This is a genomic window from Petrotoga sp. 9PW.55.5.1 (assembly GCF_003265365.1).
Lineage (GTDB): Bacteria > Thermotogota > Thermotogae > Petrotogales > Petrotogaceae > Petrotoga.
The window spans coordinates 1-57,671 of sequence record NZ_AUPM01000066.1 but is presented as its reverse complement, the minus strand read 5'-3'; the positions used below and the strand labels follow the sequence as shown (position 1 = coordinate 57,671).

Below are 57,671 nucleotides of genomic sequence, written 5' to 3'. Positions count from 1 at the left end.
GTAGAAAAAGAATTGCTGTAAAAGTGAGAGAAATAGGTCCATGGATAGAAGAATTGGGTAAAAAGATGAAAATAACAGTTGAGGATAACAAAATTTACATTGAAGGAGAAGACTCAGAAAAGGTATTTGAATTATTGTCTAAAATGGGGATAAAAGTCCAAGAAATGAAGATAGAAGAGGAGAGCTTAGAAGATCTTTATCTCAAATTGGTAAAATCCGAACCAAAAAGGCGGAAAGATCTTGTGAGTATAGCAATGAAGGGGGTAAAAAGATGAACGCTGTTATGTGGAAAGATATGACCATTCTAAAAAGGTCAAAAGGATCTTTTATTTTTTCAATAATAATTGGTCTTTTTATTGCGGTTTCATCTTTAATCTCAATAGACAAATTTCAGCAAAGTTTTTCAAATATCATCTTGTTGATTCCTTTAGTTGTGGGGTTCAATTTAAACAACAAAATATTTTTTATGGAAATATCAGATAGATCCATAGAAAGTATTCTTGCTACATATTTTTCAGTCAAAAAAATACTCCTTACAAAATCCATTTTATTAACGCTTATTTCTATTTTATTTGGTTGGGGAATTCTTTTTCTTTCAACAATCATTTACTGGTTCATGTATAATCAAATTGTAATACCTAACATAACTAATTTAATAATTTTTGCAATCACCATACCTTTTATTTTTAGTATAGAAGGTTTAGTTGGAACTTGTTATTGGGTTTTCCCGAATATAACAGTGGCTACACTTATCAATGGAGGAATATTCGTATTTTCTGTACTCTTTTTGAGTCTTAGTTTATTATTTTTATCTTATTCGCTTAGATGGATGGTAATAACTATATTAATTATTTCTGTGATTTTGATAAGTATCTTCTTTGGAATAATGAACAAAATAGATAAAGAAAAGGTAGCTCTTACAAGACTATGAGGATAAAAATAGATTTTGTATTTTGGAAAAATTTTACCTTTTTAAAAAAAGAACTAAAGAATTTAATAGTATTTTCAATTATAATCATAGTGTTGATAAGTTTCCTTGGATTCTACTTTCCTTACTTAGAGTTATTTTTACCTTTAGTATCTTTAATTTACATCACTCTAATTTTTGGTATGTGTGAAAACGCAAGAGATATGATGAGTGGATTGCTTGAAGCTATAGCTGCTACCCATTATTCACTAAAAAAACTCTTTTTTAAGGACATTATGTTTTCAGCAATTGTGGGATTTATTCTGCTTGTATTCAGTACTATAATATCATGGATAATTCTAAATATTTTTAGTTATGAAATCCAATTTACGAATTTAAGTTTGTCTTTGATTCTTTCTATACTTGCACCTGTTGGCTCTCTTGGATTGCAAAGACAAGGAGGCATTTCAACTCTTTTTCAAAATATATTCTTAAATAAATTGTTAGGTTTTGTGATGATACCCTTTTACCTTTTTTCTTTTCTTATGATTTTCTTTCAATGGGCGTATATTATTCTTTGGATTTTATCGATCTTAAGTATGACTATTTTTTTGATTTTAACGTTCTTCGGGGAAGTGAATAAAGAAGCCGTTATCAACTTGTGGGGTAATTGAATAAGCATGATAAAAAAATCACTTGTTCATCATATAGAAAAGTGTATGATAGATAAAGAAATAAAAAATAGTTAAAGCGTTCGACCATAATTTCAGTTAGTATGTGATAAAATATCTATGAGATAGAAAATTGTTAATACAGAAAGGAATGAATATATTGAAAATCAAAGAAATAATATTCTTGGTTGAAGAGGATCCTGAAGGTGGTTACAATGCAAAAGCTTTGGGAGAATCGATTTTTACAGAAGCTGATTCTTTGGAAGAACTTAAAGAAAACATCAAAAACGCTATTAAATGCTACTTTGATAGAGAAGAAGATATCCCAAATATTATAAGACTTCATATTGTCAAAGAAGAAACTATTCCATATGTCTAAAGTTCCAAGAAACATTTCAGGGATAGAATTAGCAAAGCTGTTGGTAAAGTACGGTTACGAGATTCAAAGAGAAAAGGGTAGCCATTTAAGATTAAACTCTAATTACATGGGTTATTCTCATAAAATAACCATTCCTGATCACAAATTTCTTAAGATAGGAACCTTAAATAATATCTTAAATAACATAGCTGATTATTTAAAGGTTACAAAAGAGCAATTAATAAAAGAACTTTTTACTTAACTATAAATAATAATCTTCCATTTTCAACTTCATGATTTACTCCTTATGATTCTTTTCCAATTTCCATGAAGGGTGATTACGTATAGCTCTTTCAAGAGGTTAATTTAAGATGATTCCTTTCATTATACGGGAATAGAACCGATCTGATACCTCTTTTATAAGACTATAGTCAACTTTTTTGAAACAAATATCTGGTTTTATTAGCAATTTTTACAAGAGTCAGCATTACTGGAACTTCTACTAATACACCCACGACAGTAGCGAGTGTTGCTCCCGATTGTAATCCGAAAATTGAAATAGCAACAGCAACCGCCAACTCAAAAAAATTACTTGCTCCGATCATGCTGCAGGTGCTGCGATGCTGTGTTTTATCTTCCACACTTTTGCCCATAAGTAAGCAACAAAAAATATTAAAAATGTTTGTATAATCAAAGGTATTGCAATAAGTACGATATGAATCGGATTATTTAAAATAGTTTCACCTTGAAAGGAAAATATGATAATCAATGTGAGTAGTAGTCCTATTATTGTAGTATTGTCAAATTTTTTTAAGAACACATTTTCAAAATATTCTTTACCCTTATTTTTAATTATATATTTCCTTGATAAATATCCCAAAAGTAGTGGAATAACAACAAATAATACTACAGATAAAAACAAAGTATCATAAGGTACGGTTATATTACTTATTCCTAATAATAAGGCAACTATCGGAGTATAAGCAAATAATAATATTAAATCGTTAATTGCTACTTGAACTAAAGTATAAGCTGGATCTCCTTTTGTAAGATGGCTCCAAACAAAAACCATTGCTGTGCACGGTGCCGCACCTAAAAGTACTGCCCCTGCTAAATATTCTTCCGCTAAATTTGGAGAAATCAAACCATTAAAAGCTATTTTGAAGAAAAAAGTTGCGATCAAATACATTGTAAAAGGTTTAATTAACCAATTAGTAATAGTAGTTACTGTCATTCCTTTAGGCTTTTTTGTAGCGTTTACAATACTTGAAAAATCAATTTTGAGCATCATAGGATAAATCATTAACCATATTAATATCGCTACGGGAATAGAAACATTTGCATATTCAAATTTACTAAGAGTTTCAGGTATAATAGGAATCCAATTTCCAATCATAATTCCTACAATAATACAGAGTATAACCCAAACTGTTAGATAACGTTCAAAGATCCCCATTTCATTAGCTATTTTCAATTCTTCATTTGTGTTAATTTTATTCTTCGCCATTTTGTACCTCCTGAGCCAGAATTTTTAGTACATTCTTTTTATCATTCTTAATCAAGCGACAATTCATATTATGTTTTTTGTACTTTTTGTATCTCTCAATATCTGAAATATATAAAGTATTTTCTTGAAATTTTTCTTTTAAATACTCATAAAGTAAACCGTTCTCTTTTTTAAATTCAGGGTTTATCTTATAATACACCCATTGAGCATCTTTTGAAGAAGAAATAACCCCATTGGTTTTAAGCTTACTTAAATGCCTAGAAACATTAGATTGAGTCATTTCAAGAAGTACTTCCAATTCACAAACACAAAGTTTCTGCTCCATCAATAAATTTAAAATTCTTAGTCTATTTTCATCTCCAAGAGACTTAAAAAGTTCCTCCATTAATTGAATATTCACCCCCTTTATATTACTATATACGATTATACTCATATAATAATATCATAATTTATATTTTTTAATGTAAAATATTTAAAAATATATTATTAAAAACCAAAAAACGGTATTGTCTATTCCTACTAATACTCTTGATTTTGTATGATATAATTTGAATAATTAAGAAATATATTAGTTTAAAGGTTGTGAAATTAGTGTGTGGAAGATTTGTTACCTATTCACCATTCGAAGAAATAATACAGACTTTTGGTATTGAACTTGTTTTGATAGATGAATACATGCCAAGTTACAACATTGCACCTTCAAACGAAGTTTTGGTTGTATTTGAAAAAGAAGAAAAGGTTGTTTTAGATAAGTTCCGTTGGGGCCTTGTCCCTTCTTGGTCAAAGGATACAAACATAGGTTATAAGATGATAAATGCTAGGGCTGAAACTTTAACTGACAAGAAAAGTTTCAAACATTTAGTTAATTCAAAGAGATGTGGAATAGTGGCTAATGGTTTTTATGAATGGAGAATAGAAGGGCATAGCAAAATTCCATATTTTATAAAATTAAAAGATGGAAGATTATTTTGTTTTGCTGGATTATACGATACCTGGCAAATTGATAACAATAATGAGCTGTATACGTGTACTATAATTACAACAGATGCGAATGAAAAAATTTCTCAAATTCATGATAGGATGCCTGTAATGCTAGAAAAAGAAGAAGTAGAAAAATGGATAGATACTAAGAATTCTTTTGATAATCTGAAACGATTGCTTAGAGCAAAAGATGATGATGAGATAGAGTTATACCAGGTTAGCAATAAAGTAAATTCGCCAAAAAATAATTCGAAGAGTAATCTAATTCCAGAAGTAAAAAATACTTTATTTTAATAATAAAATATTTAGTATAGTAATATCTTAATATTTATTTGGGAGTGATGCATTTGAAGTTTCCAACTGTTCCAATGATTATGACGCCGGGGCCAACTTATGTAAGTGAAGAGGTGAGAGATGCTCTATCTCAAAAGATAACAAATCCAGATTTGGATCTTAACTTCTATGAATATTATAAAGAAACATGTGAAAAGCTGCAGCAACTGTTGAATACGGAAAACGAGGTTTTAATACTTTCTGGAGAAGGAATATTAGGACTAGAAGCAGCATGTGCTTCGTTGGTTGAATCAGGTGATAAAGTGCTTTGTATAGAAAACGGAATTTTTGGGAAGGGTTTTGGTGATTTTTTAAAGATGTATGGTGGAGAGGTAGAATATTTTACTTCTGACTATAGAAAAGCAATTGATGTGAAAACTTTGGAAGATTTCTTAGAGAAAAATCACGATTTTAAATTAGCAACTTTTGTACATTGTGAAACTCCTTCAGGAATTACTAATCCTATTGAACAAATAAACTCCTTATTAAAAAAATACGGTATTCTTTCGATAGTAGATGCTGTTTCTTCTATAGGGGGAGAAGAAATCGAGACAGATAAATGGGATATAGATATTCTTTTGGGAGGTTCACAAAAATGTTTGTCTGCACCTCCTGGTATTACTTTTTTAAGTATTAGTCAAAAGGCTTGGAAAATAATTTTAGATAGAAAAACTCCAATTACCGGATTCTATGTGAACCTTGCCAATTGGAAGAGTTGGTACGAAGATAAATGGTTCCCATATACGCCTCCTATAAGTGATATATTTGGTTTTAGTGTTGCAGTTGAAAGATTACTCAAAGATAATGATCGTGTAGAACGTCATAAAAAGATAGCTAATGCAGTAAGAAAAAGTTTATTATCAGGTGGGCTTGAATTGTATCCAAAAGATGGTTTTTCAAATACAGTAACTACCGTAGTTTTACCTAAAGGGACTTCTTTTAAAGATATTTATAATAAGATGCTTAGCGAACATAACATAATGATCGGTGGAGCGTTTGATTTTTTAAAAAATCAAGTGTTTAGAATAGGTCATATGGGAGAAAATTGTTATGAAGATAAACTCTACCTAACTTTAAAAGCGCTAGATAAAGTTCTTAGAGATCTCGGCTTTGAATTAAAGGTAAAGTTGCATAAGTATTTTATTGAAAATTTAGATTCTTAATTTTCGGTAATTATATTCGAAAAAAGAAATGTGAATTATGCATTGTATATTTTTATTTATATTGTATCTTGCTATGTTTATAATGATATTTTCTTTGCATACATATTTTATATAATATAGTTTATAAATTTTATATTTTTATATAATAATTATATAATAAGACAAATTAATATGCATTATAAAAAATCGATATTTTTGGTTGGTTCTTTGAAAAATTTCTAATTATACTTTCTGTACTCAATGAATCGTACTAAGATAGAAAATTTAGAAATTTTAATATGGTTAAATTATTAAAAAATCGAAGAAAATTTTTCTAAGAAAAAATATATATAAATACTATCGAAAAAGATGAAAGATGAGAAAATATTGTCGGAAAACTTAGGTTTTCCGACATATATCAAGAATAAAGATAAATAGTTTAAAAAATATCCCTTTAAATATAGTATAAATCGGCTTTTTAGACAACCTCTTTTTTATAGCCCCTGAGATGAGAGTTATTATTTTAGATATAAATTATTTCATTCCATTCCAGTAAAATTCATTATAGGGCCTGCTATAAAGAAGCGTTTTTTTATAAATCATGAATAAAAAAATAATCGGTTATAAGAAAAATAGGAATTATATAATGTATATGTATTATATAATGTATATGTATTATATGATGTTTAATAAAATAGTCAAGTATATAAAAAGCTATATTAAGTAAATAATATATAATTGTGTATGATCGATAATACAACTACATAATGATTATATAAAGCATAATCATTATGAAAAATGGAGAGAAATAAAATGGTTAAACAAAGGCACAAAGTAACTAGAAACACCCAGTTTAAAATTACAAAACTTTTGGATTTGTCAAAAGCGGAACTTCTAAATAAGGGTTTAACTAATTTTAATTATGAAAAGGTAATTTCTGATGCTAATCTAAGTAAATCTACTGTTTACAAAAAATTTGGGAAAAAAGATGATTTTATTATAGTAGTGATTCAAAGTATTTTAGATGAGTTTTATGTCCCTTTTAAAAAGTATGTTGATGATTTTAAATCTTTTAGAGAGGTCTTAGATTTCATTTCACATTTAAACTTTGACGTAAAAGAACTTTTGAAAGAGTACCCTATAGAAGATATTTTCCAAAATAGACGAATTTCAGGAATAATAAACTATTATTATTACCAGAGATTCGGGAAAGTGATCGTCGAAAAAATAAAAGAGTTTCAATCTTTGGGAGAGATCAGAAAAGATGTTCAAGCTGAATATATACTTGAATTTTTAACTTCGATAACAAAAGGTATGGGATTGATGTTAAAAGATCATGATTTTAAGGAAGTTTTGAATAATTACACAAAACTTATTCAATCGGCATTATCTTATAATTCTAATTTACAAAAGGAGTGATATATATCAAGCATAATATTTCTAATAAAAAGAACTTTTCAAAAGTTTTTTTATTCTTTTTTATATTACTATTTTGTACAAATGTTTTATCAGCCCCAATATCTTCTAGAACTCCCTTAATAAGAGATGAAGAAGCGTTAGAAAAAATCCAAACTATACCTCCTACGACTGATATAATCAGAGAACCAATTGAATCTTATAAACCCTCCTATACTGAAGATATTCCTCAAGAACCCACACTAGATTCAACAATTTCTATAGAAATTCTTTCTAAATTAAATGAGTTTAATGGATTTGTCGGATTTGAGTTGAGAAATCTTAATAGTAATACCGTTCTATTTGAATATAATTCAGAAAAATTATTCATACCTGCATCTTTAACCAAATTGATTACCGCTATGGTTTCATTAGAAAGCTTAGGAGACAATTATAAATTTGAAACAAAGATATACAAAACTGGTGAAATAAATACAAATTTTCGAGGAAATCTTTATATAAAAGGGTTCGGAGATCCTGTTTTAAAAAATGATCAATACAAAGAAATTTTGAAACGAGCGACTGTAGATAGGGGGATTGAAAAAATTTATGGAGATATCATTTTTGATTATTCTTATTTAAAAGAAGAAGGTTTTGGGAGAGGTTGGATGTGGGATGATCCACAACCACAGATTGCCTCATTAAATATTTGGCAACAAAGTCATGAATCGTTTAAATATAAAACAAACAATGAAATAAAAGATTACATAAGTTTTTTGACTACTTTAATACTCTCGGAAATAGGAGTCGATTTCTATGGAGATATTATCTATGATGTAGTTCCACCAAACGCTAATCTCCTTTACACCCACTATTCTCCTCCACTCATGGAAATAATCCAACAAATGTTAAAAAAAAGTGATAATCAAATAGCAGAGCAGCTTTTTAGAAACTTAGGTGCGATTTACGGAAAAGGAACTATCGAAGATTCTGAAAAATATTTTAAACAGGTAATAGAGGAAACACTTGGTTACAAACCAGAAAGCTATGTTTTAAAAGATGGTTGTGGTTTATCAATGTATAACATGTTCTCTCCAAAGTTGATAAATGATATTCTTTATTATTTATACTCTAAATATGGAACAGAGTTTTTAGATCTTTTAGCATCTCCTGACGAAGAAAGCACATTAAAAAACAGATTTAATTTCGGCATATGGGGTAAAACAGGATCTTTATATTATGATTCCGCAATTAGTGGAATATTCAAAAGCACTGATGGGAATTATTACTTATTCACTTTGATGGAAAATAACTTCCCATTTAATGTCTATAAGGCAAAAGATTTTGAAAATGATTTAATACAATTCTTATATGAAAATCTTTAATTTAGAACCAGTGTAATTAATCATCAAAATATAAAGGGGGAGCTTTAAATGAGTGAATGTTTCAATGGGTATTATCGTTATCCTACAGTTTTTAAAGATAGTATTGCTTTTGTTGCTGAAGATGACATTTGGATAGTTTCAACTCAAGGAGGAATCGCAAGAAGACTAACAACCAACGCCGGAGAAATTTCAGATCTTTCTTTTTCTAAAGACGGGAAGTGGATAGCATTTACAGGGAGAGATGAGGGAGTTCCTGATGTTTATTTAATACCTTCGACTGGAGGTGTTCCAAAGAGATTAACCTTTTTTGGAACTAATAGCAAAGTCTTAGGATGGAAAGATGAGAATATAATTTTTTCCTCAAATTACAAACAACCTTTTTCTAGAATAACTGCAATATGGGAAGTAGATATAAAAGATAAGAGAAAAATTAAGCAACTTGATTATGGAATATCGACAGAGATAGACTTTGGGAAAGAAAAAGGAGTGGTGCTGGGAAGAAAAACTAGCGAACCAGCTCGTTGGAAGAATTACAGAGGTGGAACGGCTGGAGAATTGTTGATTGATAAAGAGGGCAACTATGAATTTAAAAAATTGATTGATATCAAATCAAATTTAGCAAATCCAATGTGGATACAAGACAGAATATACTTTATATCAGACCATGAAGATGTTGCTAATATATATTCTTGTACGATAGATGGGAAAGATCTCAAAAAGCATACTAATCATACAGAATTTTATGTTCGCAACGCTAAAACTGACGGGAATTATATTTCTTATCATGCCGGAGCAGATATTTATTTATTAGATGTATCAAAAGATGAAACAAAAAAAATTGAGATTCAGTATTATAGCACCCTGCCACAAAGAAATAGAAAATTCGTAGATGCTGAACATTATTTTGAAACCTTTTCTTCAAATAAAAACGGTGAAAAGCTTTTAACTACTCACAGAGGAAAAAGTTTTTATTTTGAAAACTGGTTTGGAGCTGTAAAACAAATTGGCAAAAAACACGGTATTAGATACAGACTTTCAACCTATTTGAATATAAAAGAAGAAAAAATCGTAACCGTTAGCGATGAAGAAAACAAAGAACATTTAGAAATCTATGACCTAAAAAATAATCTTCTTTCCAAAATAGATGAAAATGATTTAGGCCGAGTTGTTGAAATAATTCCTTCACCTAAAGAAGAATCCATTTTATTAACCAACCAAAGAAATGAGCTTATATTGATAGATTTAAAAAACAAATCAAAGATAGAAATCGACAAAAATTCTATGGGACCAATAATTGGATTTTCTTTCTCTCCAGATGGTAACTGGATAGCTTATTCAAAAAATATAAATAAAAAACAAACCGCTATTTTTATTTACGATATAAATAAAGATAAAAGTCAACAAGTAACTGATCCAATTCTTATGGATATCAACCCTATTTTTGATCCTAACGGTGATTATCTTTACTTTTTATCTTATAGAATATTCAACCCTGTATCAGATAATCTACAGTTCAATATAAGTTTTACAAAAGGAATGAAACCTTATTTAATAACCTTAAGAAAAGACGTCTTTTCTCCTTTTGATGAACGTTTTAGAGAGAAAGGGGAAGAAGAAAAATCTGATGAACAATCTGGCGAACATGAAAAAGAAGAAGACTTAAAAATAGAAATCGATTTTGATAATATATCTCAAAGAATTATTCCTTTCCCCGTTTCTGAAGAAAGATATATAGACATACAAGCTACAAAAGATAAAGTTTTTTACACGATAGCTCCCATCAAAGGAGAGTTAGACGATGAAGAAGATATGTTATCTTCAAAACCCGCTCATTATACTCTGAAATATTATGATCTAAAAGATAAAGAAGAAAAGACTTTCATGGATGGTGTAACTGACTTTATTATTACCCAAGATACTCAAAAAATTATAATTAGAATTGATGAACAGTTAAGGGTACTATCAACTGCAAATCCTCCATCCGAAGATGAAAAAGACGAAACAAAAAAATATTCCAGAAAATCGGGTTGGATAGATTTAAGTAGAATAAAATTAGAGGTTGATCCTTTAGCTGAATGGAAGCAAATGATATGCGAAGCATGGAGATTACAAAAATTCTATTTTTGGAATAAAGAAAAACTAAAAGAAATTAATTGGGATGAGATCTTAAAAAGATATTACCCATTAGTAGAAAGAATTGCTTCTAGAAATGAGTTTTCAGATCTCATTTGGGAAATGCAGGGAGAATTAAAATCTTCTCATGCATATGAATTTGGCGGAGATTACAAACCTAAACCTGTTTACAAAATTGGTTATTTAGGAGCAGATCTCATATTCGACGAAGTAAAAAATTTATATAAAATATCTCACATAGTTAAGGGAGATATATGGGACGAATCAAATAAACCTCCATTGTTAGAACCTGGTGCAAATATTAAAGAAGGAGATTATATCCTTTCTATAAACGGTCAAAGCCTTAATGAAAAAACACCAAATGAGTTGTTAATTAATTATTATAATCAAAACGTCGAAATTATCGTAACTGATGGAGATAACCTTGAAAAAAAGAAAACATCTATAATCAAAACATTAAAAGATGAAACACCCGTAAGGTACAGAGAATGGGTTGAAACTAATAAAAAATATGTTCATGATAAAACAAGTAACAAGGTTGGTTACGTTCATATTCCAGATATGGGATTTGAAGGATTTGCTGAATTTCATAGGAATTTTCTAAGTGAAGTTCAACATGATGCCTTAATAATTGATGTTAGAGTAAATAGTGGAGGATTTGTCTCATCATTAATTTTAGAAAAATTGAATAGAAAGTTTATAGGATTCGATTTTTCACCATATATGGTCGAAGAAACTTACCAAAATGATTCTGTTAAAGGACCCATGGTAGCTATTACCAATGAATTTGCTGGTTCAGATGGAGATATATTCAGCCACTCTTTTAAATTGCTGAAACTCGGAAAATTAATAGGAAAAAGAACCTGGGGAGGCGTTGTAGGAATATGGCCTAGAAATCCCTTAGTAGACAATACCATCACAACTCAACCAGAGATGGCTTTTTGGTTTAAAGATGTTGGTTGGAATGTTGAAAATTATGGAACGGATCCAGATATTGAAATTGATATAACTCCAAAAGATTACAAAGAAGGGAAAGATCCACAACTAGATAAAGCTATAGAAATTGTTCTAAAGGAATTAGAAGAAAATCCACCAATAGACCCAAAAGAGATAAAAATGTAACAACCTTAAGAAATAAGATAGTCGGGCATTATTGCCCGACTTTTTAATAAAGATAATCACGTATTGTTATTCAATAGGAAATGTTACGTAATTTGGAATACCGTTATTATACTCAGGATAACTTTCTCCTGTAATTAAAGGTTTTGCGTAATCAATAAAATTATTGCTCATATTATAACCTTCATCATCTATGAATTCTTCAGGTAAATATTTTGTGTTGTTAGCTACTTCAAATAGTGGAACTTTTCCATATTCTACTTTGTAAGGATCATTACTTACTCTGTTAATTGTAACCATATATCCGCTTAATCCATTTTTTGCATATTCAAAAGCTTTCTCTCCAACTTTTATAGCTTCTTCTTTATCTGTTTTACTAACAATATGACCGCCACTTCTTTGGAGATAATCTGGAATACACACGTGAACTTTCAAACCAAGTCTAGTTAACACAATATTTGCAACAACTCTACCAACATCTCCTAACTGTCTATTTCCAAAACTATCGGTGTATCCCATATCTGAAACAAAAGCCCCGCTTTTATATTTAATGCCTTCAGAAACGGCGATTGTACAGTATCCATTTTTCTTAACTTCATTTTCCACCTTCTGAACAAAATTATCTTCCTCAAAAACTCTTTCCGGAAGGAGTATGATATGTGGACCATAATCACCATTCAATTTGGCTAAGGAAGTTGCTGCTGCCAACCAACCAGCATGTCTCCCCATTGTTTCCATTATGAATACTTTAGTTGAATCTCTGCTCATACTTCTTGTGTCGATGCTCGCTTCTAACATAGAAACCGCTAAGTATTTTGCAGCTGATCCATAACCCGGTGAATGATCGGTTCCATATAAATCATTATCGATTGTCTTAGGAATTCCTATAACGTTTAAATCGTAACCAATACTTTTGGCATAGTTATCTACTTTATAAGCAGTATCCATAGAATCGTTTCCGCCGTTATAGAAAAAATAACCAATTCCATATTTTTCAAAGGTTTCAAACAATAATTTAAATCCTTGTTCATCACCTTCTTTTAATCTGTGTCTACATGTTCCGAATGCACTACCCGGAGTATTTTTTAAGTTATTAATTCGTTCAGGAGACTCTTTGGTAAGATCAAAAAGTTTTCCATCCAAAACACCAGTTATTCCGTTTATACCAACATAAACATTTCCAATATTCTTATCTTCTAATGCAGTATGTATAAGTCCATATGCAGAAGCATTTATTACACTTGTTACTCCACCTGATTGTGCATATATTACATTTTTTTTTAGACACACTTACACCCCCGAGAATTATTGTTAGGCTATACTATATATTTTAACCTTTCTCAGAAAATTGTAATACTTTACTTCCTATTACATAATTTTTTTCTACTGATAAAACCATTCCAAATCCCTGAGCATTTTTTGCACCTAAACCAGAATTAAGAGCTAGAAATATCAATTCAGGTTCACCCTTTAACACAAAATATCCAGTCCAACCTTTTATTATAATATCTTTATAAAAAAGTAATTTTTCATTTTTCTCAGTAACTCCGTACGGTTCTATATGAAACATTTTACCTTCAGTATCAATATTTAGAGCAGAGGCTTTTCTTTTCAAATTTTCTTCGATCAATTTTTTAAAATCAGTAGAATAAGGGGAAAAATAATGAGTATATCTGCTTCCATTAGGTAATATTATTGTTGAATAAGCTGTAATAGGAGATAATGTTTTAACTAATATTTCCTCTTCTATTTCATTTTCAATAACTTCATACTTCACTAAAGTAAAATAATTTTTTTCTATTCTTACTGTGTTTTGATCTTTAATTGCTTTTAGAACAGCATTAGCAAGCTCTTCAATTGGTGAAGCAAAATAAATGCTAAACAAACCTTTAAATATCATTTTCTTATTCTCTACTTTAAAAGAATTATATGGATATATTCTTGAAAAAGTAAACAATTTTAATCTTTTATCTTCGGATCTTGTTCCTAAATCATGATAGCTTGGCATTGTATCAGACATTAAATTATAAAAAAGTCCTTGAAGAGGTCTGTTATAATGAACAGGTAGTTCAATCCTTTCTCTCTCAACTGAACCAAATACCATCTTAATAACCAACAAAATCCCCCCAGTGAACAATATAATATCTTTTATGTTTTATGTTAGAGAAAACCCATTGTGGCTAATTACCACAATGGGATTCTTTTTTTAAGACTAAAATATAGCTTTTTCAGTTTCCTTATCAAAAGCGTGACACATTTTCATATCTAAAGCTACTTTAAAATTTTTACCGGCTTCTGCGGTAGTTTGCGGACTAACTTTAGCGGTGATAGACTGGTTTCCTACTGTAAGATGAAGCAAAGTTTCACTCCCTAATGGTTCGACAACGTCTACTACACTTTCTAGAGTATTTGTTTCCTTAGCATCTTCAAAAAGATTCTTATCATAAATATCCTCAATACCATTATCTCGTATCACTTTTACATTTAAGAAATTCATAGGTGGCGTTCCAATGAAACCAGCAACAAAGATATTAGCAGGATTATTATAAACTTCAAAAGGTCCTCCTACTTGTTGAATATATCCTTCGTTCATAATAACTATCTTATCTGCCATAGTCATAGCTTCTACCTGGTCATGTGTAACGTATGCTACTGTTGCTTCCAATCTTTTTTGCAACTTTTTAAGCTCAGCCCTCATTTGAACCCTTAATTTAGCATCTAAGTTAGAAAGAGGTTCGTCAAACAAGAAGACTTTTGGATCTCTAACTATTGCTCTTCCCAATGCAACTCTCTGTCTTTGTCCACCTGATAATTGTTTTGGTTTCCTGTCTAACAAATGTTCTATACCAAGAATCTTGGATGCATCTCTAACCTTTTTTTCTATTTCGTCTTTTGGAGTTTTTCTCAATTTCAACCCAAAAGCCATATTATCATAAACTGTCATATGAGGATACAAAGCATAGTTCTGAAAAACCATAGCAATATCTCTGTCTTTTGGTTCAACATCATTAACAACTTTCGTGTCAATCTTTATTGTACCTTCCGTAATATCTTCTAATCCGGCAATCATCCTCAGGGTTGTAGTCTTTCCACATCCAGATGGACCTAATAAAACTAAGAATTCTTTATCTTCTATGTTGAATTCTACATCTTTTACCGCATGAAACCCATTGGGATAAACCTTATTCACCTTTTCTAATAAAACTTGAGCCATTAAAACACACCTCCATTTAATTTTGAATTTTAAAAGAATTACAATCTTCTATCAATCTTCAAAGTAATCAAAAAATTTTTTAATACGCTTATACTCCTCAACATCTTCTATTTCAAAAAGTGAAAGATCCCTAATTTCATCTATAAAATCTATCAATTTTATAAACTTCTCATAGTTCATCATTACAGCTTTAGGGACTCCATTTTTTGTAATAATAATATTTTTATTTTCCTCTTCTATTTCATCAACAACTTGAGAAAATCTTGCTTTTGCATCAGCCAAACTATAAAATGAATAATCCTTCAAATCCATTTTGATACCCCTTGACTATAATTATAGTCATATTATGCTAAATTGTCAAATAAAGAAAATTAGAGATTTTAGGTTATAATCACTCATAATCATTCATAATTGATTATAATTAACAATAATTACGTTTAATTGGAATATTTTAATTTTTTATATTTTTTTAATTTATCTAATTTGTCGTTAGAAAGACCAAAATTCGACCAGAAAGGAAGGATAGTATTGTTAAGCAAAAGAGGATCGGTGTATAAATCTAAGTATCCATGATTAACTAATTTATTATAATCTGGTGTCCCTGGAATTGGTGTGAATTCGTTTAAATTTACGCTAATACCAAGTGAATAACAAAAGTCAATAGCTTGTTTTATATCTTCGATTTTTTGATTTGGCAAGTTTGTTAATATATAAGCAGATACATCTTCCATATTGAATCCTACTTTTTTTAAATTGTTAACAGCAAGTATTAGATCTTTATTTGTTACTTTAAAACCTGTTTCTTTTTGAACGTTAAAATCATAGCTTTCATACCCAAGTTTAATGGTTTTAAAATTTGCTTTTTTTAAAAGAAACGCAACTTCTTCATTTACTCTTCTTGTATGTATACCATTTGGAAGGTGATATCTTACCCGAAAGTAGGATAATGCTTCTAAAAACTCTGAAATGTCTTTTCTTAATAGAAAGGCATCATCGAAAAAAACTATATCTTTTAAATATGGTCTTTTTATTAGAAGATTTTCTATATTATTAATTATTTTATCTATATCCCTGTACTGAAATTTCCACATTTTAGGAGTAACGCAATAAGTACAATGAAAAGGACAACCAATGGAAGATATTAAAACAATATAAGAAAGATAAGACTCATAAAAATCATATGATAACTCTAATTCATCAAACCAATTAAATTCACTCAATTTACTTGTATCTAACCCTAAAGTATTAAAAGATTTTAAAACAGGGTTTAAACCAGCACCAGGGCAAATTGTTACCCCGAGATTTGAAAAGGTTTTTTGAGCGTGTTCTTCATATAAAGTAGAATAAATTCCTCCTAATATAATTGGAGTTGAAGGGAAGTATCTTCGAAGAATCCTAACCGTTTCCAAACCACCATAGTACCAATAAGTTAGAGTAATTCCCACAAATATACTATCAATATTTTTTTTATTTTTTATTTTTTCTAATTTTTTTTCAAATAATTCAGGCGGGGTACCGTACCTTTTAAATTTTCTAGGTATATTTTTTAAAATATCTGGTTTTTCCACTTCTTCATTGTAGAACTTTCCTGTACCAAATTTTCTATCTTTTGGAAGAATAAAATCCTTTAAATCCTTATCATATCTATTCAATAAATCTATAAATGTCACTTCATGTCCAAAATGCTTTAGTATCTCACTAATATACAACAATCCTAAAGGTTTAAGCCAAAAATCATAAGCTGCAAAATCATATATCCAAGGGTTAACTACTAAAAAGTTCAAAGCTAAACCTCCAATTAGTAATTATTTACCTCTTTCATGTAATAATGAATGCCTTTTAGAGTAAGATAAGGATCGTAGTTTGAAAATAAAGAAATTTCTTTTGAAAAGAACCCCATATCTCCACCAGTCGTTACAATGATAAAATCTTTTTTTCTTTCCTTCTTTATCTCTTCTACTAACCTTTCGATACCGTAAAATATCGTTTTTATTACTCCAATCTGTATATTATCAATCGTATTTTTACCGAGATGATAATCAGGTATATAAAATTCTACTTTTGGTAGTTGAGCTGTTTTAGAAAATAATGCTCCAATTGCTGTTTTAAAACCTGGAACTATGGCTCCGCCAACAAAGTTTCCGTTTTCTAAAACATCAATAGTTATAGCAGTTCCAAAATCAATTGATATAACGTCGTCACCATACTCAACTTTACTTCCTATAACATTACATAACCTATCAGCCCCGATTTCTTTAGGATAATCTACCAAATAAGCGATGTTATCAATTTTATGTATTGTTGAAACAAAAACTGGTTTCATATTGAAATACTTTTTTATCATTTGTTCCAAAATAAAATTAACGTTGGGAACAACAGATGATACGCCACATGAATTAATTTCTTCTATACTTATATTAAAACGATTTAACAAGGTTAATATTTGTACAAATAATGAATCTTCAGTTTCAAAACTACTTGGCCCTAATCTCCAAGTTATATAATCACCATCTTTATATAATCCAATCATGGTGTTTGAATTTCCAACATCAAAAAGCAGCTCTATATCTACCATCCCCTTTTATAAAATCTTACAAGCAGCTTTTCTTAATCTGTTCATCACAGCTATTCCAATACCCCGATCCTCTATACCTTCTACTATCATAGCATCAACCTTTTCATCGTATTTTCTTAACATTTCAAAGAGTTTAACAGCAAATTCATAATAATTTTCCTCACTTCCAATTATATCAAAATTTACTCCATATTTTTTAAAATAGTTAGCATGCTCTTTTAAACACAAAATTATGGGATTGTGATAATTTTTTGATTCTTCTAAAACTTTGTTAATCATTAAATCAAAGTGACTTTGTTCTACTAATATAAGCGGGGTATTTGGAGCGTAATGTCTATATTTCATTCCAGGCGATTTGACATAATCCGCTTCAGTACGCCCATAAGCAAATTCAGGTATAAAAATATCTCCAAAGATCTCTTTTAACTTTTCAGGAGGTATAGGACCAGGTCTTAAAATTATTGGAACTTTTCCCTGCGTTAAATCAATAACAGTTGATTCTATTCCAAATTGAACCAAACCACCAATGATAATATAATCAACTTTTCCGTACATATCTTTCAAAACATGTTCTGACAATGTAGGACTTGGTTTACCAGAGATATTAGCACTAGGAGCTGCAATTGGAACACCGGCAAATTTAATTAATTTTAAGGCAACTGGATGAGCAGGCATCCTAACAGCAACTGTATCCTTTCCAGCAGTAACAATATTAGGAACGATCTCCTTTTTTTTCAAAACAAAAGTAACGGGTCCTGGTAACAATCTTTCTACTTTTTCTAAAAGAGTATAAGAAATATAGGTGTATTCTAAAAAAGATCTAACATCAGCTACATGTAATATCAAAGGATTATCATATGGTCTACCTTTTGCATCAAAGATTTTTTTTACTGCGTTTTCAGATAATCCGTTTGCCCCTAAACCATATACTGTTTCTGTTGGAAATACTACAGTTTTATCTTCTTTAATGGCATTGGCTGCCTCTTTAATTTTACTTTCTTCAATATTCAATGGATCAATTTCAACAACAATAGTTTCCATAATAGATTCTCCCTTTCTAACAAAACAATTTGAATCTCTTATACCTTATATATTATACAAGAAACTAAAGAAAAAAAGAAATAATTAGAGATAATTATCTCTAATCATCCTTAATTTCTATTAAATCGAAATATTAACATTTTTCGAAAATATGTTATAATCTCAACAAAAAAAGGAGAATTATATATGTCTGATACAAACTTAGAAATAGAAGAATATTTAAAACAGATTTTAAAAATCGAAGAGTCTTTAGATGAATCATTAAAAAAAGGGGATTTTGATATTTTCTCAAAATCCCTAGAAAAAAGATATGAAATATTAAAAAAACTAGAACAATTTAAAGATAATCCTTCTGTAAAAAATATGGCAGACAAAATTCTAAAGAAAGACAAAGAAAGATCCCAAATAATAACCAATAAAATCGAAAGCCTAAAAGAAAACCAGTTAACGGTTCAGTCAAGTAAAAAGGCAATGAAAAACGGATATTTAAAAGTTGAAGAATCTATAGCTCGCCACAGGATAAATAAAAGTGGTTGAAATATCTTTTTATATATCTTTTCGATAATATTTTGAACTGAAAAATACTTTTCCCGCATCTTTATATACCTTGTTTCTTGCCTCATCTATGGTTTTTGCTCTGCTAACTAACGAAAGAACTCTTCCACCATTAGTTACTAAATAATTGTTTTCTTTTTCTTTCTCTACACCCGCATAGAAAATTTTGGATGTACAACTTTCTCCAATTAAAATTTTCTCCCCTGTAGTATAAGAGTAAGGATAACCCTCGCTGCTAAGAACTAAACATACAGAATATCCATTATAAAATTCTATTTTGGTTTGATTTAATTCTCCTTCATATATATCCTTTAATATTTGAAAGAAATCACTTTTCAGTAAATAAAGAATAGATTGAGTTTCCGGATCACCCAACCTAACGTTGTATTCCAAAACATATGGTTCATTTTCTTCTATCATTAAACCAATATATAGTATACCTTTATAAAACAAATTTTCTTTTTTTAATCCAGTAATCGTTGGTTTAATTATCTTCTTTTCAATTGATTTTAATAAATTCTCATCAACTTCAGGATGAGGAGTAATCGCACCCATTCCTCCGGTGTTTGGACCAGAGTCTCCTTCTAATAACTTTTTATGATCTTTTGAAACAGTTAGAAACTGATAATTTTTTCCATCTAAAAGAAAAAATAGAGATGCTTCAAATCCTTCTAAATACTTTTCTATAACAATTCTTTTCCCTGCTTCTTTGAATTGTTTACTCTTCATAAGTTCTTTTATAGCTTCTTCTGACTCTTCCACACTTTCACTTATATAAACACCTTTACCAGCTGCTAATCCATCAGCTTTTATTACCAAAGGGTGTTCAGTTTTATTAATGTATTCAATTGCTAAATTAAGTTCTTCAAAAGATTGATAATCAGCTGTTTGCACATTATATTTTTTCATAAAATTCTTAGCAAACACTTTACTACTTTCTAATTGAGTCGAATACTTATTTGGACCAATTATTTTAAGATTTGTTTCATTAAACTTATCCACAATACCTTGTGCAAGATATTCCTCTGAACCTACAAACGTTAAATTTATGTCTTCTTTTTTAGCAAATTTAAGTATTTCATCGATACTTCGTATATCTAAAGTTTCACATTTTTCCTCTTTGGTTATACCATCATTTCCAGGAATTACAAAAATTTTGTCAATTTTATTATTTTGGGCTAACTTCCAGGCAATTGCGTGTTCTCTAGCTCCTTTACCAACAACTAAAAACTTCATGCAAGTCTTACCTCCCCGGGTAATCAATCTTATAAATTAAACTTTACTCAATAATCTGTCCTTTCCCACTTTTTTTTGATTGATACATTTTTTCATCTGCAATTTCTACAATATGCTTGTAGTTTTCCGGACTTTCATCTGTAAAAGATACTCCTGCACTAAATGTTATTCCCAAATTATTTTTTTCTAGATCATCGTAAATCCAGTTGATTACTTTAACGACATTTTCTTTTGTTATATTCTCCAAGATAATAACAAATTCATCTCCTCCATATCTATAAACCTTGTCATTCCCTCTCAGACTTTGCAATAAGATTTGAGAAAACCTCTTTAAAATTTCATCTCCATATTTATGTCCATATCTATCGTTAATATTTTTAAAGTCGTCCAAATCTATAAATACGAGGAAAATCTTGTCTTTGTTGTGTTCATAACTCATTAAATCAGAAAATAATTTAGAATGATTGTATAAACCTGTTAAAATGTCCCTTTCAGATTGATCTTTAATTTCCAAAAATTTCTGAGAATGTTCCAAAGCAAGTGAAACCAACCTTGCAAATACTGTTAAGATATCCAACTCTTCTTTAGATGGTCTTAATCCACTTTCTGGAGAATCCAAAGAAATATAACCTACCATATTTTCTCTTTCATCTCTTAAGATAAGTAAAAGTAAATCATTGGGATCCCATAAGTTTTGATTTTCACTCAAATAATCAACGTTCACTACATCTCTAGGCTGGAAAGTGTAAGCTTCATTTATTTTATCAGCATTTGGGATGAAGAATGTATCTCCATACTGATATTTTTCTTCGATGAATTTCATAACTTCAGATATAGGAGTAAATGTATTTTTAATCATCTCATACTTTTCTTGATCGATCCCTCTTTGAGTAACTCTAATTACTTCATTTTTTCTGTAATCAAAGAGACTAATTAGAACATATTCATAACCCAAACTTGTATTAAAGATTTCTGCGATATGATCTAGTACCTTTTCACCAGGTACTTTCAATGAAAGGTCTCTTATAATATTACTTAGAGTTCCAATAACTCTATTTAACTTTCCAATTCTTATATTTCTTAACTTCTCATCGCTTTTATCTGTCTCAAGTTTTATCATAAGATAAAAAAGTATTAGGATCAATACATTTAAAGAAATAATCGTATATTTAAATCCAAAATCTATCGTCAGTGTATATAAATAAGTTAACGGCAGAAGGCTTAAAAAGTAAAAATACTCATAAAGAAATATTTTTAATTCAAATTCTTTAAACCCTTCTACAAAGATACTGTTAATAATTTTTGAAAAGGTTAAAAATAAGAAGATAGACAATAGTGGATTATAACCATATGAAAACACTGCCGCTAAAGAATAACTAGCAGAAAAGATTAATGTCCTATATATCTTTCTACCAATTTCAGGATGCTTGGTTCTACTGAATAATATAATTATAGAAGATATTAAAAGATATTCAGGACCTAAAATAAAAGCATAAATAAACCCAACAGTATTGGATACTAATCTATTTTTTTTGTTTAAATAAACTCTTATGTTATCAGAAATAGCTGTTAGAAGTATAACCATTAAAGTATCTAAAAAAACGATGTTAGAAAAATCTAAATTTAAATGCCAAAAAGAAAAAAACGTAATTAAAAATAGCAACAATGATTTATATTTTATATTCACATTAACATCGCCTCATATATTTGAATTATAATATAACATAATGATAACATAAAAGGCGATGTTTTTCAAGATGATTAAATATTATAATTATAAGTTACATATGCTTGAAGTGCCTCATCCCTGTAAATACCATAGCTATTCCATATTTATCACAAGCTTCTATTGAATCTTTGTCTCTTATAGAACCTCCGGGTTGTATTAACGCCTTTATTCCATATTCTGCAGCTTTTTCTACAACGTCACTGAAAGGAAAAAAAGCATCAGACGCTAGTACATCCGCTCCCTTTCCTTCACTTCTTTGTAAGGCTTCAGTAGCCGCCCAAATTCTGTTTGGCTGACCAGTACCAATACCTGTTGTTGCTTTATTTTTTGATACCACAATAGAATTTGATTTAACCATTTTGACAGCTTTCCAAGCAAATAAAAGTTCATCTTTCAGTTCTTCAGGAACATCTTTCTTTGTTACAACTTTGAACTCGTTGATCAAACCTTTATCAACTTCCTGAACGAGTATTCCTCCATCAACAGAGACGTATTCATATTTATCTGTAGGCTTTGAGGTCATTTTTAATACTCTCAAATTTTTCTTTTTTCTTAAAATCTCTACAGCTTCATCTTCATAATCGGGAGCCATAATAATCTCTAAGAACAATTTTTTTAACTCCATAGCCGTTTCCACATCTACCTTTTTGTTGAAAGCAACAATTCCCCCAAATATGGAAACGGGGTCACATTCATATGCCTTTCTATAAGCTTCCAAAACATTTTCACCCAGAGCAATCCCACATGGTGTACTATGCTTAAGTGCACAACAAGCTGTTTCTTCAAACTCATTTACTGTCTTCCATGCAGCGTCTGCATCTCTTAAATTGTTAAAAGACAACTCTTTACCGTTCAACTGTTCAAACGAAGTCATAGCACCACTATTCATAGGATTTTTATAGAAAATCGCACTTTGATGAGGATTTTCCCCATATCTCATCTCGTAATTCTTTTCAAATGGAACAGTTAAATATTTTTGGTATTCATTTTGGGTTAACTTTCCTAGATAATTACTTATACATGTATCATAAAAAGACGTCAAATTGAAAGCCTTTGAAGCCAGATACAATCTGTAATCTTCGTCAATTTCCTTTTCTTTTTTTAATTGGTCAATTACCGCATCCAAGTCCTCTTCATCTACTATAACTACAACATTCTTAAAATTCTTAGCAGCCGATCTTATCATAGTAGGTCCACCTATATCGATAAACTCTACTAGTTGATCTAATTCAACATCCTCTTTTTTTGAAACTTCCAAAAAAGGATAAAGATTGACGTATACTAAATCAATCTCTTCTATATTTAGCTCTTTCAAGGTTTTCATATCTTCTTCTTTTTCTCTTCTTGCTAATATGCCACCATGAATTTTTGGATTTAAGGTTTTTACCCTTCCATCTAGAATTTCAGGAAATCCTGTTATCTCTTCAACGGAGGTTACTTTTATTCCATTTTCTTCTAATTTCTTTGCAGTACCCCCTGTTGAAATTATCTCAATATCCAAATCTTTAAGATTTTTTGCAAAGGTTACAACCTTTTCTTTTTTGTAAGTACTTATCAAAGCTCTTTTAATCATCAAAAGCCCCCTTTTAAAATTTTATATATTACCTGTGGATAATATTTATGCTCCAACTCATGAATCTCTTTTTCAACCTTTTCTAAATCCCAATATTTTTCTATTTTAATCTTTTTTTGTAATATTATTTTCCCTGTATCTACACTTTCATCTACGTAATGGATGGTGATTCCAATATATTCCTCATTATTATTAAAAGCTTTTTCTATAACATTTAATCCTCTGTATTTTGGCAAAAGAGAAGGATGGATGTTGATTATCTTGTTCTTATAATATTTAACGATGTGCTCTAGTAATATACGCATATATCCTGCCAAAACTATCAAATCAAAATCTAAAGTTTTTAAATAATTAAAAAGAGCTTTGTTGTATTCTTCCTTATTTTTAAAAGTTGAATAATCGATTATCTTAGGTTCTATTCCAACTTTTTTAGCTCTTTTAATAACATAAGCCTTAGGATTATCAGTAATTAAGTGAGAGATTTTAATCTCCTTACTATTCGAAAAATATTTACAAATCGCTTCAAAATTAGAACCATTCCCAGATGCCATAATTATTACTTTTTTCACTATAAAATACCTTCTTTTGCCCTATTTGATTTCTATTTCCATATAGAATTTAATAACTAATCTTTACTTTTTGATTTATATCAGCTGCTTTTTTAACTTCTACAATATCTCTAATTTCACCAATTTCAATGACTTCTTCTGAAAATCTTGTTTTAATAATATTTTTTACGTAAGTTAGGTTATCTTCATCCACTATATATACCATACCGATACCCATATTGAAGGTTCTAAACATTTCATTTTTAGAAACTCCAGACTCTTCGATAATTTGAAAAACTCTTGGAATTTCCCAAGATACATTAATATATGCATAAAGACCATCAGGAATTATCCTTGGAAGATTATCTATCAGTCCTCCACCAGTTATATGTGCTGCTCCTTTAATGTTCTTTAGAAGAGCTAACGTCTGTTTTACGTATATCCTCGTTGGATTTAATAACTCCTCACTAAAATCTATCTTTTTTTCTTGAAGTAATTTTCTTACCAAAGAATAACCGTTAGAATGTATTCCAGAGGATTTTAAACCTATTATCTTGTCTCCAACTTTTATTTTTGAATAATCAAAAATATTTTCTTTACTAACTATTCCAACCGCAAATCCCGCGACATCCTCACTGTTTTGACTAAAAACACCAGGTAATTCTGCTGTTTCCCCACCTAACAAATTACATTCAAATTCGTCTAAGATATTTTTTAAATTCTTTATAAAACTAACAAACTCTTCTTTATTTAGAGCTGACGTTGAAAAGTAATCTAAAAAAAACAAAGGCGTTGCTCCCATACAAACTAAATCGTTTAAATTCATCGCAACAAGATCTTGTGCAGCGACATCCCATCTTCCATACTTTTTTAAAAGCTGTAACTTTGTACCCACTCCATCAGAAGTTGCTACGAGAACTGGTTCACGGTATTTATTTAAAACATCCTTTAAAGGGAATATCCCAGCATAAGAACCTATATTATTATCAAGAAATGAGCGAATCGCCTTTATAGAATCATTCGCCTTATTTATATCTACACCAGAACTTTTATAAAACATTAATTTCCTCCTTGAAAGCATTTAAAACAGTACTCTTGTTTTTTGCTATTTAAAAATTCTTTTAATTTTTCAAGTGAAACAAACTCTATTGAATCGGCGTTTAAAAGGTCTTTAATCTCATCTATACTTTTAGTTGCACAAATTAACTCTTCCTGAGTAGGAATATCCACTCCCCAATGACAGGTGTTCACAACTTTTGGAGAGGCGATTCTTAGATGTACTTGCTTTGCTCCATTTTCTCTAAGCATTTTAACTATATGTTTCATAGTAGTTCCCCTTACTATAGAATCATCTACTAAAATTATTCTTTTATTTTCAATTACTTCTTTAACTGGAGAAAGTTTTCTTCTAACCCCCATCTTTCTTTCTTCAACATCCGGATCAATGAACGTTCTTCCTACATATTTGTTTCTCATTAACCCCATCTCTAATGGGATATTTGAGGCTTTGGAATATCCCAAAGCAGCAGAAAACCCACTATCCATAACGGGTACAACGATATCTGCTTCAACTGGATTCTCTTGTGCACATAATGCTCCCAACTTTTCTCTCATTAAATGTACGTTTTCATCAAAGATATTAGAATCAGGTCTAGCAAAATAAACATGTTCAAAGAAACAATATTTATGTTTATTACTTGAGTTTATAAAATAACTTTTAACTTTCCCATCTTTTATTTCTATTAATTCACCTGGATTTATCTCTCTAATTGTAGCATCTTTAGTGGGGAAAAATTTGAATGCGCTATCTTCAGAAGCTACATAAATTCCATTTTTAGTTTCACAAAGGGCCAAAGGACGATATCCATATGAATCACGGAACGCTATTATTTTGTTTTTGAAAAGAAGTAGTAAGGAATAAGAAGGCCCAATATTTTGATCGATTAATTTACCTATATTAGAACTTTCCCAACTTGAAGGAACTCCTTTGAGGTTATTTACAAGTAAGTGAGGAATGAGCTCTGTATCAGAGGTTGTCATGAATATGGATCCTTTTTCTTCGTATTCTTCTTTCAATTTGTTCCCATTTTCTATTTGTCCATTATGAGCGATTGAAAAAAATTCTCCTTTGTATTTCACACTTAACGGTTGTGCATTTATATAATTTGAAAATCCATTAATGGAATATCTTACATGTCCTATTCCAAAATAACCATTTATTTTTCTAGCAACATCTTTAGTAAAAACTCTATTTACAACACCTTTTCCTTTATATGTTGTGATCTTTGAACCATCTGATAAAGCTATACCTGCTGACTCTTGACCTCTATGTTGTAAGGCTAATAAACCCTCTATAATTCTTCCACTAACATTATATTTATTTTCTTTAGAATATGCTGCAAATAATCCGCAATTTTCCATTAACATACAATTATTCCTCCACAGTTTTAGAGATACTTTCAAAATAAAGTTTAGTTAACTTTTTAAGATCAAAGGTAGTCGAACCAATATTGATTCCATCATCTTGGTGTTTTACTTCTCCTAACTTTTTAAAGATAATTCCTGCTTTATTTGACATCTTTTGAAAAAGATCATCGTTATCTTTGGAAAGTGAAATGATGAACCTCCCTTGGTTCTCACCGAAAAGTTCCTCCACTGAATTACCAAGTTCTCCATTAAATCCCAAACTACTTACGATACAACTTTCAACAAGAGAAACAAGTAGACCACCTTTTGATACATCATGAACACAGTTAACAACACTTTTATTGATAAGATCTAGAATAAAATTTTGTAATGACTTTTCAAATATTGGATTTACAGGGTCTATCTCACCACCTATAAAATCTTCAATTATTTTTAAGTATATGCTTCCACCTATTCTTTCAACATTTATATCAGTTTTACCTACTAAATATACAAAATCCCCAACGTTTTTAAATTTTAAATTGGTCAACTTGCTTATATCTTTTACCTCTCCAACCATTCCTATAACTGGGGTAGGATAGATAGAAGAATCTTTATAAGAATTATAAAAACTAACGTTTCCACTAACTACAGGAGTAGAAAGTTCTTTTGATGCTTCAATTAACCCATTAATACTTTGCTCAAATTGCCAAGAAACTTCCGAATCATCAGGATGTCCAAAATTCAAATTATCGGTTATAGCTAAAGGCACAGCTCCTACTGATACTAAATTTCTTGCTGCTTCATAAACAACGTTTTTTGTTCCTTCAAGTGGATTTAAATAAGTATATAATTCGTTACTATCAATAGTTACAGCTATTGCTTTTTTTGTTTTTTTAAACCAAAGTACCGAACTATCAGCTATTCCAGGAATTAATAAAGTGTTTGTCCCAACCTTGTAATCGTACTGCTGAAAAATCCATTTCTTACTCGCTACGTTATGATTTTGTATTATTTTTTTTAAAATATCTTTTAAATCATGCCCCTTACACTTTGGAAATTTTTTCGCCCTGTTTATAATGAAAGATGTTGGAGTACTATTATTCCTATAATATTCTGGAGCATCCACTAATACATCGATAGGCAAATCTGCAAGAATATCACCATTTTCTTCCTTTTTAACTACATAATGTTTTTTCTCAATTGTTTTTCCTATAACTGAAAAATCTACCATGTATTTCTCACATACTTTTTTAACCTCTTGTTCAAAACCTGGTTCAACCAAGAAAACCATTCTTTCTTGGGATTCAGAAAGCATAATTTCCCATGGTTTAATATCTTTCTGCCTTTTTGGAACTTTATCTAAATATATTTCACAACCTAGACCACCTTTGCTTGCCATTTCAGAAGTAGAACTTAATACTCCTGCTGCCCCCATATCCTGACATGCTTTAACACCTTTTAATTTCAATATTTCAAGAGTCGCTTCTATGAGATTTTTCTCAGTGAAAGGGTCTCCAACTTGTACAGATGGTCTATCGTCCTTTCCACTAAGCTCTTTGGAAGCAAAAGATGCCCCGTGTATCCCATCTCTCCCAGTTTTTGAACCTATATAAACAATAAGCTTATTAGGGCCATCAGCATGTGAAGATACTAAATAATTTTTCTCGGCTACCCCAACACACATCACATTTACCAAAGGATTTGTTGAGTATATTTCGTTAAAAGATGTTTCTCCAGCAACCGTAGGAACTCCTATGGAATTACCGTAATCACTTATACCTGAAACAACACCTTCAAATATATTTTTTACCTTGGGCTGATTAATATCTCCAAACTTCAAAGAGTCCAACAAAGCAATAGGCCTTGCTCCCATAGCCAGGATATCTCTTACTATTCCTCCTATACCAGTTGCCGCTCCCTGATAAGGTTCAACAGCGCAAGGATGGTTATGACTTTCAACTTTAAATACCACAGCTTTATTACCAATTTCTACATACCCAGCATTTTCACTTTCATAAGATTCATTTATTTTTTTTAAATAATGTTTTGAATGTTTGTATCCACAATGTTCTGACCATTGAGCAGAAAAAAGATAAGTTTCAAATTCATTAGGCTCTCTATTTAACTTTTCAACTATGCTTTCATATTCAGAATTAGAAAGTCCTAAAGCAAGTGCTAGTTCCCTAATTTTTAACTGATTGGCCACTAGACAGATACCTCCTGATAGACTGAAAAATAAGATTACCGTCTTCATTACCTAATACTTTTGAACAAGCTCTTTCCGGATGAGGCATTAAACCAAAAACGTTGAGATCTTTGTTTATAATTCCAGCAATGTCTTCAAAAGATCCATTAGGATTTTCTACATATTTTATAACTATTTGAGAAGGCTCTAAAGTATTTTCTCTTATTATATATCTCCCCTCTTTATGAGCGATAGGTAAATTTAAGACTTTTTTATCTATGTTGTTAGTAAAAGGTGTTTCAAAGTTATTTACTTTTATCTCTACATCTTCGCAAATGAACCTCTGCGAACTGTTCACTGTCAAAACTCCAGGTAATATGCCGACTTCAGTTAAAATTTGGAATCCGTTACACACTCCAATGACCAACCCTCTTTTTTGCAACACATATTTTTCAACTGACTTCATAACCGGTGAGAACCTTGCTAAAGCGCCGACCCTCAAGTAATCTCCATATGAAAAACCTCCAGGAATAAATATAAGGTCATAATTTAAGGCCTGATCAAAATCATGCCAGATATATCTTGTTTTGAAACCATTCTCTTCTAATGCAAAATAGGCATCACGGTCACAGTTTGATCCTGGAAATACCACTACACCGGCTGTTAATTTATCCAAAATATTCACTCCTCATCCAGTTCCATTATTTCATAATCTTCCAAAACAGGATTTGATAAAACTTCATAAGCTATTTGTTCTGCTTTTTGTTTAGCTTTCTCAAAATTTTCTTCTTTAATTTTTAAATTTACGCTTTTTCCAAATCTAACTTCTTCTACAGAAAAGTTTAACCTTTTTAATACCTTTAGTGTAGCGTTACCTTGAGGATCTAATATCCCCTCTTTTAATTTAACTTTTATTTCAAAATTAAATATTTTCTCTCCTTCAGTAATCATATAGCTAACCTCCCAATCAAAGCTTCATAAGCATTAATAAGATCTCCTTTATCCTCTCTGTATACGTCCTTATCAAGCGATTCCATAGTATTTTTATCCCAAAATCTACAGGTATCTGGAGATATTTCATCAATCAAAATTACTTTCTTATCTGTCTTTGATATACCGAACTCTAATTTATAATCAACTAAGAGAATGTTTTTATTATCTAAAAAACTGCTCAGTATATTGTTCACTTTATTTGAAATTCCAACTATTTCTTCTAATATTTCTTTATTACAAATCTTCAAAAGTAATATAGCATCTTTTGTTATCATTGGGTCCCCTAAATCGTCATTTTTTAGTGAAAATTCAACTAATGGATAATCAAATTTTATCCCTTTTTCTACACCATAACGTTTACAAAAACTTCCCGCTGTATAATTTCTAACTATCACTTCCAAAGGTATTAATTCCCCCCATTTTGCAATAAAAGAGTTTTCATCGTAATCTTGTAAATAATGTGTATTTAATCCCTCTTCATTTAATAATTCAAAGAAAAATGTTGAAATTTTCTTGTTTATCTTACCTTTATTAGCGTACTGACCTTTTTTTATTCCATTAAAAGCGGTTACATCATTTTTAAATTCTACTAATAGCTTTCTATCACTGTATTTATATACCTTTTTTGCCTTGCCTTCATACAATAAATCAAATCTTTTCTCATTTTTCATATATTATTCACCCTCGCTATCAAGTAATCTCTTTACAAAATAAGCTGCATTTTTCATACCACTGCTTCCTATACCCATAGTTGCAACAGGAACACCACTAGGCATTTGAATCATTGAAAGTAAAGCATCTACACCATTTAAAGGACCAACATCTCTTGGAACTCCAATAACAGGAAGCGTAGTAAGAGAAGCCACCACCCCGGGAAGTGCAGCAGATAACCCTGCAACAGCGATTATCGCGCAATATTCTTCTTTAGGAAGTTCTTCGATAAATTTTGTGAGTTCTTTTAAATTTCTATGGGCACTTAGTACTTTGTACTCATAATCAACCTTCCATTCATCAAAAAGATCAATTGCAATATTTACAAAAACCTCGTCTGATTGACTTCCAGAAATAAGAAGTACTTTTTTGTCCAACTCAATCTCTCCCTTCAAAAAAAGAATCCTACCTCTTATACAGTAGAGAGGTAGGATTTTATTATAAAATACCTTATACCCCTCTTACTGTAGTCAAACAGTTTACGGCTGTTTGGTAGAAACTGTCGAACCATATTATCGACATTATACAGAAAGAGGCATTTTTATTATTAACTTTCTATGATTTCATCATAACATAATTTTTTTAGCAGTGCGTTAAATTTATGAAAATAGTAAAATCACGCTTTAAAACTATCTTTTATATTAGAGTATTTATCAGTATTTTCAACAAAATCAATAACCTTTTTTTCAATTTCGTCTCTCACTCTTCTAAAAATCTCAAGTTTTTCCTCTTCGCTTCCCGCAGCTGTTGCAGGATCATCAAAGGGCCAATGAAGTCTTATACTTACACCCGGAAAGAAGGGACATTTTTCTTCTGCTTTTGAGCATACTGTTATTAAAAAACCAAACCTATCGTTCAAGTATCTATCTAAACTCTTTGAATAATGATCTTTCATACTTATACCTTTTTCTTCCATAACCCTAATAGTGAAAGGATTAATTTCAGAAGCCTCTAAACCTGCACTATAAGTATCGAATCTATCAGCTCCATATTTCTTTAAAAAAGCTTCAGCCATTTGACTTCTTGCAGAGTTTCTAGAACATAAAAACAGCACCTTAATTTTGTCCATTTTTTTTACCTCCATTGAAATGGTAAGCATTTCTTGCTACTTCATCAAGTTCTTTGATATCTAGCCTTTTTTCTTGAATTTTGTATTCTTCGTATCTTTTATCTTTAAGCTTTTCAAGAACATCTTTTTCTTTTTTTGCTTCGATATAATCATTTCTTGCTATTTCTTCTTCTATTTCTCTTTTTTTAAGCTCTAAGTAAAGATTGTCTAATTTTTCATTCAAACTTTCTCTGTATTCTATTAAACTAGTTAATTTTGCTATTGGGATAGAGTCATGAATCTCACTTTTAAAATTTCTTGAGATTATTTCAATCTTACTATTCATTACTTTAATTTCTTCTTCAACTTTTATCCTTTCTTGAATTTTCTTCCCTAATTCAATCCTTGCAAAGTCTTGAAAATTTTCTTTTAAATCTTTTAACCTTTCAAGTTTAAAATTAAATTTCATATTTTACATCCCCATAAATAAAAAATAAGGTAATTATTTTATCCCGTACCTATCAAGCTTATAATACAAATTTCTAACTGTTAAACCTAATTTTCTTGCAACCTCAGTTTTGTTTCCATGGCATACTTCTAAAAGTTCTATAATAATCTTTTTCTCAAATTCTTCTGTCATATCTTTAAGTGTCCCTTTAATTTCTTCTGATTTTTCGACTAAATCGGGTATGTGTGAGGAAGTAACAAGCGGGTCACTGTTATCAATAGCAAGCATGGCTCTATCAATTACATTTTCTAACTCTCTAATATTTCCTGGCCAAGAATAGTTTCTAAGTTTTTCAAGTGCATCTTCAGTGAATCCATAAACAATTCTTCCATACCTTTGATTTAAACTATGTAAAAGTTGATGAGCAAGTTCAGGAATGTCATCTTTTCTTTCACGAAGAGGGGGAATAAGAATACTTACCACAGATATCTTGTAAAATAATTCTTTTGAAAATTTCCCTAAACCCACAAGAATCTTTAAATCTTCTGTAGTTGCAAAAACCAATCTAACGTTTGGAATGAAATCGTGATGGTCACTTTCAAAAATTTTGTCCTTAAGAAAAGAAAGCAGTTTCTGTTGAACTTCTATATCCATTAGATCAATGTTTTCTAGAAACAATGTTCCACTATTAGCTTCAACTAAATAGCTATTTTTACCAAAAAGATAATCTTCTTGCCTTTCTTTAGGAATCAAAGCAAAGTTAAGTTTAAGATATGGATTTTCTTTTCTTTTGCTTGCGTTGTGAATAGCTTGAGCTAACACTTCTTTACCTACACCAAACTCACCTACAAGCAGTAAATCTACATCTACCTCGGATACTTTGTTTGCCTGAGCAATAACATCTTTCATAGCTTTAGAATTTGCAACTAAATCACTAAAATCGTAGGTAGCCTTTTCTTTTTTTAACATTCTCTTTGTTGCCTCTAATTCATTTATTAGTCGTTGTATTTCTGATATATCGTGGATTACAGCTACGCTACCTTTAAATTCGCTCTTAACAAAAAGAGGTGTAACACTTGCTATAACCTCTTTTTTATTGGTAGCTAATCTTTTTCTCACATTGTAGATGGGTTTTTTCTCTCTGGCACAACGTATATGTAAACTTTCGCCTTCTGCTAAGTCTATAGTAGCAGGTTTCCCCATAACCTCTCTAGGGGTTAAACCTGTGATTTTGGTGTAGGCTCTGTTAACCATAAAAACTCTTCCTTCTTGATCTGCCACAGAAATAGCATCTGAAGTTGAATCTATTATTGAGGTCAATAATGCTTCCAACTCTCTTAAATTAGTTATTTCTTCGGCTAATTTTTGTATAGTAGTGATATCACGAAAAACAGCCGCTACTGCTATAGTTTCATTCTTTTCGTTTTTAATAGGGATGCGAGACGTTAATATTACTTTATTCCCCAAATTTTGTAATTTATCATATTCCGCTTCCCCAGTTCTTAATACAATATGTAATCTTGTATTTGGAACATTCTCTACTACATTTTGATTTGTAATTTTATCTTTTTCAACTTCCAAAATTTTACACGCAGCATCATTGATATAAAAAATATTTTCTCTTTCATCTATAGCCATTATCCCATCTTGCAATTGATCTAAAACAGATTTCATTAAATCTGCATCGGTCATAAAATCACCCTCTTTTAAAATAAATCAAAAATAAATTACTAAACTTTAATAGTAGAAAAATTATTGATAGAATCAATTTCTTTTAATTTATGCTTTTGCATCCAACCATTTTCAAATCCTAATTCATTAAAGTAATCTAAAACTTCATCATATTCGTGTTTATATAAGTAACGATTTAGTTTATCGTCTTTTTTAGCTTTATATACAGGAACATACTGATCCATCAAACTAATGTGAATGTTTTGAGATATTTCATATTTTAAAAACCTTAAAGCCTCTTTCGACTGATTGATTAGGTTCGGAAGGACCAGTATCCTAACGATCATGCCCCTTTTTAAAGCCCCTGTATCGTCTAATATAAAATTATCTCCTACCTGCCTGTACATTTCTTTTATTGCTAATTGAGCTTGAATCCAATAATCTTTCACACCCGAATATCTTTTTCCTATAATATTACTCGTGTACCTTATATCAGCAAGATAGATATCGACAACATCTTCCAAAATTCTCAGCGTTTCTAACTTTTCATATGAAGATGTATTCCAAACAATAGGTAAAGTAAACCCGTGTTCTATTGCGTATATTAGTGCATCAAAGATAAATGGTAAATATGGAGTAGCGGTTACTAAATCTAAATTAGCAGCTTTCATATCGAATTGCAATTTTAAAAAAATTTCACCCAATTGCACATTAGAGATGATTTTCCCATGACCTAATTGACTAAAATTGAAGTTTTGACAGTAAATACACCTCATTGTACAATTACTAAAGAAAACACCACCTGCTCCATTCTCACCTTTTAAAACTGGTTCTTCTCCAGGATACAAAACATATTCCGATATTTTCACCTCATTTCCTACCTTGCAACCTCCGATCTTTTCAAGTCTGTTTATTTTACACTCTCTTGGGCAAATATCACATGAATCTAATTTTTTTATTAGATAATCTCTTCTTTTATGAAGTACACCACTTTCATATAATTTTATATAAGAAGGTAAAATTTGTACTCCCTCCTCCAATTTATCTATCGTTTAATAGTTATAATGCACAACATTCATATGAATAAGAAATTTCAAAACCTTTTTTTTCTGCTTCTTTTATAGTTGGCAGAACAGGTTGTACTATTTTATCCACTATACCCAGTAATTGTTCTTGTATATTTTTTCTATAATTACCCTTTGGCTGCATACATCCCAAAATTAATTTTGTTTCTGGAAAATTTTTTCGAGCATTTTCCAAAAATAAAACAACTTCATTAATTTTAGGAGGTTTATAAGACTCATATTCTGTACCTTTCGTTGGAATAAAAATAAGAAATATTATTTCATCTATCTTATCCGATACCTCTTTTAAACTTTTTATAGCTTCCCTCTCATGAGAAATGACACCCTTTCTTAGCCCGAGCGTTACGTGAGGTTTAACTTTAATACCATTTTCTAACAGCAAAAAGAACGAATCCCACATCTTTTCAAAATTACCTTTTCCATAAACTTCATAGTAGGTTTCTTTATCTCCAACTAGATCGTATGAAACAACGTCTGAAAGCTCTTTGAGAACCGATAAATCTTCCTCATCTACAAAACCTGTATGAAAGTTATACCTTAAATTATACTCTTTTTTCAAATATTTTAATTTATCTTTAAAGGCAGCAAAAGGAATCTTTCCATCAGGCATTAATCCACCACTTATTAAAAATGAAGTGTACCCATTTTTTGCTATATCTTCTATTTCGTTGATATTAGCCATATTTTTTAAATAATGCCTACCACAATGTTTGCAATTTAAAGCACAATATTCACCAGTTAAACTAACCGAAGAAGTTTTTAGTAACTTCACAAATTCAATCTTTTTTCCTTTCATTTTTTTCACCTTGATTATTTTCTTTCAAAAACTTTTCACATGCACTCTTGGCAGCTAACTGTTCCGCGATTTTTTTTGAAAAACCTTCTCCAATTCCAAGCACTTGTTCTTCAAGCTTAACAGCAACTTTATACTTTCTTAAATGTGAAGGGCCAGAAGCCTTTAATAAAATATATTCAGGCAACTTTTTGTTTTTTTCTTGAGTTAACTCCTGTAATTTTGTTTTATAATCAAGAAAAAGATTCCCTTCTACGGCATCGTCAACATACTCTTTCAAATAATTCAATATATACGATCTCACCTTTGAATAGCCGCAGCTTAAATACATACAAGCATAAATAGCTTCTAATGCATCTGATAAAATAGAATTTTTATCGCGTCCACCTTGTTTATCTTCACCCTTTCCGAGGAAGATAAAATTATTGAGACCAATCTTTCTAGCGATATCAGCTAAAATAGGTTCACTACCAATAATTGCTCTAACTTTAGACATTTCTCCTTCTGAAAGAGTATAATTCTTATAAAGAAACTCGGAGATCACTAACTCAAGAACGGAATCTCCGAGAAACTCTAACCTCTCATTTGGTTCCAATTTTCTTTGGACATTATCACTTTCAAAGACATATGATTTATGACATAAAGATACAAATAAAATATTATCATTGATACATTCAGGTAAATTTAACTTTTTTTTTATTTTTTTAAGAACAAAAATTTCTTCATCCGTTAACTGCAACTCATTTTTGTTTTTCATTTCTTTTCGATTAATCCTTTCATCTTATTTACCAAAGATTCTACATCAAATCCGTTTATTTTCAATAAATCGTCTATAGTTCCTGATGGTGCATAATCCTTCAAACCCATAGGTTCAAAGTATGATGGCTGCAGACCATTTTTTATAAACCCCTTTGATAATTCGTTTGATAATCCATTTTCAACGTTGTGATCTTCTAAAGTCAATACTATCTTTCCATCTACATATTCTTTCACTTGGTTTATATCAAACTCTAAGGGGGTAGGAACACCTACAACGGTTATATTTATTCCTTCTTCTTTTAGTTTATCCGCAGCTTTTACAGCTAGATGTGTGAAGCTTCCGTATGTGAATATTGTTAGTTCTTGCCCTTTTCTAAAGATATCTAATTTACCATAAGTGAATTCATAATTTTCATCGTAAAAAACATCATCATCTTCGTTTAATAAAATGGGCAAGTTAGATCTTCCTAAAGCTATTACAATGTTTCCAGGTGTTTTTGCCGCATATCTTACTGCTTTATCTGTTTGATTGGCATCACATGGTACTATTAATTTTGTGTTGTACAAACTTCTGATGAGTCCTATGTAATTAACTTCATGATGTGTTTTACCGTCTTCTCCTACATCAGTTCCACAATGAGTTACCACTGTTTTTAAGTTTGCGTGGTTTACATCATTTAATCTTTGCTGATTGAATGTTTCATCTAGCCCAAATACCCCAAAATCTACAAAGAATGTCAACACTCCACTAACAGACATAGCTCCAGCAATAGTTGCTGCGTTGTGTTCTTGAATTCCAATTTGTACGTATCCTTCGGGGTTAACTTTTTCAAATTTTTCAAGTTTAACTGATGGTTTTAAATCACAATCTACAGCTGCAACTGGAAATTTGTCTTTATTTAGTCCAGCAATATCTGCAATAGCATTACCAAATGCATTACGGTTCGCAACCTTTTCTCCTTTATTATATATCTTTGGTTTACCTGTATCTACATCTAAGTCGATATTGGCATATGAAAATTTTTCTCTTTTTAAAGATAACTTTTTCCTTTTTTCGATATACTTTTCTACATCATTTTCCAACCCTAATTCTTTTAAAGCTTTGTCTAATTGTTCTAAACTTAGAGCCTTACCATGGTAAGTTGGTGTGTTTTCCATAAAAGATACACCTTTACCTATTATTGTTTTTGCAACTATAACTGTTGGTCCAATCTTTTGATTTTCAGCTACTTCAAGAGCTTTGTTTATCTGATTGAAATCATGTCCCTCTATCTCTATAACATTCCACCCAGCGGCTTTGTACTCTCCTACTATGTTTACTGATAGTATATCCCTTGCCCTTCCAGATATTTGTATATCGTTGTAATCAACTAATACTATCAAATTATTTAAATCTTCTTTTCTTGCTGTTCTTCTTGCTTCTGCTAATTGCCCTTTTGGACTTTCCCCGTCACTTGAAAATACATACACCTTATAGTCCTTGTTTCTCATCTTAGCAGCTAGCGCCATACCAACACCAGCGGATAAACCTTGACCTAAATTCCCAGTCGACCATTCTACCCCAGGAATCCCACGAGTAACATGTCCTTCAAAGATACTTCCTGCATGTCTAAACCCAGTAATTAATTCTTCTGTATTCAAAAATCCCATCCTTCCAAGCGCTGCATAAAACCCAGGTGAGGTATGACCATGACTTACTACCAACCTGTCTCTATCAGGATTAAAAGGATCTTCAGGAAATATATTTGCCCTGTTTAATACAGAAAGATACATATCTATTGAAGACATCGATCCAGCCGGATGGCCTGAGCTTGCAACTGTTGTCATTTTTAATATATCGCCTCTTGCTAAAACGGATAGTTCTTTCAACTCTTTTAAACTTTTTTTCAAAAAATCCACCTCCGACTTTTTTTGTTCTTCATATTAAAATTTAAAAAAATCTTCTTATGATAAACGATATCAAAGTGATAATTCCACTTATAATAAGCATAGTGGTTATCGGTATATAGATAACTACATTTTCTCTTTTAATCAAAATATCACCGGGTAAACGGCCTAATTTAAAATTAAAAGCTAACATCAATCCTAATATTACTAAAACAATTCCGACAGTTATTAATATAGCAGAAATTGGTTTCATAATTTACCGACTCACTTTTTTGGATAATTAATTATTTAAGCATTGTTGTTGAAATATGAAAAGGGTACTTTAACCAGTATTGGTTGGTTTTCTTCAATAACTTGTAAAGTTACTTCTTTGAGAAATACGTTTACTGTAACCACCTTCGCAGGAACTCCTTCGTATTCTATCATGGTGTTTTCATTGGGAACGTTTTTTAAAACCTCTTCATAAAATTGATTTTCATATTTTAAACAGCATAGTAATTTTCCACATCTTCCCGAAATTTTGGCGGTGTTTATCATCATCTGTTGAGTTTTTGCCAGTTCCATTTTAATTGAAGAAAAATCTCGCAAAAATCTAGAACAACAAGCTATTTGTCCACATAAACCTATTGATCCCATCATCTTAACTTCGTCTCTTGCTCCAACTTGTTTTAATTCAATTCTTGTTTTGTACTTCTTAGCCAAAAGTTTAACTAACTCTCTAAAATCTACCCTAATATCAGAGCCAAAATATATAACCAATTTTGATTTATCAAAAGTGAAATTTGAATGCAAAATCTTCATTTTAAGATTTAATTCCTGAGCTAAACTTTTAGAGTATTCAGTTACTTCCTTAGCCTTTTCTTGATTTTCCCTTATAACCTCCTCATCTTCCCTACTAACTTTCCTAACTATAGCTTTTGGTTCATACTCAATTTCTTCAAAATTCATAGTAACTGGTCCAAGTACAACCCTCCCTACTTCAATGCCATTTTCAGTTTGAACTAAAACCCGTTCTAACAATTTAATCTTTTCTATCCCCATATAAGTATAATAGTAAATATTTCCCAATTTTTCTAGTTCCACACCATACACTTCAGCTTTTAAATCTATCAAATTTTCTCACTCCCATTAATGTCGAATAAAACACCTTCTAATTCTAAGAAAATGAGTAATAACCTCTAATTCAAAGTTGTAATTAGATATACCAGAAGTAGCTATTTTATCAAAAAATAGAACGGTTTCTTTTATTTCTTCCTCATTTAAATTCTTTTCATTGAAACCAAAAGTATATACTAGAGAGTTATTCCAAAAATACCTCCATTTTGAAGAAATAATAGAAACAATGGCATCTCTTAAAAAAACACTCCCCAAAGTACTTATGAATTTTAGAAAATTTAAAGTATCTACCTCATTTTTAATCTTATTTATTTCTTTAATAGAAAAAAAGAAATTCCTTTCATCCATCTTTAAAAGTAAATCCCATAACTTAAAATAAGAAACAGTAAATATCATTCTGTTTTCTGCTGAATCTAAAGAAAGTTTTAGGTTATTAATCAATTTTTCAATATCTTCAGTCGTTGTTTCCTGTATTACATTAATCTTATCTATAACACTTATTGGGTCTGTTTCATTGTCTAATAAGTATAGTAAAGTTCCCAAATCTTGATGAATAAAAAGTTTTAAGTATATCGAATTGTCTGCATATTTTTCTTGTAGTTCATTAGATAAATAATAAGGAACATTTAAATTTATTCTAAAAAACCTACTTTTTATAGTAGGTAATAAATAATTCCATCTTGTAGTTGTTGCGAATATATAGGTAAATTCAGGTGGTTCTTCTATCAATTTGAGCGAAGCGTTTGCAGCTTCTTTATTTAGTTTATCAACGTTTTCTATAACAACTAGTTTATACTTGGCATAATTGGGTTTATATAATAAAAATTCATCTATATCCCTGATTTGATCAATTTTAATATTTCCACTTTCGGGTTTTACAAAAAGTGTTTCTAAAGCATTAAAATTGGGATTAGATTCTATGAATTGATTCATAAAATATTGTAAGAACTCATTGTCTTCAGCAACAAAGCAGACTGAGCTCCCTGGTAGGCTTAATATCTGATTCTTAATCTTATTAATTGTATCACAAAAATGTGTCTGCATTAAAATGAACTCCCCATACTTTTTTACTTATATAGATCTAAAATCAGTCCATTTATTTCTTCTATTTTAGATGCATACATTAGAGTATTTTTCTCGCGTTTCAACATCAAATCTGTTAAATCTTTCAATTTTTGGTCCACTATCTGTGCAACCATATGTAATTTAGGAGTAGCACTTCTAAAATCTACATCATTTTTAATTATATACCAATGCTTTTCTAATCTTTTTAGAAAATTTTTGATTGCTCCTTTATAATCCTTCAAATTAGAAGAAGTAGGAGATTTTACAAATCTGTTTCCGACTTCTAACACATTGTCTATTAGCAACTTAAGCTCTTTCTCAGAAATGTTTGCTTCAGCATCTAGTAAAACATCAAAAAATCCTTCTTTTGCTTGGGTTTCTGAAACAGTAGAATTACTTATTTTTGATTTTTTAATCTTCTTTTTTTTTAATTCTTTTTCAGCCTTTTTATTATTTATTGGGTCTATTTCCATAATCAGTTCACTCCATTAGTTATTTAATTTAGATCATTAATGAGTTCTGAAAGGACTTCTTTGATTTCTTCTTTTTTATAAGTTCCATATAACTTCCCTTTTAAAAATATGGCAGCAGAAGTATTTTTAGTACCAACTATCGCAATATCTGAATGCCTTGCTTCTCCAGGTCCATTAACAACACAACCCATAACTGCTATACTGAGGTTTTTAACAATATTTCTCTCTTTGATCCAGTTTTTAACCTGGTAAGCCCAGCTTTCAACATTAATTTCACTTCGAGCACATGTTGGACAAGCAATAATTTTTATTCCTTCTTTTAAACCTAAAGAAATAAGTAAATCTTTAGCTATTTGAACTTCTTTCACTGGATTACCACTTACTGAAACCCTTATTGTATCTCCGATATCGTTAAGAAGTAGCGATCCCAATCCAGCAGAAGAAAGTATTATAGCATCTTCATAAACTCCTGCCTCAGTAACGCCTATATGCAAAGGATATGGGATCCTTTGTGAGATATATTGGTTTGCAAGAAAATTTTCTTTCGCATTGGTAGACTTAACAGAAACCACTATATCAAAGAACCCTTCTTTTTCAAGGAGTCGAACTTCTTTCAAAGCACTTTCAGCTAATGCTTTATAAATTGGAAGATTTTGATATTCCTTTGCAATTGATCCAGAGTTTGCCCCCACTCTTATAGGAATCTTATAATCTTTAGCAACTTTAACTATTTCTCGGATTTTTTCTTCAGAACCAATATTACCAGGGTTAATCCGAACCTTTGATGCACCATTCTTAATAGATTGAACAGCTAATCTATAATCAAAATGTATATCAGCGACTATTGGAACATCTACTCTTTTAACAATTTCACCAAAAGGTTCTAGATCTTGTTTTTTTCTTACAGAAACTCTTACAATCTCTGCTCCAGCTTGCTTTAACTCTATTATTTGAGAAACAGTCTTTTGAACATCTATAGTATCAGTGTTAGTCATACTCTGAATAACAATATGGTGATCTCCACCAATCTTTATATTTCCAACAGTTACCTCATTCTTCGAAAACATATTTGCACCTCTTTAAAAGAGCCTCATTATATCATTATAAGTAACGAATATCATCAAAAAAATCAGAAACAAAAATCCAATTGTATTAATTACAGCTTCAACTTTTGGGCTTACCCTTTTTCTAGTAATCATTTCGTAAATGGAAAATACAATTCTTCCTCCGTCCAATCCGGGGATTGGTATCAAATTAAAAACACCCAAACTAATAGTTATTAATGCAGTTAGATTCAAAATGGCATCAAATCCAACCATTGCTGCCTGTCCAATTATTGTTGCTGCACCTACTGGTCCTGCTATTTGATCAGCTCCCAATCTTCCTGTGAATAACTGTCCAAATGATCTAAAAGTCATAGAAATTAAATTATTCGCCCATTGAATGGGTGCTGTTAAAGCTTCAATACCTCGTGGATGCCAATTATCATAAGATGATTTTAAAACACCAGGTTGAGTTATAAAATTTAGAAATTCTTCTTCTCTTATATTAATTTCAACAAGTTCTACATTTCTTTCTACAACAATGTTCAATGAATTCCCGTAAAAAGGTTTATACTCATTGATAACTTCTTTATCTGACGTTGCGAACATAATCTGATCACTTTCCAATTGAATCCTATAAATCACATTTTGCAGATCTGACCCATTATTTACTGTAACACCATTTATTTCAACAATCTTATCGCCATTTTGGAAAATACCATTAGCTTTTTGAACAATGTTAGAAAAAGTTGAATAAACGATACCGGTTTCATAGTTAGGAGAATAATACGTATACTGGCTTAATCTTCCTTTTAAAATGCTTCCATCTTTAAATTCAATTTCTATAGGATCTCCGACAGTCATTCTTGACATAACTTGATAAATATTCTCTTCACCGTTTAAGGTAGATATTTGTTGATACTTTATTTCATACTCTTGAGTATTTTCTATATCTTCCAGTATAAAAATCGCCCTATCGTTGGTAAGTTTTGGAACCAATGTGACATTTAACTCTTCGTTATCTCTTATAACAGTAAGATCAAGAGGTTTTCCAGAAATTATTTCCATTTCTAAAATGGCAGGATTAAATACATAATCACCATTAACTTTTTTTATTAAATCTCCAGGTTGAAGTCCAGCTTGCTCTGCAACGCTATCTCTTCCAACTCTTTCAACTATAACTTCTGGAAATCCATAAGCCCCAGCTATACCAACAAAAATAAAATATCCCAATAAAAAAGAAAATAATGGTCCAGCAAAAGCAATCAAAAATTTCTGGTAAGGCTTTTTGTTATAAAACAAGCTGGGATCAGTGTTTTTATATCCTTCCTCAATCCCTTCTTCGCCTGCAAGCCTAACATATCCACCAAGCGGAATAATATTGAACCTAAAAGTTGTTTCTTTACCGCTTATTTTAAATAATGCGGGACCAAATCCTATAGAAAATTCTTCAACCTTTGTTTTGAAAGCTTTTGCAAAGATAAAATGTCCGAATTCGTGCACAACTACTATAACTGAAATGATAATTATGAACCAAATTATTGAAAGTAAAACCGTCATTTAATAACCTCCATAATATATTTTTTAGCTATTTCCCTACTATTTTTGTCTATTTTAAGTATATCATCTATTTCTTTAAAATCAAATATTTTATTTCGTGAAGATAATGTGGCCATCTGATTTACTGTATATTCTAAGACTTTATATATGTCTGTAAACTTTATACTATCTTTCAAAAAATATTCAACTGCAACCTCATCCGCAGCATTAAAAGCGTTCTGCAAGACAGGGTTTCCAAGAATACTATAGGCGAGTTGTAATGCAGGGTATCTTTCGTAATCAACTTTATAAAACTCTATCTTATCAGAAAACAAATCAGGAGATCCATAAGTATATTTCCTTTCAGGGTAAGATAATGAAAAAGCGATAGGTATCTTCATATTTGCAATTCCATAATGCATCTTTATTACACCATCTGAAAATTGCACCATTGAATGAATCCTACTTGTTCTGTTAATTGCAACTTCTACATCTCTTACGTTAAAAAGATAAAAGGCTTCAAAAAGTTCAAGACCCTTATTAACCATTGAAGCAGAATCGATCGTGATTCTTTTTCCCATAGACCAAACTGGATGATTCAGCACTCTTTGAACTGACACATTTTCCAACTCTTCAATAGGTAGATCTCTTAAAGAACCTCCACTAGCAGTTAATATGATCTTTGTTGGAGTAGATTTTTCTCCCATCAAAAGTTGAAATATTGCACTATGCTCACTATCTATTGGAACAATCTGACAGTTATATTGTTTGGCGTAATTAAAAATGAAATTTCCACCACATACAACCGATTCTTTATTTGCCAAACAAACCCTTTTGGAAACTTCTATAGCTTTAATAGTATGTTTAATTCCAGAAAATCCGGATGTTGCTACTAAAGTAATATCAGGTTTGCAATATTCTATACTATTTTCAACAGATTTTAGCCCTTTAAAAATCTTACAATTATTATATGTTTCTGGAATACTAATTGAATCGTCTACAACAGCAACAGCTTTTAGATCATACTTATCAATAATCTTTTTTAATTTACCCCAGCTAGAAAAAACGGAACCTCCTATTAAATGAAAATTATTTTTGAAGTATTCGTTATTTAAAACTTCTAAGGTTTGTTCTCCAATTGAACCAGATATTCCACTAATAAAAACACTTTTCACAATAAATCTCCTTCCAACTATATAATCATATAGTAAAATTATACCATTATTTATATCTTTCAAACTGCAATAATATGATAAAATTAGGTAAATAACTATTTAGAAGGTGAAAGAAATGAATATTGGAAAATTCTTAATGGAAAGTTCTAATCTATTTACTGTTTATAGATGGAATAATAATCCAGCCATAGTAAGGTTTAGTGAATCTGATAATATTTTTAATAATCTTTTACTTATACTCTTTGTATTCTCAAGTGAACCCAAAGAAACACTTATAAAAATACTTCATAACAAAATCTATGAGGCAATTCCAAAAATAATTCTCTCCGATATATCTCTTGCTACAAAAAGTAAAATTGAAGAAAAAGGCAAGGATCTATGGGAAGAGGTAATAAAAAAAACTTACCAAGAACTAAAATCTAAAATCGATAAAAATATAAGCAAAAAACTACTAATACAATACACTTTTGATGAGGAAACTGAGAAGAAAATCAAGATGATAAACTTATTAGCAACGCAAAAAGAAGCAAGCATTAATGAACGCGTGTTCCCAGAGTATTACAATGAACCTAAAAAAAGAAATCAAGAAAAAATCGAATCTATAAATATAGATAATAAAGAAGAGATAGAAAAAATCGCTAAAGATCTATTTGAAATTTCAATAAAACTTGTGACTATGATACGTTGGAACAAAAATCACAGAAACATAAAAAGTTCTGTAGCATCTCACTCTTTTTTTGTATTTTTAACCTCCTATATTCTTGCTCTTTTATCAGATTTAGATTCAGATACAATTTATGAAATTATGGTTGCTTCTATCCTTCATGATTTACCAGAAGCTTTTACAGGTGACGTAATAAGTCCAACCAAAAGAAAAGTAAGTGGCTTAGAAGAAATAATCGGAGAAGTTGAAAAAGATTTCGTAAAAGAATGGTATATAGATAAAGATGTTATCTCAAAAAAGATTCAAAAATATGAAAAATATATATATTATCCTTTTGATCAAAATTATGGGGGTTTTGTAAAAACGGCAGATTTAATTGGTGCTTTAGTTGAAAGTTCTTTAGAAATTTCTACAGGAAACCAAAACAGCTACTTTAAAGATACTTTTTCATCAATAAAAAGAGAAATCCTTAGGATTTCTCCAATTGATGTTTCTCAAATTATAAGCGAAATAGAATCAACTATTCTCCTCTAACATACTTTTTCTCGCCATTAGGAAGTTTAAATTTAACTACAACACCTTTATTGGGCTTTTCATATCCTAAATAAATTTTATGCACGTTATTTTCGTTTACACCGGCTTCTACCCCTTCAGCTGAAATATGAGCATCAAAAGGTTCTTCTTTATATACAAAAACAGTTACTTCTAGCTCCCTCATATAAATTCCTCCTAACTTATTCTAGTATTCCTTAAAAAGTTTTATAAGAATCTAATAACAAAGTTACGGGTCCATCATTGATTAGGTCAACTTTCATATGTGCATGAAAAACACCTTTCTTTGGTACTATAGAATATTTTTCTTCTATATAATTTATAAATTCTTCGTATAGAACATTAGCATCTTCTGATGGTGCTGACTCAGTAAAAGAAGGCCTTCTACCTTTACGGCAGTCTCCATATAATGTAAACTGTGAAACAATTAGTATGTCTCCATCTATATCCAAAAGCGATTTATTCATTTTTCCTTTGTTATCTTCAAATATTCTTAAATTTAAAATTTTATCGGCCATCCAACTAATATCAGTTTTCTGATCTTTTCTTGAAATACCGATAAAAACAAGCAAACCATGATTTATCTTCGAATGCACCTCTTCATTCACTACCACTTTTGCTTCTAAAACTCTTTGAACTACAGCTCTCAACTTATATCCTCCTAATTGAAAATACCCCTTTTGAGTTTTTTAATTTATTACTAACAATGCTTAAATGTTTTAAATTATGAACTGAAAGATATATTCTTAAATTTAGATAACTACCACTACTTTGCATTTCAAATTTTTCTATATGACCTCCTTCGTTGTTAATAACATTTCTAACGTTGTTTAAAATATCCTTGTTCTCAATATCAATCATAAGAACAGTTGAAAAATTCTGTTGCTGATTATCGCTCCAAGAAACTGAAACTATTTTTTCTTTATTTAGGTCCTTGATATTTTTACAATCTTTTCTGTGAATAGCGATGCCTTTCTTCGTTATAATACCAATAATTTCATCCCCAGGAACTGGTGTACAACATCTTGCAATATAACTTTCCACCCCTTCTTCTCCATCAATCAATACAGATATATCTCTTCTGTTATTCGAACTTTTTTCGACTTTCTGTAATTTATCTTCATTTTTGTTTGTTTCAGTAAAAATATTTCTTATGCTACTTATACTTATCTCTTCCAAAGACAATTTTACATAAAATTCATCATCATTTTTTATGTTGTATTTAATGTAGAATCCTATTTCTTTCAATTTTTCTAACATTTCATCCATAGATATATTTGATTTTTTAGAAAGTTCTCTAAATTTGTCTTTTCCTCTTTCTATCAGTTCTACTTCATTTTTCTGTCTATAATACTTTCTTATCTTTGCCTTAGTTTTAGGAGATTCCGCATACTTTAACCAATCGATGCTAGGGCCTTGAAAGTTCCTATTAATCATGATTTCGACAATATCTCCAGTTTTTAAAGTATAGTAAATAGGAACCAACTTACCATTTACTTTAGCGCCGGAAAAATGTATCCCTATTTCAGTGTGAATAGCAAAAGCAAAATCAATAGGTGTTGCATCTTTTGGTAAATGTATAATCTCACCTTTTGGAGTAAAAACAAATATCTCTTTAGATATCAAACTAGTTTCTATATCCTTTAGTTCAAAAGCACTTTGAGCAATATATTTGTGTAATTCCATCAAATCATTTAAGAACTTTAATTTTTCCGAACTAACTCCTTGCTTATAAACCCAATGGGCTGCTAATCCATATTCAGCTTCTTCATGCATATTCCAATCACGTATCTGTATCTCAAGAGGATCTCCCTTATGAGTAATAACAGTTGTATGAAGTGATTTATAACCATTGAATTTGGGTGTAGCTATATAATCCTTAATCCTTCCAGGCATAGGAGACCAGATAGAATGAATTATACCTAAAGCAGCATAACACTTACTTGGATCATCAGTAATAATCCTTAAAGCAATATAATCATATATTTCGTCTAAAGATCTTCCTTTCCTAATCATCTTATCCCATATACTATATAAATGCTTTGAGCGTCCCTCAACTGTTGCTTTGATTTTTTGCTTTCCTAATTCTCTTTGAATAATTTCTGCATACTCATATAACCGCTCTTTACCTTTCTGCAGTTTCTCTTCAATTTTTATTTTTAATTCTTTATATTTATCAGGATATAAGTATTTAAAAGATAAATCTTCTAACTCTTCTTTTATTTTATAAATACCCAATCTATGAGCTATTGGTGCATAAATCTTCAAAGTTTCTTCTGATTTCGCAATTTGTTTTTTTCTTTCCACAAACTGTAACGTTCTCATGTTATGCAATCTATCGGCAAGTTTGACAATTATAACTCTTATATCTTCAGACATTGCAAATAACATTTTTCTAACTGTTTCGACTTTTTCTAAAGACTTCATATCCTTTTCGTTTAATCTTTCGTTTAGTTTTAGGTTACTAATCTTAGTAACTCCAGATACAATATTTGCTACATCTACGCCAAATTTATCTCTTATCTTTTCTAAAGGAAAGTCACAATCTTCAACGACATCATGTAATAAACCTGCAACGATAGTATCTACGTCCATATTCAACTCTGTTAAAATCAAACCAACGTTCTTGGGATGGTCAAAAAATTCTTCACCCGAATCTCTATACTGACCACTATGAGCCTCTTGAGCCAATTCATATGCCTCAATTATTTTTTCTTTTTCTATTCTGCTTAAACGGCTATGTAAAATCTTTTCAATTTCCTTTTCATAATTTTTTGCTTCCATAATCATAGCAATTACCTTCTTTTTCAAACTTTTAAACAAAAAACACTAATTCATATCTACTTTAATTATACCATAAAAAGCAAAATCTTCATTTCCATTATATATTTATATATCATAACTACAGATACCTATATATTAGATCAATCGAATAAAAATAACATTGTTGGAACATATGATAGTTAATCATAATCACCAAAAAAGGATAGTAATTATTAACAAGAATGTAAAATCTCATTGATTTTTTATATGCCCTAAATGTGCTTAAATATTATCGGATTTCCTCCTTAATATTTCTTAATATCTCTTGACATTATTCAAAATATCATAGGCTATAATAACGATGAAAATATATATTTAGGAGGGAAAAAATGAAAAGAACGATTTTAGTTATGTTACTTGCTACAGTTGCTTTGTTCGGTTTTGCTGAAACTTTAGTAATAAAAGGGTCAAATACTATCTTTCCAGTAACACAATTATGGATTGAAGAAATGAAAGATATGTACCCGGATTTAACTATCACTTTAGAGGGAGCTGGTTCTTCTACCGGAATAGCTGCTTTATTTAACGAAACTACCGATATTGCTAATTCTAGTAGATGGTTAAAAGATTCAGAAATAACTAAAATGTATCAAGAAGGCAAATATTTTATTCCTATAGTTTTAGGGTACGATGGAATAGCTGTTATTGTAAATCCCGATCTTGGAATAAATGAGATTTCATTGGAAGAATTAGCAAATATTTATACTGGTAAAATCACAAGATGGAACCAACTAAACCCAAATTTACCTAATCAAAGGATAGTCGTATATTCAAGAAATAGCGCTTCTGGAACATACGAAACATTTGTGGAAAAAGTTTTAGAAGGTGAAAGAATGGCTCCAACAGTACAGATGTTAGAATCAACTCAAGCAGAAATTGAATCAATAGCAAGAAATAAGTACGCGATTGGTTATACCGGTGTTGGATACGTAACAGATGATGTAAAAGTTCTCTCCGTCAACGGAATTCAACCTACAAAATTAAATATTTTGAATTCTGTTTATCCGATTTCTAGACCGCTTTACATGTTCATAGATGCCACAAAAGGTTATCCTCAAACTGGTCCGGTGAAACAATATTTAACATTTGGTCTCTCAAAAAGAGGTCAAGAGTTAGTTGAACAAGCAGGATATATTGCATCTTATGGATTTTAAGTTATAAAAAACATTACGATTAAAACTTATACTTATTAGGAGTGTAATATTTGTGAATAAGCGTGATTTAAAAAATCTTATAAATCAAACAATAATTACAATAGTAGCCTTGATAGGTATATTCGCTTTAATAGGTTTATTCGCTTTTATTATTATAGAAGCTCTTCCAGCCCTAACAGAAGTTGGGGCTGAAATTTTCGGGAGTTTGTACTGGTATCCAACATATGATCCTCCTGAATATGGAATGCTCGCAATGATATTAGGTTCATTTATATTAACTGGTATCGCATCTCTTATAGTTATACCCATGGGATATATTGTGGCGTTTTTTTTGTACGACTATGCAAAACCTACAGAACAGAAATTAATAAAATCAGCAATAGATTTACTATCAGGAATTCCTTCCGTTATAATAGGATCTTTCTTATTCATATACTTATCTCCAATGATTATGAAAATTGGGGCCTGGTCATCTGGTAATTTATTGCTTGCAGCCATTGGATTATCAATACTTTCCCTACCTTATGCTGCGTCCTTGATGCAAGAATCTTTATCAGCTGTTGATACAAGCCTTAAAGAAAGCTCTTTAGCCATGGGTGCAAGCAGGTTCACAACAGGGTTTAGAATAGTCAGTAAAGCTGCTCTACCTGGTATATTAAATGCCATCATATTAACAGTAAATAGAATAATAGGTGAAACTATAGTAGTATTAATGGTAGCAGGAGGAGCAGCTATTATTCCGCGCTCTTTGTTTGATCCAGTAAGACCTTTAACAGCAGCAATAGCCAGCGAAATGGGTGAAGTACCTATAGGCAGTCTTCACTATTCTGCCTTATTTGCTGCTGGATTGATTTTGTTGGTTATTTCATTTATACTAACATTATTATCTAGAAGAATTACAAGGAGTTGGAATCGTTGAAAATCCAAACCGGAGTAGATTCAATTATATCGGCTATATTTAGAATAATTAGTTACATCACATTTGGAATTATTATGACAATTATTACTGTAGTTATAGTTGACGGTATAAGATATTTCAATTTATCATTTTTTATAGATTATCCTAAACAAGGTATGACGGCTGGAGGAATTGGACCTGCAATACTGGGAAGTCTTTTAATGATATTTTTTATATTATTATTTGCTATACCAATAGGTGTATTAACAGGAACCTTTCTGTCTGAATATGGTTCTAAATCTAGATTAGGAAGAATTATAGATGTTTCTGTCACATCATTATCTGGAGTTCCTTCTGTAGTGTACGGACTTTTTGGTTTGGCCCTATTTTCTATAACTTTAGGTTTTGGAACATCGTTATTAAGTGGAAGTCTCACCTTAGCCATAATGACGTTACCCGTTATTTCTTCATCAGTAAAAGAGGCTTTATCTGCTTTACCTAGAGAACTAAGGGAATCGGCCTATGCGTTAGGAGCAAAAAAAACAGAAACCATTTATAAAATTTTATTTCCTGCAGCGCGTAATAGGATAATAACAGCCATCTTAATTGGATCCGGAAGAGCCATAGGTGAAACAGCTCCAGTATTATTAACAGGTGCAGTTTTTTATTCCACTAAACTACCAAGTTCTCTATTCGATCCTGTTATGACTCTACCTACTCACATATATTTTATAACTATGGCTTATGGAGAAAGTGCTCAATGGATGGCAAAAGCTACTTCTGCATTCTTACTAATATTGATTCTTGTTATATACTTAATAGCCTTTAGAATAAGAGGAGGGCAAAAAAAGAAGTGAATTCAGATCTCGATACTGTAATTAAAATTAGTAATTTTAATGGTTGGTATGACCAAAAACATGCCATAAAAAATATCAACATAGAAATAAAAAAACATAAAGTTAGTGCGATAATTGGACCTTCAGGTTGTGGAAAATCAACACTTCTAAGAAGCATCAATAGGATAAATGACGAAATTCCTGGTTATAGAACATCGGGAGAAATCATTTTTGAAAATAAAAATGTCTACGACAAAGACATTGACCTTTCTGCCTTAAGAAAAAAAATTGGTATGGTTTTTCAAAAACCTGTCCCCTTTCCAATGTCTATATATGATAATATCGCCTTTGGCTTAAAATTGCATGGAACTAGAGGTAAGAAGATGAGTAAAATTGTACAAAATGCATTAAAAAGAGCGGCTCTATGGGATGAGGTGAAAGATGATTTAGACAAACCTGCTTCCTCTCTTTCTGGAGGGCAACAACAAAGGCTATGTATTGCAAGAGCTATTGCTGTAGACCCTGAAATAATCTTGTTAGATGAGCCTACATCCGCACTTGATCCAATAGCTACAAAGAAGATAGAAGAGCTGGTAGAGCATTTATCCGAAAATTATACAATCATTATCGTAACACATAATTTAGCCCAAGCTATAAGAATTTCTGATTATATGTATTTTATGTTTCAAGGTGAATTAATAGAGGACGGAAGAACCGAAGATATTGTAAAACAACCAAAGAATCAATTGACTGAAGACTATTTAAATGGTAGAATTAGTTAAAATATATAGTAGAATTTAGCGAAATAAGAGGTGAGATAGATGGATTATACGCATTTTGATAATGAAATGACTCGATTAACTAGCGAAATATCAAAGTTACTAACATCAGTTTTAAGGTCTTTTGAGAATTCAATAAAAGCTTTAGAAGACAAAAACATAGAATTGGCCGATAAAGTATTAAAAGCAGATGATCAAATAGACGATTTAAACAGACAGATTGAAGAATCTGTATATCAAATTGTAGCAAGATTCCGACCTTTGGCAAAAGATTTAAGATATGCTGTAACAATGATTAAATTCGCAAATAACCTCGAAAGAATTGGCGACCTTTCTTGCAATATAGCCGAAAAAACTAAAACTTATGCGGATGTTGATTTAAAGGATGTAATAAACACTAAAGAAATTAAGAAAATGTTTGGAATTTCTCTCGAAATGATTAAAGATTCTTTCAAAGCTTTTGGTGAAAGAAATATTGAAGAGGCTGTAAGAATATGGAAAAGAGACGACGAAGTTGACTCATTAGAAGATATTGTAAGAGAAAAAGCGGTAAAAAAACTCAACGATGCCGATTTCAGTAAAGTATTGGTAATTCCTTATATTTTACTTGCAAGAGATATAGAAAGAATAGCAGATCACGCAACTAACCTATGTGAAGAAATAGTTTACATAGAAACCGGAAAAGAAATAGAGGATTATCTTTAATCGGAGGTATATTTAATGCCTACAGTGCTTATTGTAGAAGATGACAGCGATATAAGAGATATACTCAAAACTTATTTGAAGTTGGAAAACTATGATATATTAGAAGCTGAATCCCTATCAAAAATGAGAAATATATTAAACAACAATTCAAAAATAGAAATAATTTTATTAGACCTAATGCTTCCTGATGGGGATGCTGTAAACGAATTACCTTTAATACGTTCTTCTAATAAAGAAACTGGGATAATAATAATCTCCGCAAAAGATACAGATGGTGAAAAAATATTAGGAATTGAGTCAGGCGCTGACGATTATGTAACCAAACCTTTCAATCCTAGAGAAGTACTCGTTAGAATTAAAGCCTTGCTCAAGCGTATCGAAAAAAATGATATAAAGTTAGAATATGGACCTTTAGAGATATATTCAAATAATTATACGCTAAAGTATAATGGCAAAAATATTGACTTAACTTCCAAAGAATTTGAAATTATTGATTTACTTGCTAGAAATCCGGACAAAGTTTATTCTAGAGAAGAAATAATTGATAAAATTTGGTTTGGCGATGAATTTATCTCTGATAGAGTTATTGATGTGCATATAAGTATGATACGATCGAAAATCGGGAAAAATTGGATAAAAACTGTTAGAAACATAGGATATAAGTTCAACAAAAATGCTTATTCAACTATTAATGAGGAAAAGTAAATGGACAACAACTATATGTTTAATTTTGATGTTTTCGACTCTATTGAAAATCCAGTAATATTTCTAGGTAACAAAACCCAAATAATTAATCTAAATGAAAGTGCAAAAAAGTGGGGCTTTCAAAAAGATAAAGCACTTTTATCTTTTATAACATTTGAGGAAATCGATCAATTAGCGGAATATATCCTTAAAAATAAAGACTTGGAAATAGAAAGTAATATCTATTTTTTTAAAGGCTTTAGCAAATATTGCAAAGTAAACTATAAATCCGAAAATCATTTACTCATTTTTCAAGATAAAACAGAAACTGAACTTCTTAAAAAAGTCAAAGAAGACTTCGTCACTTCACTATCTCATGAACTAAGAACACCTCTCACCATAGCAAAAGGAAATGTACATATATTGAAAGATTTTTTAAACAGCCAAAAATTTTCCAAGCAGATTTTTAAAATAGAAGAATCTCTAGATAAAATAGAAAATATTTTGACTCAATTAACCTTGCTCTCAAAAGCAGAGTTTGGTGATTACAAAATAAAAAAAGAGACTATAGACCCATTTATCTTATACAAAGAAGTTATAGAAGACCTTTCTGAAAAAATAAAAGAAAAAAATATAAATTTAGTCTTTAACTGTGAAATAAAACAGCTAAAAGGTGACAGATTTGTTCTCTACACAATACTACGAAATTTACTTTCCAACGCTATAAAATATTCTTTTGAAAATTCTTCAGTTATCGTAGAAATCTTACCCAACAAAATTTTTGTAAAAGATGAAGGAATTGGGATACGAGATGAAGAACAAAGTAGAATCTTCGAAAGGTTCTACCGTGGAATTGAAGCTGACAAACACGCTAAAGGTTCTGGATTAGGTCTAGCAGTTGTAAAATATCTATGTGAATTAGCAGGTTATGAAATTCATTTTGATTCAATATGGATGGTTGGTACAACTTTTGAAGTATATTTTAGTAACAATTAATTTCTTAAATCATATTTTGTAGTATGAAACCTCTTACATACAAAAGCTAAATTTAAAATTTTTAATAAGAAACTAACAAAGATATTTTTTAAAGATTTTGTTATGATAAAAAAATAATCGTTCAAGTATTATACACATAATTATATTATAAAATTATTTAATTTGTTTAATAAAATAAATGAGGTTTAATTTTCTAATTTGAAATAATCATCCTTAATTTACTCTAATTGTTTATAATTAATCGTAATCCGATTTGACTTTTTTCAAAGAAAGTATTTTAATTAATAATGTAGAATTAAATATTTTATTTAAGAAAAGGGGATCTACAATGAACAATAAAACATATAATCTAGAATTAGTCAAAGAAAGAAATAGAACGATAGTCTTGGAGTTGTTGAATTCAAAAGAACAAACTACTCGATCAGAAATTTCAATAATTACAGGATTAACGAGAGCTACTGTAACCAATATAATAAATGAGTTTATTAACTATAACTTAGTTGAGGAAATCGGAACTATTGATGGCAAATTGGGAAGAAAAAGAAAATTGATTCAAATTAAAGATAACGCCTTTTATGTTATAGGTATAGAATTTGGAGTCAACATAGTTCGTGCAGGTATATTCAATATTAAAGGAAAAGAAATTTCAAAAATAGAAAGAAATATTAACTCTTATGGAAAACCTATTGATGTATTAGAAAACCTAAAAAAAATAATAGAAGAACTCATCGATAATACAAAAGTTCACAATAATGATATAAAGGCAATAGGAATGGTTATGCCTGGATTAATTGATAATGAAAGTAAAGTTCTTCAATCTGTTCATCCATTCCCATTATTGAAAGAATACCCTCTTTCAAAACAACTTGAAGATCATTTTAATAAAGTTGTATGGCTCGAAAACGATGCTAAAGGGGCCGCCATTGGAGAAAAGTGGTTTGGACATGGAAAAACACTAGATAATTATGTGTTTGTAGTTGGAGATTCTGGGATTGGAGCTGGGATAGTTATAAATGGGAAAATATATCGAGGTTCTTATAATTCTGCGGGAGAAATTGGACATACTTTTTTAACAAAAGACTTAATACCTTTGGAAAGTCTGGGAGGGTTATCAAGGCTATCAGATAGGTTTGATCTTCCTTTGCAAATTATTTTAAGTGAAAAAAAATCAAAGGAAGTAAAAGATGAAATTAAAGAAATTAGTAAATTTTTTGCCTTGGGCATCGTGAATCTAGTCAATACTATAAGTCCAGAGGCCATAATAATAGGTGGAAGAATTTTAAAAGGTGGGGAAACAATTATCAGAGAAATAAAAAGCATAGTTGCGCAATATACTTTTTCCAAAGAAATCCCTCAAATTTTAGTTGCCACAAAAAAAGAAGATGCTATATTGGCAGGCGCAGCTTCCATTGCGATAGAACATATCGTTTCGGCTCCATATCAATTCTTATTGAATCAATGAATACCTAAATACATACTTGTTTGATTATAATCGGGGGGAATATTATGAAAATTAGATCCAAATTATCTTTACTAATAATTACAATATCCATTATTCCATTAATTTTGATATCTGTTTTTAGCTTTTATAACTATTATTCAACGGTTCTTGAAAATACGGAAAATAATATTTTGATTCAATTACAAACTCAAAAGGAAGCAATAATCAAATTTTTTACTCCTGTTAAAGAACTAACTGATTATGTTTCAGCTAATCTAGAAAAAAATGGTTTAAATTGGATGTTTCAAAACTTTCCAAATATAGTTAATTCTTTTTCTGAAATTAAGTATATATATGTTGTTTTACAAGATGGATCATTTATCGTTGAACCAACTTCTGAAATACCAAAGGACTACAAACCTATAGAAAGCATTTGGGCTCAACAAGCCAAGAAAACTGATGAAATAATTATAACTCCTTTATACATTCAACCTTTTACAAAACTCCCAACATTAACTTTGGCAAAAGGCTTTGTTGCTTCTTCTAGAGAAGGGATTTTAGGATTAGATATAAATTATGAAGCATTTAAAAATATTATATCTAACATTTCCTATCAATCACAAATAAATTATATAGTAGACAGTGACAATAATATTTTAGTATCTACAGAGAATAACTCAGATTATTTTATTCCCGAATTAAAAAATGATTCAGGCGTAATATCCAAAAACAATGAATATGTTTACTATTTAAAAATCCCAGAATTTAATTGGACTATATTTTCCTCGATAAACAGTCAAGATATAATATCACAACCTTTAAGAAATTCATTAAATATAGCTTTATTAGCCTTAATCGTAATAATATTAGCAGTTATCTTATCAATATTTTTCATGCGATCTATTACTAACCCAATCAATAAAATGAAAGATAAAGTAAATTTAATAGAACAAGGAAATCTTAATGTTGACTTTGACACCTCAAGTAATGACGAAATAGGTATTATCTCCAAAGAACTAGCCAATATGATTAATAAGTTAAAAACAACACTTGGTGAAGTTAAAGAAACAAGCTCTTATATTGAAAAATCTTCAAAAGAACTTTCTACTATCTCGATCAAGTTGTCAAAAAATAATCAAGATATTATGAATAAAACTGAAGATATTGAAAAAGATTTAGAAGATTCTGCCGCATTCACAGAAGAAGTAACGTCTGGTGTAGACGAAGTAGCAAGGGCAGCGCAAGGGGTATCGCAAGATGCACAAAGGTTAAACGAAGAAGCGGAAGAAACGAACAAGGCAGCGCAAGAAGGAAGTAAAACGATAGAAGAAATAAAC

57 protein-coding genes, 1 pseudogene and 1 riboswitch (1 of these 59 running past the window's edge) are annotated in these 57,671 nt (G+C 30.4%); of the genes and pseudogenes, 21 read left to right on the top strand and 37 right to left on the bottom strand.

All coding sequences use genetic code 11. The features are described from left to right. The 5 genes from PW5551_RS09750 to PW5551_RS09730 all read left to right on the top strand — a co-directional run. On the top strand, positions 1 to 275 hold the final stretch of the coding sequence (locus PW5551_RS09750; protein WP_113075582.1) for an ABC transporter ATP-binding protein. The gene continues 727 nt to the left of window position 1, outside the view; 275 of the gene's 1,002 nt are visible here — the last part of the coding sequence; the start codon falls outside the window, past its left edge; it ends in the stop codon at positions 273 to 275. Further along, on the top strand, positions 272 to 931 hold the full coding sequence (locus PW5551_RS09745) for a hypothetical protein (RefSeq protein ID WP_113075581.1): 660 nt from the start codon (positions 272 to 274) through the stop codon (positions 929 to 931). The genes PW5551_RS09750 and PW5551_RS09745 overlap by 4 nt, the downstream gene beginning before the upstream one ends. Beyond that, positions 928 to 1,581: a hypothetical protein gene (locus PW5551_RS09740; RefSeq protein WP_113075580.1), complete on the top strand. Its 654-nt coding sequence runs from the start codon at positions 928 to 930 to the stop codon at positions 1,579 to 1,581. Before PW5551_RS09745 ends, PW5551_RS09740 begins: the two co-directional genes overlap by 4 nt. A gap of 148 nt (positions 1,582 to 1,729) precedes the next feature. Next, complete coding sequence (locus PW5551_RS09735; RefSeq protein WP_370445948.1) at positions 1,730 to 1,957, top strand: 2-oxoisovalerate dehydrogenase; 228 nt, start codon at positions 1,730 to 1,732, stop codon at positions 1,955 to 1,957. Next, entirely contained in the window at positions 1,926 to 2,198 is a 273-nt protein-coding gene (locus tag PW5551_RS09730; RefSeq protein ID WP_233488522.1) for a type II toxin-antitoxin system HicA family toxin, read from the top strand. The genes PW5551_RS09735 and PW5551_RS09730 overlap by 32 nt, the downstream gene beginning before the upstream one ends. Before the next feature lie 169 nt (positions 2,199 to 2,367). Here PW5551_RS09730 and arsB read toward each other — a convergent pair. Both arsB and PW5551_RS09720 read right to left on the bottom strand, forming a co-directional pair. Further along, positions 2,368 to 3,392: pseudogene (gene arsB, locus PW5551_RS09725) on the bottom strand (ACR3 family arsenite efflux transporter). A 37-nt stretch (positions 3,393 to 3,429) separates the two neighbouring features. Continuing rightward, positions 3,430 to 3,828, bottom strand: a complete 399-nt coding sequence (locus tag PW5551_RS09720) for a metalloregulator ArsR/SmtB family transcription factor (RefSeq protein ID WP_113075578.1) — start codon at positions 3,826 to 3,828, stop codon at positions 3,430 to 3,432. Between the two features lie 206 nt (positions 3,829 to 4,034). Here PW5551_RS09720 and PW5551_RS09715 point away from each other — a divergent pair, with 206 nt between their 5' ends. From PW5551_RS09715 to PW5551_RS09695, 5 genes are all read left to right on the top strand, one after another. Continuing rightward, positions 4,035 to 4,718 carry an SOS response-associated peptidase gene (locus tag PW5551_RS09715; RefSeq protein ID WP_113075577.1) on the top strand — a complete coding sequence of 228 codons (684 nt, stop codon included), beginning with the start codon at positions 4,035 to 4,037 and terminating at the stop codon, positions 4,716 to 4,718. Between the two features lie 74 nt (positions 4,719 to 4,792). Next, entirely contained in the window at positions 4,793 to 5,920 is a 1,128-nt protein-coding gene (locus PW5551_RS09710; RefSeq protein ID WP_370445947.1) for an alanine--glyoxylate aminotransferase family protein, read from the top strand. 792 nt (positions 5,921 to 6,712) lie between these two features. Continuing rightward, positions 6,713 to 7,318, top strand: a complete 606-nt coding sequence (locus PW5551_RS09705; protein WP_113075575.1) for a TetR/AcrR family transcriptional regulator — start codon at positions 6,713 to 6,715, stop codon at positions 7,316 to 7,318. Next, on the top strand, positions 7,315 to 8,679 hold the full coding sequence (locus PW5551_RS09700) for a D-alanyl-D-alanine carboxypeptidase/D-alanyl-D-alanine-endopeptidase (RefSeq protein WP_113075574.1): 1,365 nt from the start codon (positions 7,315 to 7,317) through the stop codon (positions 8,677 to 8,679). The genes PW5551_RS09705 and PW5551_RS09700 overlap by 4 nt, the downstream gene beginning before the upstream one ends. Before the next feature lie 48 nt (positions 8,680 to 8,727). Beyond that, positions 8,728 to 11,934 (top strand): S41 family peptidase, encoded by a 3,207-nt coding sequence (locus tag PW5551_RS09695; RefSeq protein ID WP_113075573.1) that lies wholly within the window; start codon positions 8,728 to 8,730, stop codon positions 11,932 to 11,934. Between the two features lie 66 nt (positions 11,935 to 12,000). On the opposite strand, the gene PW5551_RS09690 is transcribed toward PW5551_RS09695, so the two are convergent. From PW5551_RS09690 to PW5551_RS09660, 7 genes are all read right to left on the bottom strand, one after another. Continuing rightward, the gene (locus tag PW5551_RS09690; protein WP_113075572.1) at positions 12,001 to 13,221 is read right to left on the bottom strand and encodes a 6-phosphofructokinase; all 1,221 of its coding nucleotides are present in this window, start codon (positions 13,219 to 13,221) and stop codon (positions 12,001 to 12,003) included. A gap of 40 nt (positions 13,222 to 13,261) precedes the next feature. Next, the gene (gene cas6, locus PW5551_RS09685) at positions 13,262 to 14,047 is read right to left on the bottom strand and encodes a CRISPR-associated endoribonuclease Cas6 (protein WP_113075571.1); all 786 of its coding nucleotides are present in this window, start codon (positions 14,045 to 14,047) and stop codon (positions 13,262 to 13,264) included. Positions 14,048 to 14,143: 96 nt separating this feature from the next. Next, positions 14,144 to 15,145: an ABC transporter ATP-binding protein gene (locus tag PW5551_RS09680; protein ID WP_113075570.1), complete on the bottom strand. Its 1,002-nt coding sequence runs from the start codon at positions 15,143 to 15,145 to the stop codon at positions 14,144 to 14,146. A gap of 51 nt (positions 15,146 to 15,196) precedes the next feature. Continuing rightward, entirely contained in the window at positions 15,197 to 15,457 is a 261-nt protein-coding gene (locus PW5551_RS09675; protein ID WP_113075569.1) for a type II toxin-antitoxin system Phd/YefM family antitoxin, read from the bottom strand. A 125-nt stretch (positions 15,458 to 15,582) separates the two neighbouring features. After that, positions 15,583 to 16,929 (bottom strand): radical SAM protein, encoded by a 1,347-nt coding sequence (locus PW5551_RS09670; protein WP_113075568.1) that lies wholly within the window; start codon positions 16,927 to 16,929, stop codon positions 15,583 to 15,585. Positions 16,930 to 16,943: 14 nt separating this feature from the next. Beyond that, the gene (locus tag PW5551_RS09665) at positions 16,944 to 17,720 is read right to left on the bottom strand and encodes a type III pantothenate kinase (RefSeq protein WP_233488520.1); all 777 of its coding nucleotides are present in this window, start codon (positions 17,718 to 17,720) and stop codon (positions 16,944 to 16,946) included. 6 nt (positions 17,721 to 17,726) lie between these two features. Beyond that, entirely contained in the window at positions 17,727 to 18,761 is a 1,035-nt protein-coding gene (locus PW5551_RS09660; protein WP_113075567.1) for an L-threonylcarbamoyladenylate synthase, read from the bottom strand. 186 nt (positions 18,762 to 18,947) lie between these two features. Here PW5551_RS09660 and PW5551_RS09655 point away from each other — a divergent pair, with 186 nt between their 5' ends. After that, positions 18,948 to 19,298, top strand: coding sequence for a hypothetical protein (locus PW5551_RS09655; protein WP_113075566.1), 351 nt, complete (start codon positions 18,948 to 18,950; stop codon positions 19,296 to 19,298). A gap of 9 nt (positions 19,299 to 19,307) precedes the next feature. Here the strand turns inward: PW5551_RS09655 and purD are convergent, their stop codons facing one another. From purD to dxr, 25 genes are all read right to left on the bottom strand, one after another. After that, positions 19,308 to 20,552, bottom strand: a complete 1,245-nt coding sequence (gene purD, locus PW5551_RS09650) for a phosphoribosylamine--glycine ligase (RefSeq protein ID WP_113075565.1) — start codon at positions 20,550 to 20,552, stop codon at positions 19,308 to 19,310. Positions 20,553 to 20,595: 43 nt separating this feature from the next. Further along, complete coding sequence (locus PW5551_RS09645; protein WP_233488519.1) at positions 20,596 to 22,218, bottom strand: sensor domain-containing diguanylate cyclase; 1,623 nt, start codon at positions 22,216 to 22,218, stop codon at positions 20,596 to 20,598. Positions 22,219 to 22,333: 115 nt separating this feature from the next. Next, on the bottom strand, positions 22,334 to 23,854 hold the full coding sequence (gene purH, locus PW5551_RS09640; protein WP_113075563.1) for a bifunctional phosphoribosylaminoimidazolecarboxamide formyltransferase/IMP cyclohydrolase: 1,521 nt from the start codon (positions 23,852 to 23,854) through the stop codon (positions 22,334 to 22,336). Further along, positions 23,854 to 24,423 carry a phosphoribosylglycinamide formyltransferase gene (gene purN, locus PW5551_RS09635; protein WP_113075562.1) on the bottom strand — a complete coding sequence of 190 codons (570 nt, stop codon included), beginning with the start codon at positions 24,421 to 24,423 and terminating at the stop codon, positions 23,854 to 23,856. The genes purH and purN overlap by 1 nt, the downstream gene beginning before the upstream one ends. Positions 24,424 to 24,472: 49 nt before the next feature. Beyond that, positions 24,473 to 25,462: a phosphoribosylformylglycinamidine cyclo-ligase gene (purM, locus tag PW5551_RS09630; protein WP_113075561.1), complete on the bottom strand. Its 990-nt coding sequence runs from the start codon at positions 25,460 to 25,462 to the stop codon at positions 24,473 to 24,475. Next, positions 25,462 to 26,829 (bottom strand): amidophosphoribosyltransferase, encoded by a 1,368-nt coding sequence (gene purF / locus PW5551_RS09625; RefSeq protein WP_113075560.1) that lies wholly within the window; start codon positions 26,827 to 26,829, stop codon positions 25,462 to 25,464. Before purF ends, purM begins: the two co-directional genes overlap by 1 nt. 4 nt (positions 26,830 to 26,833) lie before the next feature. Next, complete coding sequence (gene purL, locus PW5551_RS09620; RefSeq protein WP_113075559.1) at positions 26,834 to 29,017, bottom strand: phosphoribosylformylglycinamidine synthase subunit PurL; 2,184 nt, start codon at positions 29,015 to 29,017, stop codon at positions 26,834 to 26,836. Continuing rightward, the gene (gene purQ, locus PW5551_RS09615; RefSeq protein ID WP_370445946.1) at positions 28,995 to 29,672 is read right to left on the bottom strand and encodes a phosphoribosylformylglycinamidine synthase subunit PurQ; all 678 of its coding nucleotides are present in this window, start codon (positions 29,670 to 29,672) and stop codon (positions 28,995 to 28,997) included. Before purQ ends, purL begins: the two co-directional genes overlap by 23 nt. 5 nt (positions 29,673 to 29,677) lie before the next feature. Beyond that, complete coding sequence (gene purS, locus PW5551_RS09610) at positions 29,678 to 29,947, bottom strand: phosphoribosylformylglycinamidine synthase subunit PurS (RefSeq protein WP_113075557.1); 270 nt, start codon at positions 29,945 to 29,947, stop codon at positions 29,678 to 29,680. Beyond that, a complete protein-coding gene (gene purC / locus PW5551_RS09605) occupies positions 29,944 to 30,660 on the bottom strand; it encodes a phosphoribosylaminoimidazolesuccinocarboxamide synthase (RefSeq protein WP_113075556.1) in 717 nt (238 codons plus the stop codon). Before purC ends, purS begins: the two co-directional genes overlap by 4 nt. A gap of 3 nt (positions 30,661 to 30,663) precedes the next feature. After that, complete coding sequence (locus PW5551_RS09600) at positions 30,664 to 31,077, bottom strand: AIR carboxylase family protein (protein WP_113075585.1); 414 nt, start codon at positions 31,075 to 31,077, stop codon at positions 30,664 to 30,666. Positions 31,078 to 31,147: 70 nt separating this feature from the next. Beyond that, a riboswitch (purine riboswitch) is annotated at positions 31,148 to 31,249 on the bottom strand. Between the two features lie 67 nt (positions 31,250 to 31,316). Beyond that, positions 31,317 to 31,769 carry an arsenate reductase ArsC gene (locus PW5551_RS09595; RefSeq protein ID WP_113075555.1) on the bottom strand — a complete coding sequence of 151 codons (453 nt, stop codon included), beginning with the start codon at positions 31,767 to 31,769 and terminating at the stop codon, positions 31,317 to 31,319. Beyond that, complete coding sequence (gene fliJ / locus PW5551_RS09590) at positions 31,756 to 32,217, bottom strand: flagellar export protein FliJ (protein ID WP_113075554.1); 462 nt, start codon at positions 32,215 to 32,217, stop codon at positions 31,756 to 31,758. Before fliJ ends, PW5551_RS09595 begins: the two co-directional genes overlap by 14 nt. A 33-nt stretch (positions 32,218 to 32,250) precedes the next feature. After that, a complete protein-coding gene (locus tag PW5551_RS09585) occupies positions 32,251 to 33,888 on the bottom strand; it encodes a sigma-54-dependent Fis family transcriptional regulator (RefSeq protein WP_113075553.1) in 1,638 nt (545 codons plus the stop codon). Between the two features lie 38 nt (positions 33,889 to 33,926). Beyond that, positions 33,927 to 34,736 carry a radical SAM protein gene (locus tag PW5551_RS09580; RefSeq protein WP_233488518.1) on the bottom strand — a complete coding sequence of 270 codons (810 nt, stop codon included), beginning with the start codon at positions 34,734 to 34,736 and terminating at the stop codon, positions 33,927 to 33,929. Between the two features lie 190 nt (positions 34,737 to 34,926). Continuing rightward, a complete protein-coding gene (locus tag PW5551_RS09575) occupies positions 34,927 to 35,724 on the bottom strand; it encodes a radical SAM protein (protein WP_233488517.1) in 798 nt (265 codons plus the stop codon). Positions 35,725 to 35,728: 4 nt separating this feature from the next. Then, on the bottom strand, positions 35,729 to 36,502 hold the full coding sequence (rnc, locus tag PW5551_RS09570) for a ribonuclease III (protein ID WP_113075550.1): 774 nt from the start codon (positions 36,500 to 36,502) through the stop codon (positions 35,729 to 35,731). Continuing rightward, entirely contained in the window at positions 36,499 to 38,394 is a 1,896-nt protein-coding gene (locus PW5551_RS09565) for a transketolase (protein WP_113075549.1), read from the bottom strand. The genes rnc and PW5551_RS09565 overlap by 4 nt, the downstream gene beginning before the upstream one ends. Before the next feature lie 40 nt (positions 38,395 to 38,434). Continuing rightward, complete coding sequence (locus PW5551_RS09560) at positions 38,435 to 38,644, bottom strand: DUF2905 domain-containing protein (protein ID WP_113075548.1); 210 nt, start codon at positions 38,642 to 38,644, stop codon at positions 38,435 to 38,437. 35 nt (positions 38,645 to 38,679) lie between these two features. Next, positions 38,680 to 39,504 carry a regulatory iron-sulfur-containing complex subunit RicT gene (locus tag PW5551_RS09555; RefSeq protein WP_113075547.1) on the bottom strand — a complete coding sequence of 275 codons (825 nt, stop codon included), beginning with the start codon at positions 39,502 to 39,504 and terminating at the stop codon, positions 38,680 to 38,682. Positions 39,505 to 39,519: 15 nt separating this feature from the next. Continuing rightward, complete coding sequence (locus tag PW5551_RS09550; RefSeq protein ID WP_233488515.1) at positions 39,520 to 40,440, bottom strand: hypothetical protein; 921 nt, start codon at positions 40,438 to 40,440, stop codon at positions 39,520 to 39,522. Between the two features lie 134 nt (positions 40,441 to 40,574). Continuing rightward, complete coding sequence (locus tag PW5551_RS09545) at positions 40,575 to 41,045, bottom strand: YaaR family protein (protein WP_113075545.1); 471 nt, start codon at positions 41,043 to 41,045, stop codon at positions 40,575 to 40,577. Positions 41,046 to 41,068: 23 nt separating this feature from the next. Further along, positions 41,069 to 42,112, bottom strand: a complete 1,044-nt coding sequence (gene ispG / locus PW5551_RS09540; RefSeq protein ID WP_113075544.1) for a flavodoxin-dependent (E)-4-hydroxy-3-methylbut-2-enyl-diphosphate synthase — start codon at positions 42,110 to 42,112, stop codon at positions 41,069 to 41,071. A gap of 12 nt (positions 42,113 to 42,124) precedes the next feature. Further along, positions 42,125 to 43,648, bottom strand: a complete 1,524-nt coding sequence (locus PW5551_RS09535) for an RIP metalloprotease (protein WP_113075543.1) — start codon at positions 43,646 to 43,648, stop codon at positions 42,125 to 42,127. Then, a complete protein-coding gene (gene dxr / locus PW5551_RS09530; protein WP_113075542.1) occupies positions 43,645 to 44,802 on the bottom strand; it encodes a 1-deoxy-D-xylulose-5-phosphate reductoisomerase in 1,158 nt (385 codons plus the stop codon). Before dxr ends, PW5551_RS09535 begins: the two co-directional genes overlap by 4 nt. Positions 44,803 to 44,917: 115 nt before the next feature. Between dxr and PW5551_RS09525 the strand changes: the two genes are divergently transcribed. Continuing rightward, a complete protein-coding gene (locus PW5551_RS09525; RefSeq protein WP_113075541.1) occupies positions 44,918 to 46,000 on the top strand; it encodes an HD family hydrolase in 1,083 nt (360 codons plus the stop codon). On the opposite strand, the gene PW5551_RS09520 is transcribed toward PW5551_RS09525, so the two are convergent. The 3 genes from PW5551_RS09520 to PW5551_RS09510 are packed head-to-tail and all read right to left on the bottom strand — an operon-like array spanning position 45,987 to position 48,841. Next, positions 45,987 to 46,184, bottom strand: a complete 198-nt coding sequence (locus tag PW5551_RS09520; RefSeq protein ID WP_113075540.1) for a hypothetical protein — start codon at positions 46,182 to 46,184, stop codon at positions 45,987 to 45,989. The two genes, PW5551_RS09525 and PW5551_RS09520, sit on opposite strands and share 14 nt — an antisense overlap. A gap of 31 nt (positions 46,185 to 46,215) precedes the next feature. Beyond that, on the bottom strand, positions 46,216 to 46,668 hold the full coding sequence (gene dtd / locus PW5551_RS09515; RefSeq protein WP_113075539.1) for a D-aminoacyl-tRNA deacylase: 453 nt from the start codon (positions 46,666 to 46,668) through the stop codon (positions 46,216 to 46,218). Position 46,669: 1 nt separating this feature from the next. Further along, on the bottom strand, positions 46,670 to 48,841 hold the full coding sequence (locus PW5551_RS09510) for a bifunctional (p)ppGpp synthetase/guanosine-3',5'-bis(diphosphate) 3'-pyrophosphohydrolase (protein ID WP_233488514.1): 2,172 nt from the start codon (positions 48,839 to 48,841) through the stop codon (positions 46,670 to 46,672). A gap of 329 nt (positions 48,842 to 49,170) precedes the next feature. Here PW5551_RS09510 and PW5551_RS09505 point away from each other — a divergent pair, with 329 nt between their 5' ends. The 9 genes from PW5551_RS09505 to PW5551_RS09465 form a co-directional block, all read left to right on the top strand. Then, positions 49,171 to 49,995, top strand: a complete 825-nt coding sequence (locus PW5551_RS09505; RefSeq protein WP_113075537.1) for a phosphate ABC transporter substrate-binding protein PstS family protein — start codon at positions 49,171 to 49,173, stop codon at positions 49,993 to 49,995. 52 nt (positions 49,996 to 50,047) lie between these two features. Continuing rightward, positions 50,048 to 50,914: a phosphate ABC transporter permease subunit PstC gene (gene pstC, locus PW5551_RS09500; protein ID WP_113075536.1), complete on the top strand. Its 867-nt coding sequence runs from the start codon at positions 50,048 to 50,050 to the stop codon at positions 50,912 to 50,914. Further along, a complete protein-coding gene (gene pstA, locus PW5551_RS09495) occupies positions 50,902 to 51,750 on the top strand; it encodes a phosphate ABC transporter permease PstA (protein ID WP_113075535.1) in 849 nt (282 codons plus the stop codon). Before pstC ends, pstA begins: the two co-directional genes overlap by 13 nt. After that, a complete protein-coding gene (gene pstB, locus PW5551_RS09490; RefSeq protein ID WP_113075534.1) occupies positions 51,747 to 52,511 on the top strand; it encodes a phosphate ABC transporter ATP-binding protein PstB in 765 nt (254 codons plus the stop codon). The genes pstA and pstB overlap by 4 nt, the downstream gene beginning before the upstream one ends. Positions 52,512 to 52,550: 39 nt before the next feature. After that, positions 52,551 to 53,213 carry a phosphate signaling complex protein PhoU gene (gene phoU, locus PW5551_RS09485; protein ID WP_113075533.1) on the top strand — a complete coding sequence of 221 codons (663 nt, stop codon included), beginning with the start codon at positions 52,551 to 52,553 and terminating at the stop codon, positions 53,211 to 53,213. A gap of 15 nt (positions 53,214 to 53,228) precedes the next feature. Further along, the gene (locus PW5551_RS09480) at positions 53,229 to 53,918 is read left to right on the top strand and encodes a response regulator transcription factor (RefSeq protein WP_113075532.1); all 690 of its coding nucleotides are present in this window, start codon (positions 53,229 to 53,231) and stop codon (positions 53,916 to 53,918) included. Beyond that, positions 53,919 to 54,893 (top strand): sensor histidine kinase KdpD, encoded by a 975-nt coding sequence (locus PW5551_RS09475; protein ID WP_113075531.1) that lies wholly within the window; start codon positions 53,919 to 53,921, stop codon positions 54,891 to 54,893. It begins immediately after the preceding gene. 328 nt (positions 54,894 to 55,221) lie between these two features. Continuing rightward, positions 55,222 to 56,355, top strand: a complete 1,134-nt coding sequence (locus PW5551_RS09470; RefSeq protein ID WP_113075530.1) for an ROK family protein — start codon at positions 55,222 to 55,224, stop codon at positions 56,353 to 56,355. A gap of 44 nt (positions 56,356 to 56,399) precedes the next feature. Continuing rightward, a partial coding sequence (locus PW5551_RS09465; protein WP_146738352.1) for a methyl-accepting chemotaxis protein occupies positions 56,400 to 57,671 on the top strand: 1,272 nt, incomplete at its 3' end.

What these genes read in the sequence shown, in the direction of transcription:
- phoU (WP_113075533.1), top strand. Translation starts at nt 52,551, where the DNA reads ATGGATTATACGCATTTTGATAATGAAATGACTCGATTAACTAGCGAA.
- PW5551_RS09520 (WP_113075540.1), bottom strand. Translation starts at nt 46,184, where the DNA reads ATGAGGGAGCTAGAAGTAACTGTTTTTGTATATAAAGAAGAACCTTTT.
- PW5551_RS09655 (WP_113075566.1), top strand. Translation starts at nt 18,948, where the DNA reads ATGTCTGATACAAACTTAGAAATAGAAGAATATTTAAAACAGATTTTA.
- PW5551_RS09545 (WP_113075545.1), bottom strand. Translation starts at nt 41,045, where the DNA reads ATGGAAATAGACCCAATAAATAATAAAAAGGCTGAAAAAGAATTAAAA.
- PW5551_RS09560 (WP_113075548.1), bottom strand. Translation starts at nt 38,644, where the DNA reads ATGAAACCAATTTCTGCTATATTAATAACTGTCGGAATTGTTTTAGTA.
- PW5551_RS09470 (WP_113075530.1), top strand. Translation starts at nt 55,222, where the DNA reads ATGAACAATAAAACATATAATCTAGAATTAGTCAAAGAAAGAAATAGA.
- PW5551_RS09710 (WP_370445947.1), top strand. Translation starts at nt 4,793, where the DNA reads ATGATTATGACGCCGGGGCCAACTTATGTAAGTGAAGAGGTGAGAGAT.
- PW5551_RS09705 (WP_113075575.1), top strand. Translation starts at nt 6,713, where the DNA reads ATGGTTAAACAAAGGCACAAAGTAACTAGAAACACCCAGTTTAAAATT.
- PW5551_RS09505 (WP_113075537.1), top strand. Translation starts at nt 49,171, where the DNA reads ATGAAAAGAACGATTTTAGTTATGTTACTTGCTACAGTTGCTTTGTTC.
- purD (WP_113075565.1), bottom strand. Translation starts at nt 20,552, where the DNA reads ATGAAGTTTTTAGTTGTTGGTAAAGGAGCTAGAGAACACGCAATTGCC.
- PW5551_RS09595 (WP_113075555.1), bottom strand. Translation starts at nt 31,769, where the DNA reads ATGGACAAAATTAAGGTGCTGTTTTTATGTTCTAGAAACTCTGCAAGA.
- PW5551_RS09550 (WP_233488515.1), bottom strand. Translation starts at nt 40,440, where the DNA reads ATGAATCAATTCATAGAATCTAATCCCAATTTTAATGCTTTAGAAACA.
- ispG (WP_113075544.1), bottom strand. Translation starts at nt 42,112, where the DNA reads ATGTTTTCGAAGAATGAGGTAACTGTTGGAAATATAAAGATTGGTGGA.
- PW5551_RS09740 (WP_113075580.1), top strand. Translation starts at nt 928, where the DNA reads ATGAGGATAAAAATAGATTTTGTATTTTGGAAAAATTTTACCTTTTTA.
- PW5551_RS09535 (WP_113075543.1), bottom strand. Translation starts at nt 43,648, where the DNA reads ATGACGGTTTTACTTTCAATAATTTGGTTCATAATTATCATTTCAGTT.
- fliJ (WP_113075554.1), bottom strand. Translation starts at nt 32,217, where the DNA reads ATGAAATTTAATTTTAAACTTGAAAGGTTAAAAGATTTAAAAGAAAAT.
- PW5551_RS09680 (WP_113075570.1), bottom strand. Translation starts at nt 15,145, where the DNA reads ATGGCTCAAGTTTTATTAGAAAAGGTGAATAAGGTTTATCCCAATGGG.
- PW5551_RS09475 (WP_113075531.1), top strand. Translation starts at nt 53,919, where the DNA reads ATGGACAACAACTATATGTTTAATTTTGATGTTTTCGACTCTATTGAA.
- purM (WP_113075561.1), bottom strand. Translation starts at nt 25,462, where the DNA reads ATGTTTTATAAAAGTTCTGGTGTAGATATAAATAAGGCGAATGATTCT.
- PW5551_RS09745 (WP_113075581.1), top strand. Translation starts at nt 272, where the DNA reads ATGAACGCTGTTATGTGGAAAGATATGACCATTCTAAAAAGGTCAAAA.
- PW5551_RS09585 (WP_113075553.1), bottom strand. Translation starts at nt 33,888, where the DNA reads ATGACCGATGCAGATTTAATGAAATCTGTTTTAGATCAATTGCAAGAT.
- PW5551_RS09660 (WP_113075567.1), bottom strand. Translation starts at nt 18,761, where the DNA reads ATGGAAACTATTGTTGTTGAAATTGATCCATTGAATATTGAAGAAAGT.
- PW5551_RS09665 (WP_233488520.1), bottom strand. Translation starts at nt 17,720, where the DNA reads ATGGTAGATATAGAGCTGCTTTTTGATGTTGGAAATTCAAACACCATG.
- rnc (WP_113075550.1), bottom strand. Translation starts at nt 36,502, where the DNA reads ATGAAAAACAAAAATGAGTTGCAGTTAACGGATGAAGAAATTTTTGTT.
- PW5551_RS09735 (WP_370445948.1), top strand. Translation starts at nt 1,730, where the DNA reads ATGAATATATTGAAAATCAAAGAAATAATATTCTTGGTTGAAGAGGAT.
- purF (WP_113075560.1), bottom strand. Translation starts at nt 26,829, where the DNA reads ATGTTAATGGAAAATTGCGGATTATTTGCAGCATATTCTAAAGAAAAT.
- PW5551_RS09675 (WP_113075569.1), bottom strand. Translation starts at nt 15,457, where the DNA reads ATGGATTTGAAGGATTATTCATTTTATAGTTTGGCTGATGCAAAAGCA.
- purS (WP_113075557.1), bottom strand. Translation starts at nt 29,947, where the DNA reads ATGATTACTGAAGGAGAGAAAATATTTAATTTTGAAATAAAAGTTAAA.
- PW5551_RS09480 (WP_113075532.1), top strand. Translation starts at nt 53,229, where the DNA reads ATGCCTACAGTGCTTATTGTAGAAGATGACAGCGATATAAGAGATATA.
- PW5551_RS09695 (WP_113075573.1), top strand. Translation starts at nt 8,728, where the DNA reads ATGAGTGAATGTTTCAATGGGTATTATCGTTATCCTACAGTTTTTAAA.
- PW5551_RS09525 (WP_113075541.1), top strand. Translation starts at nt 44,918, where the DNA reads ATGAATATTGGAAAATTCTTAATGGAAAGTTCTAATCTATTTACTGTT.
- purH (WP_113075563.1), bottom strand. Translation starts at nt 23,854, where the DNA reads ATGATTAAAAGAGCTTTGATAAGTACTTACAAAAAAGAAAAGGTTGTA.
- purC (WP_113075556.1), bottom strand. Translation starts at nt 30,660, where the DNA reads ATGAAAAATGAGAAAAGATTTGATTTATTGTATGAAGGCAAGGCAAAA.
- PW5551_RS09720 (WP_113075578.1), bottom strand. Translation starts at nt 3,828, where the DNA reads ATGGAGGAACTTTTTAAGTCTCTTGGAGATGAAAATAGACTAAGAATT.